Origin of the sequence: Streptosporangium lutulentum, assembly GCF_030811455.1 — a bacterium.
Taxonomy (GTDB): domain Bacteria; phylum Actinomycetota; class Actinomycetes; order Streptosporangiales; family Streptosporangiaceae; genus Streptosporangium; species Streptosporangium lutulentum.
The window spans coordinates 5,153,199-5,210,869 of sequence record NZ_JAUSQU010000001.1; the positions used below are offsets into that span (position 1 = coordinate 5,153,199).

Here is a 57,671-nt window from a genome sequence, read left to right on the forward strand (position 1 = left end):
GTGCCCGCTGTCCCGCGCTCAGCGACCCCAGCCCCGCCGGCACCGGAGGCTCGAGCTCGTCCTCATCGGCGTAGTCGAAGGCGTCCTCGTCACGCTCCCAGGCGCCGAAGGCCGACAGCCAGGCCAGGTAGAGAGGCCGCAGGTCGCCGGCGCCGAGTTCGGCCCGGACAGCGACGATGGCCGACAGGGAGTCCTCCGCACCCTCATCCCATTCATCCGACTCGTCCTCGCTGCTCAGGTCGAGGATGAGATGCTCACCCGAAACCCACGCCGTCACCTGCTCCCCGACGCAGTACCGTTCGGCGACGTCGAGATCGAGGAGCGTTCGCGGCAGCCGGAACATCACTCGGTGAGTGCCCCAGTTGGCCAGATACAGATGGGCGTCGTAGTAACGCTCCATCATCCGGTGCGGATCACCGCGGAAGTCGCCCCAGTGATATTCGTTGGTGAAGGTGGTGGCGGTGATTCGGGCCCGGGTCGACAGCGCCCGGACCTCGGCCTGTTGGCGAGCGTCCAGCGGACGGTCCACCGCCAGGAACTCGTAGTACTGATACTCGCTCATCGTCAGGGACCCCAGTGCCGGTAGGCGTCGATCCACTCCGAGCCCTCGGGCCGCGGATCCGGCAGCGGAAGATCGAGGATGCCGATCGCCTGCCGATACGCCCCACGGACACAGATCGCCACGATCCCGCTCCCCGGGAGCAGGTCGATCTTCTTGACGGTGACCTCGACACCCAGGACCGTCGTCTGGAACGGCAGCCCCAGGTTATCGGTGATCATCACGTGGAACCCGGAAAGCTGCTCGTCCTCGTCGTAGGCATCGACGGTGGCCTCTTCGACCAACGCGTCCAGCTCCGCCTTACTCATTTTCGTCACGGCCATCAGTCTCCACTGAAGCAGGGCGGTTCACTCCGCAACAGGCCACATGCGCCTCGAACCGCTCAACCCTGATCCGCGAATGGGACCTGCATGGGCAGGCGGCGACGAACCCCGGCGTCAGTGACGGTGACCTGCGTCGTGGCGGAGGCGCCGCGGGAGGCGGGCTCGTGGACGGGGAGGTGAGGTATGGGGGAAGCGTGACCGCACCGCCGAGCCCCGCCGCACCGGCAGCGGCGAGCCCGATGAACGTTCGACGGCCGGGTCGCCTGGCGCCGGCTCTGCGCGACGCGCTCGGCGGTGTCGTCTCATCGCCGGCGGACGGGAGGTCCTCGCTCGAAGGGGCGGAATCCCGCCCACGATCGTTTACGGTCACTGACGCGGTCCTTTCCTGGTCTCCCCGTGACGGACGTTCGTCGCGTCATCGGTTCTCACGTGACGGCTCCGCGAGTCACCGCCCGCGAACAGCTCCATGAGTCACCGTCCGCGGACGACTCCGCGATTCACCGCCCACACCGGTCAAGCTTCATCGCGCCGCGCGTCGGCCGCCTCATGCCGCGGGCCGCGATCGGCGGCCACTGGGATGACGCGGCCTCCTCCCGGCGCAGGAGGCCGGGCCGGCCTCGCCGACCTACGATGGAACCGTGAGATGGATCGAACGGGCCTTCGAGCCCGGTCGCGTTCTGATCCGCACGTTCGTGCTGCTCTTCTGCCTGGTCGGGCAGTTTCTGTTCTTCGAGCACGGCGTGAACTCCCGAGACTGGGCCCTCGCGCTGGGCGCTCTCGCGCTGAGCACGCTCGGTCGTTGGTCGCCGCTCGGTTCGCTGCTGGTCCAGGTGGGGCTGCTGGCCGCCGCCGACCTGTACGGCTTCGCGGCCGTGGCGTCGATGAAGGTCCTCGCCTGCGTCCTGCTGTTCGACCTGGCGATACGGCGCCCGGCCAGGCAGGTGGCGGTGGGCGCCGCGACGCTGGGCACGGTCGTGTGCGTCAACCTGCTCGACGAGCTCCCCCAGCAGTTGCCGTCGGTCCTGTTCCGCATCTCCGTGGTGGTCGGCGTGCCGCTGCTGCTGGCCGCCTATGTGCGGCTCGGCCTCCAGGCCGCACGCCGGGAGCGGGAGCGCGGCGAGGCGCGACTGCGAGAGGCCCGGCTGGCCGAGCGCACCGCCATCTCGCGGGAGCTGCACGACCTGGTCGCCCACCACATGTCGTCCATGGTGCTGCGGCTGGGCGTGGCCAAGCACGTGCTGCCCGCGAAGGACGACCCGCGGGTGGACGAGCTCCTGGACGGTCTGCACGCGACCAGCAGCGCGGCCCTCGCCGACATGCGCACCCTGGTGGAGGTGCTGCGTGCCCCGGGGAGGGAGCCGGCGTCGATCGTGGTGCCCGAAGGGCTGCCCGCCGCGCTCGACTCCGTGGTCGAGCACGGGCGCGGCAACGGGCTCGACGTCAGCGCCGACGTCGATCCGGCGATCGCCGGGCTCGACACCGTGCGTGGCCTGGCCGTGCTCCGGCTCACCCAGGAGGGGCTGGCCAACGTGGTCAAGCACGCGGGCCCCCTGGCCCGCGTCAGGCTGTGCGTCAGCCTGACCGAGGACGGAGCGGTACGAATGGATATGTCCAACGACGGCTCGGGAGAACCCGCGCACGGAGACGGCTACGGGCTGATCGGCATGCGCGAGCGGGTCAGTCTGCTCGGCGGGCGTTTCGACGCCGGACCGACCGAGCGTGGCTGGCGGATGTCGGCGGTGCTGCCGTGATCCGCGTACTCATCGCCGACGATCAGCAACTGGTCAGGCTGGGCCTGCGGATGCTGTGCGAGTCCGAGCCGGATCTGGAGGTGGTGGGCGATGCCACGAACGGAGAGGAGGCCGTACGGCTCGCCGCGCGGCTCATGCCCGACGTGGTGCTGATGGACCTGCGGATGCCGGGAGTCGACGGCATCGTCGCCACCCGGCGGATCGTCGCCGCCCGCCCCGCCACCCAGGTGCTGGCCGTCACCACGTTCGACGACGACGATCACCTCTACCCGGTGCTGGCCGCGGGTGCGGTGGGCTTCGTCACGAAGGACACCCCGCCAGGCGACCTGCTGCACGCGATCCGCGGAGCGGCGCGAGGAGAGAGGACGTTCAGTCAGTCGCCGCTGCGCAGACTGGTGGATCAGGCCGCCTCCGGCCACCGGACGCCGCCTGCGATTTCCGCGCTGCCGTCGTCGCTCACCGAGCGCGAGCGCGAGGTGCTCGTGCTCGTCGCCGAGGGACTGTCGAACCGGGAGATCGCGGAGCGGCTGTACATCGGCGTCACCACGGTCAAGAGCCACGTCGCCGGCCTGATGAACAAGACCGGCTGCCAGAACCGCATCGGCCTGGCGGTGCTCGCGAACCGGGCAGGGCGCTGATCCCCCTCGGGGCCGTCCGATGAGACGTCGACGCCTCACCGACGGCGCCCCGGCCCTCCCGCGCGGTCGAATCGAGCCTCCGGGCGGCGGCCGGTGTGGCGTCCCCACGGCCGGGAAAGACGTCCCTGTACGGGGAGGCCGGGAGTCGACGGGCTGAGTTCTCATGATGCTGGTAGGGACGTCCGGCTGGCAGTACGCCGACTGGCGCGGGGTGCTGTATCCGTCCGGCGTGCCCCAGCGTCTCTGGCTTGAGCGGTACGGCGAGCGCTTCGAGACGGTCGAGAACAACAACACCTTCTACCGGCTGCCGACGCGCCAGACCTTCGAGAGCTGGAAGGACCGCACCCCGGACGCATTCGTCATGGCGATCAAGGCGAGCCGGTTCCTCACCCACGTCAAACGGCTGAAGGACCCGCGGGAGCCGGTCGAGCGGCTGATGGCGGCGGCCGACGGCCTGGGGCCCAAGCTCGGGCCGGTCCTGTTGCAGCTGCCTCCGACGTTGAGGGCGGACCCCGAACTGCTTGACGCGTGCCTGGGGTGTTTCCCCGCTCGTGTGCGGGTCGCCGTCGAGCCGCGGCACGCGTCCTGGTGGAGCGAATCCGTCCGCGAGGTGCTGTCGGCGCACGGCGCGGCCCTGTGCTGGGCCGACCGGCTCGGCCGCCCGCAGACGCCCCTGTGGCGGACCGCCGACTGGGGCTACCTGCGGTTTCACGAGGGACGGGCCCACCCTTGGCCCTCGTACGGCGACGGCGCGCTCCGCTCCTGGCTGCGCCGTCTGGACGCGGAGTGGGACCGTCGCTGTGACGTTCATGTGTACTTCAACAACGATCCGGGCGGCGCGGCGGTACGGAACACCGTCCGGTACGCGGAACTCGCCTCCGCCGGGGGATGGCCGGTGAGCCGTACGCCCGCCGGTGACCTGGCACGTCGGTGAGTCCGGGGTCCCGGAACGGCTGACGTGCCGGCCGAAAGAGCCCGCGACGAGGGACGCCGAGGCCGACCGGAGGAGTCCGTACGGCGGGCGACCGATCGAGCCGGCCACCGCCCCGGCCGTGGCGTTCGACCCCAGGGCGACTCCGCGAAGGCGGCACCCGCATGATCCAGTTGCCGCGCACATCTCCTAAAACGCGATAAATGTCTCTAAGGTAACGATGGGGCGTTCGCTTCTCGATGGCCATCGAAGCGCAAGACGCCACCTCTCCCCCACGCGGCTCCATCCCCCCAGGAGACATGATCGTGCGAACCCGGGCACTTCCCGCCCTCATACTCTCGCTGCTCACCGCCGGTTCTCTCGCCCTGCCCGCCACGGCTCAGGCGCAGGCGCGACCGGCCGCCCCGCCCGCCGTGGCGGTCGAGGACACCCTGCTGGCCAGGCTCAAGGCCATCCCCGGCCTGAGCGTGGTCTCCGAGACCCAGCCGAGCGGCTACCGGTTCTTCGTTCTCAGCTTCACCCAGCCGGTGGACCACCGCCACCCCCGCAAGGGGACGTACCAGCAGCGGCTCACCCTGCTGCACCGGGCCGAGAACGCGCCGACGGTGCTCTTCACCGGCGGGTACGGCCTGGCCGTGAATCCGACCTCCTCCCGGACCGAGCCGACGCGGCTGCTCGACGGCAACCAGGTCTCGGTCGAGCACCGGTTCTTCCGTTCGTCCCGGCCGGACCCGGCGGACTGGAACGATCTCGACATCTGGCAGGAGGCCAGTGACGAGCACCGCATCGTCCAGGCGCTCAAGACGGTCTACTCCGGCAAGTGGATCCAGACGGGCGCGAGCAAGGGCGGCATGACCTCGGTCTACCACCGGCGCTTCTACCCCGGCGACGTGGACGGCGTGGTGGCCTACGTCGCGCCGAACGACCCGGTCAACCGCTCCGACAGGGCCTACGACACGTTCTTCGACAAGGTCGGCGACGCCGCCTGCCGTACGGCGCTGGAGAACGTGCAGAAGGAGGCGCTCAAGCGCCGTAACCGGCTGGTGCCCAAGCTGGAGGCGGACGCCGCGCTGAACGGCCAGACCTTCACCCGGACGCTGGGTACCGCCGACCGGTCGTTCGAGATGACGGTGCTCGACACGGTGTGGGCGTTCTGGCAGTACTCCAGCGTGGCCGACTGCGCGACCGTGCCGCCCGCCACGGCCTCCGACGACGAGATCTACGACTGGATCGACTCCGTCGCGGGCTTCCTGTTCTACACCGACCAGGGCATGGAGTACTACGCGCCGTACTACTACCAGGCGGCCAACCAGCTCGGCTGGCCCGAGCTGAAGTTCAAGCACCTTCGCGGCCTGGCCCGTTATCCCGGTCTCTACCAGCCCAACTCGGTCCTCCCCGCCGAGCTGCGCTCCTCGCACGACCCGCGGCCGATGCTGGACGTGGACCACTGGGTGCGCAAGCAGTCGAGCCGGATGATGTTCGTCTACGGCGAGAACGACCCGTGGAGCGCGGAGCGGTTCACACCCAGCCGGAACGACTCCCACCTGTACGTCGCGCCGGGCGCCAACCACGGGGCGAACATCGCCGGTCTGGCCGAGCCCGACCGTCAGGCGGCGACGGCGACCCTGCGGCGCTGGGCCGGGGTGGCCGACGTCCCGCCGTCCGCGCGGAACACTCCGCCGTCCGTCCCCGACGACGACATGCTCCCCGTCCGCCGTCCGTCCTGAGCCTCGCCTGCCGTACGGCTCACGTGAGCCGTACGGCAGGTGAGGTGTGCGGAGCCGACCCGGCCGTGGTGGTGACGAGCCGGGTCGGCGGCGCGTCGGCCGGTATCCTGAGACGCCTTCTTGAAAGGCGTCTCAGGAGCTTTTCTCAGGGACCTTCGGACGGGTGTCCAGCACGGCCTGGTCGGCCGCGACCAGGCCGGCGATCCAGCCCTCGCGGTTGCCGATCGCGCTCGGGCCGAACGTGTCCAGCGTGGGGAAGAGCCGCGCGACCTTGTCGTCGACCGCCTGGTTCCTCGCCGCCAGCACCGGCAGCAGGTCCCTGCCCGTCTCGGCGGACGCCCGCCGGACCGCCTCACCGGTGGCGTCGAGCAACCGCTCCCCGATCCGCTGGGCGTAGGCGGTCAGGAACGACTGCCTGAACGAACGGGTACGCGAGCGGCCCGAGTGATCCCGGCGGGAACCGGCACGGGTCATCGCGGTGACCGCCTGCACCAGTAGGGAGGTGAACAGCACCTCCACCGCGCGCAGGTCGGGCGTGAAGCCCAGCACCGTGGCGAACCCCGGCTCCCTGTGCCAGATCGAGCGGCAGCGGTTGGCCGAGGCGACCACGTGCAGCAGCATCAGCTTGGGCACCTCGTACGGCGCGTCGACGCTCAGCCGGCGGACCTGCGGCTCCTCGGCGCCGGACCGGCCGCCCGATCCCTCGGCCAGCATCGCGGCGTCGATGCTGTGCCGGGCCATCAGCGACTGGGCCGCGGCCGTGAACGTCTCGGCCTCGGCCTCGAACTCCGTCGACTCGGCCTTGGCCAGCAGCGCCCGCACCCGGGTCAGCATCCGCTCGTCGACCGCCCGGTCCGAGGGGCCGGTGACTATGCTCGCACCTGCTCGACCAGCGCCCTGTGGAGAAGGATCTCTTCGGAGGTGGCCCAGCGATATCCGGGACGGATGACGCTCACCGGAGTTCCGGGCTCCGGTGCGCCGGCCAGAGGCTCGTGCAGCGCGGGGTCGAAGCCCGGCTCCTCGCCCACCGCGCCGACGGGGTGCAGCGCCTGCCCCGCGACGAGGTTCCGCACCCGCTCGACGATGAGCTCCGGGGTGGCTCTGCCGATCACCATCTCCTCGACCTCGGCCGCGAGGCCGGCGAGCGCGCGGACGACGTCGATCCTAAGCTGGCGCTCCTGGGAGGTGCGGAGCCTGATCGCCCTGTCGCTCGCGCTCCGCAGATCCCGTTCGAGACGTTCGCACCGCTCGGCGAGCACCCGTGCCCGTTCTTCCGCCGCCTCGACCGCGTCGGCCGCGTCGGCCGCCGGCGAGGAGGACGTCCGGATCGGTGCGGGCGTCTCCCGCGCGGTCGCCTTCGCGCCGGCTTCGGCCGGAGGAGCCGCGGGAATCTCCGGAACCGCCTCGGGAGCCGTGGCGGAAACCGCAGGAGCCGCCGGAGGGGTCTCGGGAACCGGAGAGGCCGTCGCTTCGGCTCCGGCGGAGGGATCCGGAGAGTCGATCACGTCCTCGGCCGGACGCGGCCACACCCACCTGTATGTGTTCGCCCTGATGCGAACGTCGTCACGCTTGGACAGTTTCGCCTGCACGCCCCTCCACGCTCGTTCCACGGCGGCAGGCTCCAGGCCGAGCTCGATGAGGAGCTCCTTGATGGCCTGGGCCTTGAGCCCTTTCGAGCTCTCGCGAAGGAGCTCCACGACCACGGCGACAGGATCGGAGGTGAACCGCTCGATGAGGGCGGGCAGGTCCATCAGGAACTGATGCCGCCGGGTGCCGGCGACGGCCAGCAGGTTCTCGCCTCCGAGTCGTACGTTCTCCTCTACCGCTCCATCGTCGTTCCACTGGACCCTGGCGAGGGTCCCGGTGCGTGAAAGCACCGTCCCCACGCGGAGTCGCTCATCCGGACCCTGCGGCCTGCGCACCGCGACCTCTACTCGATCCACGACACTCACTGTATGGGCATCGACTCGGCCAGGAGTCCTCAGGTCTCCGAGCGGGCGGGCCCTTGGACGACGCGCCCGGCACCTCGGCCGCGCACGATCGGAGGTGGCGGCCGGGCCCTTCCCCCGAAGAGGTCCTCGGCTTCGGGCTTTGCATGATCGACGGCATCTCGTACCATCCTGCTACCGACGCTTCTCCCCTGACGGACGAGCGCATCGGCAGGACGCACAGGGGCGCTCATCGCGTCCTGCCCCTTGCCCGGCGAACCGATCGGGTCATCCCATCATGAGCACCCAAGGCCGGCGGCGCCCGGCCGCCGATGCGCAGGTGACCGAGAAGGAGTCCACGATGAACGCGATCACCGTCATGACCGGCGCGGGCATCTCCACCGAGTCCGGCATCCCCGACTACCGCGGAGCCGGCGGCCTGTGGCGCGCCGATCCTGACCACCAGAAGCTCGTCACCATCGACTACTACCTGGCCGACCCGGACATCCGCCGCCGCTCCTGGCGGTTCCGCCGCGACAGCCCGGCCTGGGGCGCCGAACCCAACCCCGCCCACCTGGCGCTGGTCGAGCTGGAGAAGGCCGGCAAGCTCGACTGGCTCATCACCCAGAACGTCGACGGTCTCCATCAGAAAGCCGGATCCGATCCCGGCCGGGTGCTTGAACTGCACGGCAACATGTTCGGCGTCGTCTGCACCGGATGCGCCGCCCGATCGACCCTGCGAGAGGCCCTGGACCGGATCGACGCGGGCGACCCCGACCCCGCCTGCCCGGACTGCGGTGCGATCCTCAAGACCGCCACCGTCATGTTCGGCGAGGCGCTCTCCCCCAGGACCACGACCCGGGCGATCCAGGCAGCCGAGCGCGGTGGGGTGTTCATCGCGATCGGCACCTCGTTGCAGGTGCAGCCGGCGGCCTCGCTCGCCCGGATCGCGGTGGAGTCCGGCGCCCGTCTGATCATCGTCAACGCCGACCCCACTCCCTACGACGAACTGGCCACCGAGGTGATCCGCGACCCCATCGGCGTCGCCGTTCCCCCGCTCCTCGCCCGCCTCGCCCAGGAGTGACCCGGCCGTCCCCGGTCGATGAGCGCCTTACCGGCAGGTGCTCGTCGGCCGGGTGACGGACCTTCTCGTGATCCGTTCGCCGGCTCGTGATCGCGTCACCGGCTTGGGCCTCATCTCGCCGCGGGCCGGCAGGTCGTCATCGGCCTGGGCCTCATCTCGCCGCAGGCCGGCGGGCCGTCATCGGGCCGGGGCCGAGTATCTGGTGCCCCATGTTTACCGTACCGGCCGCGTGAGGGACGTCCCGGCGCCCGCAGCCGCCAAGGTTGGTCCTCACGCCGTACTCCTCGAGGAAAGGGACGATGAACACGTGCGAATGACGGTGATCGGATGTGGCCATCTGGGCGCGACGCACGCGGCCTCGATGGCGGAGATCGGCCATGAAGTGGTCAGCGTGGACATCGACGAAAGCAAGATCGCCATCCTGCGGTCGGGACGGTCCTGGTTCCACGAACCGGAGCTGGACGAGATGCTCGCCCGGCACGTCGCCTCCGGACGGCTGCGGTTCACCACCGACTTCGCCGAGGCCGGTGAGTTCGGGGAGATGCACTTCCTCGGGGTCGCCACTCCGAGCATGCGCGGCCGGGACGACTACGACCTCTCGCAGGTGTTCTCCGCGGTGCGCTCCCTGGCCCCGTACCTGCGCCGGCCCTGCGTGATCGTCGGCAAGTCCACGGTGCCGGTCGGCACCACGGAGGCGGCCCAGGCGCTGGTCAGGGAACTGGCCCCGGCCGGGGACGGCGTCGACGTCGCCTGGAACCCCGAGTTCCTCCGGGAGGGTCACGCGGTGCGTGACACGCTGCGCCCGGACCGCATCGTCGTCGGAGTCACCTCCACGCGGGTGGAGGAGAGGATCCGCGAGGCGTATCGCCCGATCACCGACGCCGGGGTCCCGATGCTCGTCACCGATCCGGCCACGTGCGAGCTCGTCAAGGGGGCGGCGAACACCTTCCTGTCGATGAAGATCTCCTTCATCAACGCGATGTCCGACGTCTGCGAAGCCGCCGGCGCCGACGTCACCCAGCTCGCCGACGCCCTCGGCCTGGACCCGCGGATCGGCCGGGCGTTCCTGGACGCCGGCATCGGCTACGGCGGCGGCTGCCTGCCCAAGGACACCCGCGCGTTCGCCGCCCGCGCCCGCGAGCTCGGCGTGGACCACGCGGTGGATCTGCTGACCGCGGTGGATCGGATCAACGTCAGCCGCCGCGAACGGGTGGTGGAGATGACCCGGAAGGCGTGCGGCGGTGACATCACCGGCCGCCGTATCGGTGTGTGGGGGGCCGCCTTCAAGGTGGGCACCGACGACGTGCGCGACTCCCCGGCCCTCGACGTCGCGGCTCGGTTCCACGCGCTCGGGGCGACGGTCATGATCTACGACCCGATGGCGGTGGAGAACGCCCGCGCCATCCACCCGGAGCTCGGCTACGCCGACGACGCCCTGACCGCCGCCGCCGAGGCGGACGTCCTGGTGACCATGACCGCCTGGCCGGAGTTCCGGGCCATCGACCCCAACGCGGTGGCCGAGGTGGTGAACCGGCGAGTCATGATCGACGCCCGCAACGCCGTCGAGGTCCCCGACTGGCACGACGCCGACTGGACGCTGCACCGGCTTGGCTGCTGACACGGCCCGGCACCCCGGGTTCCGGGCGCCGCTCGGCCCCCGGTCCCGCGCCACACGCCACCCGCCTGGCTCGGCCCGGCTCGGGGCGGCGGCGAGCGCTCCGCCGCGGGCGCGAACGAGGCGGCTCGGCGTGCCTGCCGACCCCAGCGGATCCGGGCGGGTATGACGGGACGAGCGCGGGGCAGCTCAACGCCCGGGCTCGAATCCCTTCGAAGCCGGGGCGACGTCACGAAGGAGACGGAACATGGCAGACAGCGCGGGTACGGCGAGCACGGAACCGGTGACCGAGCTGGACGCCCGGTACAGCAGTGACGGCGCGACCCCGACGGGATGGATCCAGGCTCGCGACCACCTGGAGAACGCGGAGGTGTACTGGCTGTCGACGGTGCGTCCCGACGGACGCCCGCATGTCACCCCGCTGCTGTCGGTCTGGCTGGACGGCGCGCTGTACTTCTGCACGGGCCCGGACGAACGCAAGGCCAGGAACCTGGCGCACAACCCGCACTGCGTCCTGACCACCGGGCGCAACGCCCTCGGCGAGGGCCTCGACCTCGTGGTCGAAGGCGAGGCCACGAGGGTGAGCGACCACGCCCGGCTCCAGTTGGTGGCCGACATGTACGAGTCGAAGTACGGCAGCGACTGGCACTTCGACGTACGCGACGGCGCCTTCCACGGCGAGGGCCACGAGGCCCTGGTGTACGAGGTCTCCCCCTCGACCGCCTTCGGCTTCGGCAAGGGAGACGAGTTCAGCCAGACCCGCTGGAGCTTCTGACCGGGGGCGTGAGGAGGTCGCCGCGTGAGGCGCCGGCCGGTCGTCGAGGTGCCCGGGGACGGGATTCCCGCCACGGCTCACGTGGTGGGAATCCCGTCCCCGCTCCGGGGAGTTAGCGGTCGGCCAGGAGCTTGTGCAGGTAGCGCAGCTGCTCCTCCACTTGGAAGGGGCCGCCGCCCTCGTGGTCGTTCCACGGCCAGACGGTGATCTCCTTCGGCCCCTGCCAGTGGTTGTAGGCGCCGAACACCGTGGACGGCGGGCAGATGGTGTCCATCAGCGCCGCCGAGTACAGCGCGGGGACCTGACCGCGGGCGGCGAAGTTGAGGCCGTCGAAGTACGACAGCGTGTGGAACACCCGCTCGGGCGTGCCGCGCTGGGAGGACATGAAGCGGACGAGTTCCTGGTAGGGGTCGCGTCCGGTGATCTCCACGGCCCGGCGGAAGTGGGTGAGGAACGGCACGTCGATCATCGCGGCCCGCACACCGGGCCGCAGCGCGGCGACGGCCTGGGCGATGCCGCCACCCTGGCTGACGCCCGTCACCACGATCGCCTCGGCGTCGACCGCGGGGTGCCCCGCCGCCACGTCGACGGCGCGCACCGCGTCGGTGAACACCCGCCGGTAGTAGTAGGTGTCGGGGTCCAGGATGCCCCGGGTCATCATCCCCGGCGCGTGCGGCCCGGTGCCGGTGTGCGGGTCGGAGGTGGCGCCCGGCTGGTACAGATTCGCCGCGCCCTGGCCGCGGGTGTCGACCACCATCGTGACGTAGCCGGCGGAGGGCCAGGTCAGGTGGTCGTGCGCGAAGCCCCTGCCTCCGCTGTAGCCGATGTACTTCACCACGCACGGCAGCGGCCTCTCCGCACCGCGCGGGACCAGGAACCAGGCGCTCACCCGATCGCCGCCCCAGCCGGCGAACGAGGTGTCGTAGACCTCGACGGCCGTGAGCGGAATGTCGTAGGGCGTGAACGTGGGGGCGAGATCGTGCTCGGCGGCCTCGGCCAGGGTCCTGGACCAGAAGGCGTCGAAGTCGGCCGGCTCCTCACGTTCGGGCAGGTAGGCGTGGAGTTCCTCAAGGGGAAGGTCGAACAGGGGCACAGTGATCTCCAAGCTATGGAAGGTCCTGACATTTCACCTCACCAGCCGGTGAAAGCACCATCCGGGTCACCCGGATTCGGCGAGACTCCGTGCCTGCCACGCGCGTCGTCGGCGAACCCTCACCGGTGACGAGGAGACTCGCCGTCCCGGGCACCGGGCGGCGGCTCGACCGCGTATCGGGGACCTACGGGTCTTGACACCCTCTTGACGTTCGGCGGAACCGGCCCCTACATTCCCCTGAACAGGTTCAGACAGGTGGGTTCCATGGTCGCTAAGCAGGTCGGACAGGAAAGCGGCCCGTCCGGAGGATCGGACGGGCGACAGCTCAAGATCGAGGTGCAGGGGCTCGACGTGATCGTCGACGCCGATCGCAAAGGCCGTCCGCGGCAGTTGTTCTGGCCGTGGTTCGGCGCCAACGTCTCGGTCCTCGGGCTGAGCTACGGCTCCTTCGCCCTCGGCTTCGGGATCTCCTTCTGGCAGGCGCTCGCGGCCGGAGTCGTGGGGATCGTCTTCTCCTTCCTGCTGTGCGGATTCATCTCCGTGGCCGGCAAGCGGGGATCGGCGCCGACCATGGTGCTGAGCCGGGCGGCGTTCGGAGTGCGCGGCAACCGGCTGCCGTCCGGGATCTCGTGGATCCTGACGGTGGGCTGGGAGACGGTGCTCACCGCGCTGGCGACGCTGGCGACGGCGACGGTGTTCGAGCGGCTCGGCTGGGGAGGCGGCACCTCCACCAAGGTCGGCGCCCTGATCGTGGTGACCGCCCTGATCGTGGTCGGCGGCGTCATGGGATTCGACCTGATCATGCGGATGCAGACGGTCATCACGGTCGTGACCGGCGTGCTCACGGTGGTCTACATCATCCTGGTCCTCGACCACATCAGCTGGGAGGCCGTCGCCTCGGTCCCCTCGGGCTCGGCCCAGGAGTTCATCGGCGCCCTGGTCTTCATGATGACGGGCTTCGGCCTCGGCTGGGTCAACGCGTCCGCCGACTACTCCCGCTACCTGCCGAGGCGATCGTCGGGCGCGGGGGTGGTGGGCTGGACGACGTTCGGGGCGTCCGTCGCGCCGATCGTGCTGCTCGTCTTCGGCCTGCTGCTGGCCGGATCGTCGGCGCCGCTCAACGAGGCGATCGCGGGAGACCCGGTCGGGGCGCTGACGACCATCCTGCCCACCTGGTTCCTCATCCCCTTCGCCCTCGTCGCCGTCCTGGGCCTGGTCGGCGGCGCCGTGCTCGACATCTACTCCTCGGGCCTGGCGCTGCTGGCGACCGGCCTTCGGGCGCCGCGCTACGTCGCCGCCCTGATCGACGGCGTGCTCATGATCGCGGGAACCGTGTACATCGTCTTCATCACCGACGACTTCCTCGGCCAGTTCAGCGGGTTCCTGACCACCCTCGGCGTCCCGGTCGCCGCGTGGTGCGGCATCATGCTGGCCGACCTCCTGCGGCGCCGCCGCGACTACGACGAGGCCGACCTCTACCGCCCCGCCGGCCGCTACGGGGACGTCCGGCTCCTGCCCATCGCGGTCATCGTCGTCGGCACGGTCCTCGGATGGGGCCTGGTCGTCAACACGGCCGCGAGCTGGCTGGAGTGGCAGGGATACCTGCTCGAACCTCTCGGGCTCGGCGGCAAGTCGGGCGCCTGGGCCTACGCCAACCTGGGGGTGCTGCTCGCCCTCGTCGTCGGGTTCGCCGCCACCTGGGCGCTCAACCGCTCCAGCGTGCGCGCCCAGGAGGCGGCGCCTGCGGGGCCCGGGACGACCTCGGCGCGGGCGGGCCGGCCGTGACTCCTCCGTACTCACCGGGCGTCGATCCGGACGATCCGCGGAGCGCCCCCTGGCTGGCGGTCATCGACATGCAGAAGGTGTTCGGCGAGCCCGGCAGCCGGTGGTTCACCCCCCGGTTCGCCGAGACCGTCGGCCCGATCGGGGAACTGGTCGCCGCGTTCGGCCCCCGGGTCACCTTCACCCGCTTCATCGCCCCCGAGACGCCCCGCGGCGCCTGGGCGAAGTACTACGAGCAGTGGCCGTTCGCGCTGCGCCCCCCGGAGTCTGAGATCTACCGGCTGGTCGACGAGTTCGCCCCCGGCGCGGGCCCGACGCTGGACGCCACGACGTTCGGCAAGTGGACCCCGGAGCTGGCCGCCAGGGTCGGCGACGGCGGTCGGCTGCTCCTCGCGGGCGTGAGCACCGACTGCTGCGTGCTGTCCACCGCGCTCGCCGCCGCCGACGCCGGCGTCGAGGTCCAGGTCGTCTCCGACGCGTGCGCCGGCGTCAGCGACGCCGCTCATCTGCGGGCCCTGGACGTCATGCGGCTCTACGGCCCGCACATCGAGGTGGTCACCCTGGCCGAGGTCCTGAGCCGGTACGCCGGCGTCCCGGGCGCGGACGGCTTGGGCGCGGACGGCTTGGGCGCGGACGGCTTGGGCGCGGACGGCTTGGGCGCGGACACCGACGTCCCGGGCCGGGACGCGGCCGCTCGTGGCGCCGTCGACGCCGCCACCCACCCCCCGTCGTCCGCGGAAAGGACGAGCTCGTGAGCCACCTCGTGCACCTCAAGCACCGCCGGATCGCCGTCGCGCTGGAGAAGGAGATCCGTTCCGGCCAGGTCGAACGCGGGGCCCGGCTGCCCGGCGAACTCTCCCTGGCCCGGCGCTTCGGGGTCAGCCGCAACACCGTCCGCACGGCGCTCGCCGAGCTCAGCGAGGCGGGCCTGATCTCCACGCGGACGGGCAAGGGGTCGTTCGTCATGTTCGACGGACGCCCGCTGGACGACCGGCTCGGATGGGCCCACGCGCTGGCCTCCCAGGGCGTCGAGACCCGGGTCCGGGTCCTCGCCGTCACCGCCGGGCGGGACGACCCCCTCGCCGCCCGCCTCAACCTGGGTTCGCCCGAGGTGATCGTCATCGAGCGCGTCCGCGAGATCGCCCCCCGGATCGTCGTCTCCTACGAGCGCAGTCGCGTTCCCGCCCTCGAAGGACTCAGCGAGCTGCCCGGCCGGGGGCTGGCAGGCGATTCGCTGATCGAGGAGCTCCGCCGCGCCGGGCTGCACGCCAGCCGGGGTGAGCAGAAGGTGCGCGGTCGCCGGATCGACGAGCGTGAGGCGTCCCTGCTCGGACGCGAGGCGGGCGAGTGGTTCCTGAACACCGAGCGGACGAGCTGGACGGCCTGCGGGACCTTCGTCGAGCACGTCGACAGCCTGCTCGACCCCGAGCACTTCCAGCTCATGCTCACCTTCGACGAAGGCGCCTCATGACCGACAGACAGTCGCGGGCCGCGGGTGCGCTCTACGGGCTCGCCATCGGGGACGCGCTCGGCATGCCGACGCAGATGCTGTCCCGCCCGCAGATCGTGGCACGGTACGGTCCCCTCCTCGACGGTTTCCATGCCGCGCCGCACGACCACCCGCTCGCGGCGGGAATGCCCGCAGGCTCGATCACCGACGACACCGAGCAGGCCATGCTGGTGGCCGGGCTCATCATCGACGGGGACGGCGAGGCCGACGCGGCCGAGCTGGCCAGGCGCCTCGTGGCCTGGGAGGAGTCCATGCGCGCTCGCGGATCGCTGGACCTCCTGGGCCCGTCCACCAAACACGCCGTCTCCGAGGTGCTCGCCGGGACCGACGTCAACGAGGCGGGCCGGTCCGGCACCACCAACGGGGCCGCGATGCGGATCGCCCCCGTCGGCATCGCCGTGGGCTCCTCCGACCTCGGCGCCCTCGTGGACCGGGTCGTCGAGGCGAGCCGGCTGACGCACAACACCGGGGTCGCGCTCGCGGGCGCGGCGGCCGTGGCCGCGGCCGTCAGCGCGGGGGTCGACGGGGCCACCGTCCCGGAGGCCGTCCGGTTCGCCGAGGCCGCCGCCCGGCTCGCGGCCAGGCGCGGGCACTGGGTCGCCGCCGCCGATGTGGCCGAGCGCATCGGGTGGGCGACCACCCTCGTCGCCGGGCTGTCCGCCGAGGAGGTCTGCGAGCGCGTCTACACGCTGGTGGGCACCAGCCTGGCCACCCAGGAGTCCGTCCCCGCCGCCTTCGCGGCCCTCTGGGCCTGCCAGGACGACCCGTGGCGGGCGTGTCTGCTCGCCGCCTCGCTCGGCGGAGACTGCGACACCGTCGCCGCGATGGCCGGCGCCGTCGGCGGCGCCTGCCACGGGGTGGAGTCCTTCCCCGCCGGCGCCCGCGACACCGTCACGCGCGTCAACGACCTGCGGCTGGACGACACCGCCGCCAGGCTGCTGACCCTGCGGGCGAAGACCCCTCGGCGCGGCGGGACCGCGGCGCCCCTCACGACGCCCCAGGGCGGGTAGGGCCGTGGCCACCGCATCACCCCGGCCCGGGGGTAAGGCCGTGACCCCCGCACCCGGCCGGCTGCTCCACCTGGGCAACGTCGTCGTCGACGTCGTCCTCGACGTTCCCGCGCTGCCGGAACGCGGCGGGGACGTGCTGGCCACCCGATCCGACACGACCCCCGGCGGCGGGTTCAACGTGATGGTCGCCGCCACGCGGCAGGGACTGCCGGTGGTCTACGCCGGCGCCCACGGCACCGGCCCCTTCGGGGACAGGGCCAGGGCCGCCATGCTCGGCGCCGGGATCGAGGTTCCGCAGCGGCCGAGGACCGGTCTCGACACCGGCTTCGTCGTCAGCCTGGTCGACGCCGAGGGCGAGCGCACCTTCGTGACCAGCCCCGGCGCCGAGGCCACCCTGACCGGCGCCGATCTCGACGCGATCCGTCCCGCCCCCGGTGACGTCGTCTACCTGTCGGGGTACGGCATGCTTCACCCGTCCAACCGGCGGGCCCTGACGGGCTGGCTGCCCGGCGTCCACGACGACATCATGGTCGTCTTCGATCCGGGCCCCCTGGTCCACCTCATCCCCCCGGACGTCACGCGCCTCGTCGCCTCCCGCGCCGACTGGTGGAGCTGCAACGCCAGGGAGGCGGCCAGGACCACCGGCCACGACGATCCGGCGGACGCGGCGGCCGAACTCGCCCGGTTCACCGGACGGCGCGGCGTCCTGGTCAGGACCGGAGCGGACGGATGCCTGGTCGCCCTCCGCGACGCCGCTCCCGTCCATGTGCCGGGGTTCGCCGTCCACGCGGTCGACACCAACGGGGCGGGTGACGCCCACACCGGGGTCTTCGTCGCCGCGATCGCCGCCGGTGCGGACCCGATCGACGCGGCCCGTACCGCGAACGCGGCCGCGGCGCTGTCGGTCACCTCCTACGGCCCCGCCACGGCGCCGACCGCGGCGGAGCTCGCGCGGTTCGTCGCCGATCAGCCCACCGGGAGGGGTATGTGAGCCGCGACGAGGAGAAGCCCTCCGGCGCGCTCCACGTCCGGTGAGCCGCCGTCAACTCCGAAGGCCGGCGAGACGCCTGCCGGCCAGACGCCGGCCGAGTCGCTGCGTGGGCAGCTCGACGAACCGGTACGTCAGCCAGCTCACCCCGAAGATGGCGGCGATGGCGGCGAGGCCCAGGCCGAGCTGGACGATCTCCGGGAACCTTCGTGGTTCGCCGAACGCGAAGAGGAAAAGCCGCAGCAGCGGTATGTGCAGCATGTACACCGAATAACTGATCAGCCCCAGCCAGGCCAGCGGGTACGGCAGGCGCCGGTCGCGCAGCGCCATGAAGATCGCGAACGTGCCCCCCGCCAGCACGACGGTCATCAGGTTGGCGGGGCCGTTGATCGTCATCGGCTTCATGAAGGGCGTCAGGCAGATCAGGAAGGTGACGCCCAGGATCGGCCAGAGCCCCGAGCCCTGACCACGCTCCCATCGGTGGACGACCGTGCCGGTGAACATGACCGCCAGGATCATCGCCCCCTGCCAGGGCACGCGACTGCCGACGGCGACGAGGGTGATCGCGAGCACGCCGAGGAGGATCGCTCCCGCCGTCCGCGCCGTCCTGGGTCCGAACAGCACGCAGCCCAGGCCGGCCAGGACGACCACCAGAACGACGAGCGGCACGATCGGCCCGCCGAGCAGGCCCCGTGCCGGCATGACGAAGGCCGCCAGTACCGACAGCAGCGCGAACGAGACGGCGAACAGGCCGCTGCGCCGGTGCACACCGGCCACGAAAAGCGCCGTGACCAGGAGATAGAAGACCATTTCATAGGAAAGTGTCCACATCGGTTCGATGAGCGCCCACGAACCGGTGACCTCCATCAGCATCGTGACATGGCTCACCGGGTCGGTGTTCGCGCGCAACGGCTGGATCGGGGCCGCCAGCAGCACAACAAAAATGGTCAGGATATAAAGCGGATACAGGCGGAATATTCTGCTGATCCAAAATGCCCGCACGTCACCCCCGCGCTCCAGCGAGGCGGGGATGATATAGCCGCTGACCAGGAAGAACACCAGAACGCCGTAAATTCCGAGATTGAACCAGGCCGGTCGGAGATCGGGCAGGAATCGGTAGGTCATGTGCTCAAGGAGGACGGCTGTCGCACCGATCCCCCTCAGGGCATCGAGCCACACATGACGGGTTGTCGGGGGCTGTCCGGCAGAAGACACCTGCGTGACCCTAACCCCGTTCAAGGGATTTTGTCCCAATTTCATGTATTCTCGCGAAGTCCACCGAGGACCGATAAGGCTGATTTCGGGTGACCTCCCGAAATCAGCCTCGGATCACTTTTTCGCGCTGTTATCGATCGAGAGAGGTCCGGGCGGACGCGTGGGACGAGCGCGGTGAGACGACACCCCGTTGAGGATTCGAGCCGCTCCGCGGCGCGTCCGGAGTGGAGTTCCTCGGCGAGCACCGCGAAGGCGTGAAGCTGCCGGAGTCCGGGCTCGGGACGGTCCGTCTCCGCAGGGATATCCCATGGTTCCCACGGAGATGTTGGACATATAACCGCCGGCTCCCTACCTTTCACCGCATGACAGAGCGACGCGCGATCGTCAGTGGTTCCACCTTCGAAGAGGAGATCGGCTACGCGCGGGCGGTGGTCGACGGCGACTGGGTGCACGTGTCCGGGACGACCGGGTTCGACTACACGACCATGACCATCTCCGACGACATCGTCGAGCAGGCCGAGCAGTGCCTGCGCAACATCGAATCGGCACTGACCGAGGCGGGCTGCTCGTTCGCCGACGTCGTCCGGGTCAGATACCTGCTGCCCGACCGTGAGGACTTCCCACCGTGCTGGCCCACCCTGCGCCGCTGTTTCGGCGAGATCCGCCCAGCCGCGACCATGCTCGTGTGCGGCCTGTCCGATCCCCGCATGAAGCTGGAGATCGAGGTGTACGCACGGCGGCCCCAGGAACCGGGACCGGTGTCCACCACTGCTTGATCATCTCGTCGCGGGTGAGCGCCTCCGGTGCCCCGCTCATCGCACCGGTGACCACGACGGACATCCCGGCCGGCGGTGAGGGTGTCAGAGCCGGCTACGTCTCATCAGCCCGCGCCGGCCGTCCGGGTGTCAGGAAAGCGGCCGCCACGGCCGCCGCGACCGCGGCGAGCGCGGCGAGGACGAAGCCGTTGGCGAACCCGGAGAGGGTGTCGGTGACGAGACTGGCCGCCGCGACGCTGGAGATGACCGCGGCTCCGACGGAGGCGCCGAACTCGTGGAATGTGCTGACGATGCCCGAGGCGATGCCCGCTTCGTGGGGAGCCACCTGACCGAGAGCGGTCGCCGAGGCCACGACGAATATCGCGCCGGTCCCGGCTCCCGCGATCGCCATGCCGGCCACCACGGTCGCGGGGTGCATCGACAGCGCGGGAACGGCCATGCCGATCGCGGCGGCGAGCAGCCCGGCCACGCCAAGCCGGCGCGGCCCCGCCTTGGCGATGGCCCGGCCGGTGAGGTTGGCCCCGAACATCGTCGCCACCGCGACCGGGAGGAACAGCAGCCCCGTCTGCAGCGCGCCGAAGCCCTGTGCGTGCTGGAAATAGAACGTGCCGAGGAAGAAAACCGCGATCATCAGAGCCGTTGCCATCAGGATGAGGAACGTACCCGTGGCCACCGGACGCCGTGCCAGCAGCGCGACGTCCATCAGAGGTGACCTCGCGGTCTTCTGCCTTGTCAAGAACGCCAGGTAGCCGATCCCGGCCGACAGGACGAGCCAGCCGGTCGTGGCGGTGAACCATCCGTGGTCTCCCGCACGGGTGATCGCATAGATCAGGGCGCCGGATGAAGCGGTGACCAGCAGGGCGCCGAGCACGTCGAGCCGGGGACGCGTCGCGACGGCACTCCGGTGCGGCAGCATCCGGGCGAGAGCGGCGATGATCACTAGCCCGATGGGCACGTTGACGTAGAACACCCATGACCAGCCCGGACCGGCGGTGAGCAGTCCTCCCAGAAGCACGCCGAGGGCCGCACCGCCCCCGCCGAGCGCGGACCAGACCCCCAGCGCCTTGTTCCGCTCGTCACCGTCGAACAGGCTCACCACCAGCGACAGGGCCGCCGGGGACAGCAGCGCCGCACCGATTCCCTGTGCGACGCGGCCGCCCAGCAGCATGTCGGCCGAGCCGGCGAGGCCGGTCACCAGTGACGCCGTCGTGAAGATCAGCAGACCGCCGAGCACCACCCGCCTGGCCCCGATCAGGTCGGCGATCCGCCCGCCCAGCAGCATCAGGCCGCCGAACGTCAACGTGTACGCGGTGACCGTCCATGTCACGGCCTGGCGGCTCAGGCTCAGGTCGGTCTCGATGTGCGGCAGCGCGATGGCCACGACGGTGACGTCGAGGATCAACATCAACTGGGCCACCCCGAGGAACCCCAGGATGCGCCATCGCAGCGGATGGGCCGAGTCACCGTGCGCGGACGGGTCGTGGATCCGTTGTGTCATCGAACGCCTCTCACCATAACTCGTACTTTGATATACGAGTTCCAGCGGTGAGAGTAACACGTACATTCCCGTACGACTTAAACTGGTGGCATGCCCACCACCGCCGGCCCACGTCGCCGGGCAGACGCCGAACGCAACATCGCCCGCATCGTCTCGGCGGCGCGCGAGAGCCTGAGCAGTGATCCGAACGCGAGCATCGACGACATCGCCAAGGCCGCCGGAGTAGGCCGGATGACGCTCTACGGCCACTTTCGCAACCGGGCGGAATTAGTCGAGGCCGCCCTGGTCGACGCGCTGCGCGCCGGCGAGGAGGCGCTCTCAGCCCTTGACCTCACCGGCGACGCGCGCGATGCCCTGACCCGGTTGCTCGACTCCAGCTGGTCCCTCGTGGCCGAATCCGCGGCGTTGCTGACGGCAGCCCAGGGAACTCTTCCCGCCGGGCGCATCCGTGAGCTGCACGCCGCTCCCGCTCAGCGTGTCGAAGAACTCATTCGCCGTGGCCAGGACGAAGGCGTGTTCCGCACCGACCTGCCGATCACCTGGCTGGTCAACGTCGTGCACTACGTCCTGCAGGGCGCCGCCGAAGAGAACCGGGTCGAGCGCCTGGAGACGGAGGAGGTCGCCCACGTCGTCATCGCGACGACGCAATCCATCCTGGCCGCCCCCGGCGCGTCCGACCGCTCGCGGTCGCGCCGGCGGGAGAAGCCATGACGTGGTCCGCCCGGCGACCTCGGGACAGACCGCACGCGACCGCGGAGGTTCCTTTCCCTCGTGGATCAGGCCCGGAGCTGGCGGGTGATGGAGGGGTCGGTGATGGCGGTGTCGTCGGCCAGCAGGAAGGCCTTGCTGAGGATGAGCGCCAGCCGGCCGTCCTCCTCGAACGGAAGGAACAGCCCGGCGTGAGGGTCGCGTCCGGAGACGATGCACAGGTAGGCGTCGTTGGGTTCCATCAGGATGTTCGCCGACCCCAGGTGGATCTTGTAGGTGCGTAGATCACCCCGAACCACCAGGAAACGATCGGTCAGGGTGCACCGGTCGGCGATGGCCGTACGCCCGATCAATCGGGACAGCGCGTCGTGCCGGACCTTGGCGCTCTCGGCCAGGGCGCCGAAGCCGTAGGACCGCCAGTAGTCCCCGTGGCCGCCCGGGTCCAGGCCGGTGGAGGTGACGCCGACGACCAGGTCGGCGTCTCGCAGCGCCTCCGACAGGATGAGCGGAGGAACATCGGCCAGCGGGACCGGCGAGCCGCCGGCGAGGAAACGGATGTCGTCGCTGACGCAGATGGAGACCGGACCGACGTTGTCCCGCTCGGCGGCCCCCTCGTCCAGGTGGAAGTCCCAGGTGACGGTCAGGCCGCCGGGCAGTTTTTTTGGCGGCGGTGCACTCGCCGGACCCTCCGGCCGCGTCCCAGTGGCCCAGTGTCATGCCGGTCCAGTGGCCCAGTGTCATGCCGGTCCAGCCGCGGTCGGTGAGCAGTGCCTTGGCCTGGCCGTACCGGAGCAGATGGTTGGAGAACCTGCGCGAGTGGTCGCGCGTCTCCTCCTCGGCGGGGGTGAGCAGGTAGACCTCGCGGAAGGCCTGCTTGTACGGCTGGCGCAGCTCCTTGCCCTGCACCACCTCCCGCCAGGCGCGCACCTCCTCCACGGACGCGCGGGCCGGATGCCACAGCCGCACCGGCACGTCCGGCACGCTCAGCCCCAGCTCGGCCCGCCACACCCCGGGCGAGACCTCGAACTCCCAGATCAGCCGGTCGGTGACCGGGTGACCCTCCAACCGCCGGTACGGCGGAGCCGTCTCACCGGCGCATCCGGCCTCCAGCGCCCTGACCAGGGTGGCCTGCTGCCGCGCGGTCTGCTTGGCCAGCTCGCGCAGCCGCTTGACCTCCTCGGGGTGCTCCCGCCTGACCGCCGCCGGGACCCCCTTCAGCTTCTTGTCCCTGTGCCACCACGACAGCTCGACCCCGCCGTCGGTGGAGATCACCGCCGTGTGCTCGCCGACGGCCTGGCGCAGCCGTCCGTCGGGGATCCGGAACGCCACCTCCAGCCGGTTGGCCAGGGCGGCCTCGATGCGCTTGAACATGCGGTCCAGATGTTTGGGCACCCCGGCATGCCGGACGGCCTGGCGGGCGGCGCGCAGCGCGGAGATCGCCTCGGGCGTCGGATGGCTCTCCACCTGGCGGGCGATCGAGAACAGCAGTGCCTGGGAGGGCAGGGACTTGGCCGGGGTGGGCGCCACCGCGATCCCGGGCAGCAGCCTGTCCAGCAGCTCGGGCAGCCAGGGCTCGTCCCGGAGAAGCGCCAGTTCCACGGCCCGGCTGAGGGTCCACCTCTCCCTTTCCTCGAACGCCTTCTCCGCCCGGTAGGGAATCTCGCCGGCGTGGATCGCCGCGACGCGGGCCGCGGCCGCCTCCAGCGCCGTCCTGGCGAAGTCCATACAGCCGGGCTGGACGCTGAGCCATTCGCTCATGCTGGGCAGCGGGGCGGCGTTGTCCGGCCGTTCCCGCCACGCCTCGACGAACAGTGCCCGCCGTTCCACGTCCCAGCCGAACCACATCTCCAGCTCGGCGACCGCGATCGGCCCGCGCCCCTCGGCGAGCCGGGCGCGCGCCTCGGCGTCCATGCCCGCCAGCCCCGCCGCCACCAGCAGCACGGAGAAGGACTCGTCAGGTCGTCTCTCGGCCCGCAGCAGGGATTCGACGAGCTCGCGGGCCGCCGCGGCCAGCCGTTGCTCGTCGACCACGTACTGCGCCGATATCGGGCTGCCGTCGCCGGCCCGGCCCCGCGCGCCCAGTCCGGTGCTGAGCTGGGAGACGTCGGGCCAGTACGTGGGGTCGTTCGCGGTCCCGGTGATCAGATCGAACAGGCGCTGCGCGAGGGGGGAGAGGTTCATGGCGACGGTTCCCGTCGGAGAGGTGGATCTGGCGGGTGACGGACGGATCGGCGACGGTGGCGTCGGCCAGGAGAAACACCTTGGACAGCACGATCGACGACATCAGACGAACGGGCCGACGAGGTCGGCGAACTCCTCCGGGCCGACGATCCGCACGCCCAGGCCCTCGGCCTTGGCCCGCTTGGAGCCCGCCTTCTCCCCCGCCACCAGCAGTGACGTCTTCGCCGAGACGCTGGAGGAGGATCTGCCTCCGGCGCGTTCGATCAGCTCGTTCATCTGGTTGCGGGTCAGCGCCTCCAACGCCCCGCTCATCGCACCGGTGACCACGACGGACATCCCGGCCAGCGGCAGCTCGGACACGCCGCTCACCGTGACGTCGGCACCGGCACCGGCCTCGGGGTCGGCGGGTGGCCTCCAGCCCGGCTCGGTCATGGTGACCCCGGCCTTGACCAGCTTGTCGATGAGGTCGGCGAGCTCGACCAGCTCCGCCACCACCCCCGGCGCCTTCTTCGGGCCGATGCCCTCCACCGCCTCGATCGCCTCGGCGTCGGCGGCGCGGATGGCGTCCATGCTGCCGAAGTGCTTGGCGATGCGGCGGCTCATGGAACGGCCGGTGCCGCGCACGCCCAGCGCGCAGAACACCCTGCTGAGCGGCTGCGCCTTGGCCCGCTCGATGGCGGCCAGCAGGTTGTCGGTGCTGGTCTCGCCCATCCGCTCCAGGTCCAGCACCTGCTCGCGGGTCAGGAAGAACAGGTCGGCGAAGTCGGCGATCAGCCCGGCGTCCAGCATCTGCTGGATGCGACTTTCGGCCAGGCCCTCGATGTCGAGCTGGTCGCGGCCGGCGGCGTAGCCGATGGAGGCGATCACCCGGCAGGCGCGCCCGCGCACGCACCGCCACCGCTCCTGTGAGGCGTCGATCGCGTCGCCGCACAACGGGCAGACCTGCGGGATCGGGATCGGCCGCTCGTCGCCGGTGCGCAGGTGCACCACCGGGGCCTCGACCCGGGGAATCACGTCGCCGGCCTTGTAGACGACCACGGAATCGCCGAGCATCAGGCCCCGGCGGGTGATGTCGGAGGCGTTGTGCAAGGTGGCGTAGGTGATGGTGCTGCCGTCGATCTCGACCGGCTCCAGCACGGCGCGTGGCGCGATGATGCCGCTGCGTCCGACGTTCCACTCGACATCGAGCAGTTTGGTGATCTTTTCGGTGGCGGGCAGCTTGTAGGCGATCGCCCAGCGGGGCGCGCGCGAGCTGAAGCCGGCCTGCGCCTGGTCGGCGGCGAGATCGCACTTGATCACGATGCCGTCGATGCCGAAGGCCAGATCGGCCCGCTTGGCGGCGATCTGCTCGATGCGCTCCTGCACCTGCTCCAGCGTCTCGGCGACGATCCCGGCCACCGGGGTGGCGGCGGTGGTCTGCACGCCCTGGGCGGCGACCCATGCCATGACCTCGCTGTGCGGCAACTCGCGCAGCCGTACGGCTAGCTCCGAGGCGTCATCGGGATTCGACAGCGCACCATAGCAAAAAAGTGTTAGCTCGCACACGTATGGCCTATCTTGTGCGCGCAGCGTGCCGGCGGCGGCGCTTCGCGGGTTGGCGAACGTGGTGCCGTCGTGTGCCTGGCGCTTGGCGCACGCGTCCTCGAACTGCGAGGTGGTCATCATCACCTCACCGCGCAACTCCACCGTGACCGGCTCGGCCAGCCGGGCGGGCAGTCCCACGATGGTGCCGATCGCGTGGCTCACGTCTTCACCCTTGGTGCCGTCGCCCCGGGTGACCAGCTGCGCCAGCCGCCCGCCACGGTAACGTGCGGCGATCGCGAGCCCGTCGAGCTTCGGCTCCACGCTCCACGCCGTCACCGGCCGGCCCAGCCTGCGCTCCAGCGACGCCGCCCAGTCGGCCAGTTTCTCCGCGCTGAAGACGTTGTCCAGGCTCAGCATCGGCACCGTGTGCGGCACGTCGCCGACCACCGCGCCACCGGCCACCTTGCCCGTCGGCGAGGACGGCAGAACCTCGTCGGGATGCTCGGCCTCGTACGCCTGAATGCCCCGGAGCAACCGGTCGTAGGAGTCGTCGTCAAGGGTGGACGTGCCGTCTCCGTAGTACGCCGCGGCGGCGTCCAGGGCGAGCTGAACGGCTTCGGCGTAGGCGCTCTGATCGGCGAAAAGGGTGCTGGGGGGTGCGTCGGTCATGATCCCATCATCGCGCCCGGCACCGACAATTTCCGGCCCGCGGAACGCGCCCCGGAGCTGGAACGTCCCTCCCCGGCGAAACCGTCGGCCAGGGCTGTCCAGACATGGCTGAAGCGCTCCCCACGGCTAAAGCCGGGGGATTCCAGCCAGCCCAGACGCCGCTGTCGCGGTGGTCTGCGCTGCTGTTGCTGAGCGGTTCGCCTTCCGGCCCACGCGGTTGCGTGGTTTGCGCGCCCCAGCCCGCACTCCCGGCCCGGACCGTGCGAACTCCGCCCTCCCGGCGGTGAGTACATTCTTGGCGGCGTTCACGTCGGCGTGTTCGCTGTGGCGGCAAGAGGTGCACCGAAAGACCGCTTGGCTCTCGCGGGACTTCCGATCCACCACCTTGCACACGTTGCACGTCTGACTCGTATACGCCGGGTTGACAGTGATCACCTGAGTGCCCGTATACCGGGCCTTACCACGGGTGGCCAGCTCGATCCGATACCAGCCCTTGTCCAAGATGGATCGGTTCAGTCCGGCCTTGGCGGCGGCCCCGTTCGGCAGGAACGCGCCCGGCCGCTCAGGATCTGGCTTCGGTTTGACACCAGTGGTCATGTTCTTGGTCTTGAGCGCCTCGAACACGACCATCTCAAAGCCCGTGGCCAGGGTATGAGCGGTCTTGGCGGCGAAGTCCTCCCGGCGTCTGCGCACCTTGCGCACCATGCCGGCGACCCGCCCGGCAGCTTTCTTGCGCCGGGCCGATCCCTTCGCGGTCCGGGCGAAATCGCTCGGTCACATTCCCTCGTCGCGTTCGGTCATAGGGGCGACGAACGCATTCCAGCCGGTCAGACGGGGGCACCGGCCGGATGCTCGCACGCCGGTCCGGCGAGAACGACCGGAACCCTCTCGGAGGAGAACAGATCATGGAAGCACGGCCGAAGAACCCCACGATGATCCTTCCCGGTACCTCAGCCGGCAAGGCCGTCCACCGGCCGACGGCGCGGAGCCGCCTCGACGGGAGAGGGCCACGGCTCCGGCGATCCACGCAGGAGGGGTGACCTCTTGAACCCCACCTCGGTTCGCGACGCGACCTCACACGCCGGCGGCGAACGGCCGCCGTCCCCGGCCGGCGACCGGCGCTTCGGCCTGCCGACCGCCTCGGCGCTGGTCGTCGGTTCGGTGATCGGCACCGGTGTGTTCGCCCTGCCGTCGGCGCTGGCCGGTTTCGGCCCCATCTCTCTCGTCGCGTTCGTCCTGGTCACGATCGGCGCCATCGCCCTGGCCGTGACGTTCCAGGCGCTCAACCGGCGGATTCCCGGCTCGGGCGGCCCGTACCTGTACGCGCGGGAGGCGTTCGGAGACTTCGCGGGCTTCATCAACGCCTGGAGTTACTGGATCACCGCGTGGGCCGGCAACGCCGCCATCGTGGTGGCCTGGGTCGGCTACGTGGAGGTGTTCTGGAACACCTCCCATACCAAGGGCTGGTCGATTCTCATCGCCCTGGCCGGGTTGTGGCTGCCCGCCGCGATCAACCTGGCGGGGCTGCGCAGCATCGCCGCGATCCAGATCCTGACCACCGTACTGAAGTTCATCCCGCTGCTGTTCATGGCCACCGTCGGCCTGCTGTTCGTCAAGTCCGCCAACTTCGGGGCGTTCAACGCCACCGGCGGCTCCGCGCTGGGAGCGATCAGCGCGGCTTCGGCGATCGCCCTGTTCTCCTACATCGGCATCGAAACCGCCTCGGTGGCCGCCGGGCGGGTGCGTGACCCGCAGCGCAACGTCGGACGCGCCACCGTGCTCGGCACGCTGGCCTGCGCCGTGGTCTACATCCTCGGCACCGTCACCGTGTTCGGCACCGTGTCCCACGGCGCGCTGCTGCACTCGACCGCGCCGTTCACCGATTCCGCCAACGCCATCTTCGGCGGCCGGTGGGCCGGTGACACCGTCGCCGTCGCCGCGATCGTCTCCGGGCTCGGCGCGCTCGTCGGATGGACGCTCATCGTCGGTGAGATGTCGCAGGCGGCGGCGCGCGACCGGTTGTTCCCCGCCCGGTTCGCCGTCGGCAACCGGCGTGAGGTTCCGGCCTTCGGGATCATCGTCGGCACCGTGCTGGCATCCGTGCTCACGGTCGTCAGTTACACCTCCTTCGCCAAGGTGTTCACCACGGTGGTGCTGCTGTCGGTGCTGACGGCCGTCATCCCGTACCTGTTCTCCGCCGCGGCGCAGATGTACTGGCTGCTGACCGAGGGGCGGCGGATCCACGCGGGCCATCTGGTCCGCGACCTCGTGGTGGCGATCACCGCGCTGCTGTTCGGCTTCTGGGCCCTCGCCGGCAGCGGATACCAGGCCGCCTACTACGGGTTGTTCTGCCTGCTGCTCGGTGTGCCCGTCTACGTCTGGCTCAAAGTCGGGCGCCGCGAATACGGCGAGACCCCGGTGGGCCCCCTCTCGAAAGGAACGCTCGGATGACGCTCGACCTCAAACCCGGCAGCGGTCTCGCCCTCGGTGTGGACTCCGAGATCGGCGCCCTCTGCGAGGTGATCGTGCACCGGCCCGGTCTCGAACTCGACAGGCTCACCCCCGGCAACATCTCCGGGCTGCTCTTCGACGACGTGCTGTGGGGCAGCCGGGCCCGCAACGAGCACGACGCGTTCGTCGAGGCGCTGCGCGAGCACGACGTCACCGTGCATCTGTTCGGCGACCTGCTCGCCGAGGCGCTGTCCACCCCGGACGGCCGCGCGTTCGCACTCGACCGGATCTGCACCGCCGAGCGGTTCGGCGCCGCTCTCGCCCGGGAGATCCGCGCGCTGTTCGACGACAGCGAATCGGCCGCGCTGGCCGGGTATCTCATCGGCGGTCTCACCAAGTCCGACCTGTCCCCGATCAGCCGCCCCAGCCTGGCCTGGCAGTCTCTGGACGTCGACGACTTCGTCCTCGCCCCGCTGCCCAACACGCTGTTCCAACGTGACAACGCCGCCTGGATCGGCACCGGGGTCACCGTCAACCCGATGGCCAAGGCCGCCCGGCGACGCGAGTCCGTCAACACCCGCACCGTGTACCGCTACCACCCGTTGTTCCGCGACACCGACTTCACGGTCTACTACGGCGACGACGACGCCGACCACGCTCCGGCGACCCTCGAGGGCGGCGACATCCACGTCATCGCGCCTGGGGTGGTCATGGTCGGCATGGGCGAGCGCAGCACCCCGATGGGGGTGGAACTCCTCGCCCGCCGGCTGTTCGCCACCCGCCAGGCTCACCTCGTGCTGGGAATCGAACTGCCCAGGGCCCGCTCGGCGATGCACCTGGACACGCTGCTCACCATGGTGGACCTCGACACCTTCGTCGCCTACCCCTACCTCGCCTGGGATCAGGTCCGCTGCTGGCGTCTGACACCGGGTGACGATCCCGAGAGCCTCGACGTGCAGCAGAGCCGGGGCCTGGTCCCCGCTCTCACCGAAGCGCTCGACAGCGACTCGATCCGGCTGCTGACGGCGGACGAGGACAGCTACACCGCTCAGCGGGAGCAGTGGAACGACGCGAACAACTACCTGGCCGTCGCACCCGGCGTGGTCATGGGCTACGACCGCAACGTCGCCACCAACACCATGCTCCGCCGGCACGGCATCGACGTCATCACCCTCGCCGGCGGCGAACTCGGCCGCGGCCGCGGCGGGGCGCGCTGTATGAGCTGCCCGATAAGCCGCCACCCGCTGTGACCCTCTTCGACCCGCCACGACCCGCTGTCACCAAGGAGACCACCATGACGTCGCAACGCCATCCCGGCTCGCTGCTTCAGGACCTCGACCTGGACAGATCACAATTCCTCGACCTGGTCACGCTGGCCGGACAGCTCAAGGAGGACAAGGCCCGGGGTACGGAGACCCCGCGGCTGGGCGGCGCCGGCATCGCCCTCGTCTTCGAGAAGAACTCCACCCGCACCCGCTGCGCGTTCGAGGTCGCCGCCCATGACCAGGGCGCGCATGTCACCTACCTCGGGCCCGACGGCTCGCACATCGGCCGCGACGAGTCCATCGCCGACACCGCACGCGTCCTGGGCCGGATGTACGACGGGATCGCGTTCCGCGGGTACTCCCAGGCCACGGTGGAAACCCTCGCCGAGCACGCGGGCGTACCGGTCTGGAACGCGTTGACCGACGCCTGGCACCCGACCCAGGCACTCGCCGACGTCCTCACCATGACCCAGCACCACGGCGGCGACGTCAAGGACATCGCCTTCTGCTTCACCGGCGACGGCCGCAACAACGTCGCCCGGTCCCTCCTGGTCACCGGCGCCCTCCTCGGCATGGACGTGCGCGTCGCGGCCCCCGCCGACCGCCGCCCGCCCCAGGAGGTCGTCACCGCGGCGGAGAACGCCGCACGGTCCAGCGGCGCCCGCGTCATGGTCACCGACGACGTCGACGCCGCCGTCCGCGGCGCCGACTTCGTCTACACCGACGTGTGGGTCAGCATAGGTGAACCGGAGGAGACGTGGGCCACCCGGATACAGTCCCTGCTGCCCTACCGCGTCACCGAACGGCTCCTGGACGCCGCCGGACGTCCCGGCGTCCGCTTCATGCACTGCCTGCCGTCGATCCACAACCGGGACACCGCCGTCGGCGACCGGCTGTACGACCGGTTCGGCCTGGACTGCGCGGAGGTGACCGAGGAGGTCTTCGAGTCCAAGCGGTCGATCGTGTTCGACCAGGCCGAGAACCGCCTGCACACCATCAAGGCGCTGCTCGTCCGGACGCTGGCGGGCTGAGCCGTGCTCATCGTCGTAGCCCTCGGCGGGAACGCGCTGCTGGAACGCGGCGAACGGCCCGACGCCGCCGTCCAGCGGCGGCATCTGCGCCGCGCCGCGCAGGCGCTCGCCCCGCTGGCCGCCGGCCACCAGCTGATCCTCTGCCACGGCAACGGGCCCCAGATCGGCGTACTCGCCGAGGAGAGCGAAGCCGACCCGTCGCTGAGCAGGCCCTATCCACTGGACGTCCTCGGTGCGCAGACCCAGGGGATGATCGGGTACTGGCTGGTACAGGAGCTCCGCAACGTCGGGGTCGGCGCGATCGCACTGGTCAGCCAGACCGTCGTGGACGCCGCCGACCCCGCCTTCGCCAGGCCGACCAAGTTCATCGGCCCCGGCTACGACCACCGCCGGGCCGCCGAACTCGCCGATCTGCACGGATGGAGCGTCGCCCAGGACGGCACCGCCTGGCGGCGGGTCGTGGCGTCGCCCCGGCCGCTGCGGCTGGTGGAGATCGACACCGTACGCGCGCTGGCCCGTGGCGGAACCGTCGTCGTCTGCGGGGGCGGAGGCGGCGTGCCGGTGGTCGAAACCGCCACGGGCGAGCTGGCCGGCGTGGACGCGGTCGTCGACAAGGACCTCACCGCGGCCGACCTCGCCCTGCGGCTCGGCGCCTCAAGCCTGCTGGTCCTCACCGACGTGCCCGCGGTGATGAGCGGCTACGGCACCCCGGCGGCCGCCCCGATCCGGGAGATCGACGTGGACACCCTGTCGGGCATGCGATTCCCGGCCGGATCGATGGGGCCCAAGATCGAAGCCTGTATCCGGTTCGTCCGGGCCTCCGGGCGGCCGTCCGCGATCGGCGCGCTGGCCGACGCCTCCGAGGTCCTCGCCGGACGGCGCGGCACCACCGTCACCCCGGTGCCGGCCGGGACCGCTCCATGATCTCGGCGTCCCGCCGCCGTCCGGGGTGACCCGACCGGAGCGGAGCCCGTCAGAGCGGCCGGCCCTCCGCACAGCGGAGAGCCGGCTCACGCCGGACCGGGTGGCCCCGGATCAGGTCTTGGGGCAGCTGACGTCGGCCTTCGGGGCCGTACGGGAGATCAGGTAGCGATCGACCAACTGGTCGACGCATGAGGAACCCATCCGGTAGGCCGTGTGGCCGTCGCCGTCGTAGCTGATCAGCACGCCCGAGGACAGCTGGGACGCCAGGGCCTGGGCCCATTTGTACGGGGTGGCGGGGTCACGCGTGGTGCCCACGACCACGATGGGAGGCGCGCCTTCCGCGTGAAGCGGCTGGTCGGTGGCCGTGCTCTTGACCGGCCAGTAGGCGCACGTCGGGGGGCCTCCCGCGACGTAGGGGCCGAAGTGCGGGGCCCCGGCCATCGCCTTGCGGGCCTCCTCCTCGTAACTCGAAACCGTGTGCGGGTAGGAGTGATCGATGCAGTTGACGGCGATGTTGGCGTCGGTCTCGTTGCTGAAGGTGCCGTTGGGGTACCGCTCGTTGTACATGTCGGCTATGCGCAGAAGGCCGGTGCCGTTGCCCTTGAAGGCCGAGGCGAGGGCCCGGCGCAGGCCGGGCCAGGCCGTGCGGTCGTAGAGGGGGGCCAGGACGCCGGTCACGGCCATGGACTCGTTGATCTTCCGGTTGTCGAGGTTGTTGCGCAGCGGAGTCTTGTCGGCCCGATGGAACAGGTCGGTGAGCCGGGTGAACGCCGCGTCCGTCTGATGATCGGCGAACGGGCAGTTCTTGGCCTGGAAGCAGTTACCGAGGAAGGACTTGAAGGCCACTTCGAAGCTGCGCGCCTGGGCCCCGTTCAGCTGGCTCAGGGACAGCGTGGGGTCGATGGCTCCGTCGAGGACCAGGGCGCGCACCTTCGTGGGGAACAGGTTCGCGTACACGGCGCCCAGGTAGGTGCCGTACGACTTGCCCAGGTAGGTCAGCCCGGAGTCCCCGAGGGCCGCCCTCAGCACGTCCATGTCACGGGCGGCGTCGGCCGTACCGACGTGGGGAAGAAGTTTCGCCGACCTGGCCTCGCATCCCGAGGCGAACTTCCGCGCCTCCTGATCCAGGGCCTTGGTCTCGGCGGGTGTGTCCGGCGTCGCGTCCAGGCTGAGGTACTGGTCGAGTTGCGGGCCCGTGAGGCAGTGCACGGGATCCGAGGCGCCCACGCCTCGCGGATCGAAGCCGACGACGTCGAACCGCGAGCGGATCTCCGGCGAGAGGACGGACGTGGCCGCTCTGGCGTAGTCGATGCCGGAGCCGCCGGGACCGCCGGGGTTGATGACGATCGAACCGATCCGCTTGCCGTGCGTCGGGAGGCGGATCACGCTGATCTTTATCTGCTCCCCGGCCGGTTGGGCGTAGTCGAGCGGCACCGTCAGCTTCGCGCACTGGAAGCCGTCCCGGCAGCCGGACCAGTCCAGCCGCTGGTTGTAGTACGTCTGGAGAGAAGCCGCGGGTGCGGGGGTCGGAGATTCCTGGGCCGGCTGTCGTCCGGGGGCGGCGAAGCCCGTCACGAGTGAACCCATGACGAGAGCCGTGATGATCAAGTGAGCGCGTCCCATGTTCCGTCCTTCGCTCTGAGTGGTTGGAGGATTCGACTGGTTTCATGTGTTCGGCGGCAGCCGCCATTACGTGCGATTCCTTGGAGACCGCCTGGGAAATGTGGCGCGCCCGCGAATGAGACGGCCTCGCGGAGCGCGGGCATCGGTCACTTCGTCTCATCACGTAAAGGATTCGCGGCGCGCGGCCGTACGCGACCGCGGGCGCGGGATGCGATGGAATGCCTCTGGAGGATGGGCAGCGATCCTCGGGTCATTCTCGGCCGAAGCAGGGCCGACGCCGGGACGGCAGGTGATGCCTCTTGTTGTCCCGGCGACTCGAATGCGCTTTTTCGATATGGATAAGCGACGCGATAGGGCCGGCCGTGGCGATGAAACCCGGCGACCGTTGATCGTCACTTGATTGTCCGAGGAGCCTGGAGGGTTCTGCTCCGGCGTGGATTTCGATGTTCTTCGATGTTCACGGAAAGCCGTGTTCACGGAAAGCCGTGTCGCCGCTTTTCCGGCAATCGCATGCTACCGGCCCTCCGGCGGTGTCACCCGCCGCGTTCGGGAGATCTCTTGGCCGCGGCCGCCGTCATTTCGGGTGCCCGCCGAAAGCGAGGAGATGTCCGGCGTCGCCGTCTCCCGGCGAGAACGGGGTTTCTCACTCGCCGACGGCATTCATCGGGCCGGCGCGAACGGCGGAGGGCCCATCACTGGAGAATAAGGATAGATGTAAGGCTTTTGACCTATTTTTTGCGCTCCTGCCGATACGGACCGGTGGCCGCCGATTCAAAAATCGTGGCCGCGTGTGTCAGAAGTCTTCGGCCGCACCCGTCCATGAGACGTCACGGCCCGGCCCCGCACGCGCGAACGCCCGCCCCCGGGAATCCGGGGACGGGCGCCTGTGCGTGCCGGCTCATCTGCGGCCGGCGACCCGCAGGATCACTCCTGCACGGCCTGAGAGGTTACGGCTTCACGCTGGGCAGCCTGCCGAAGCCGATCTGCTCGGCCTCCCCGTCGCCGCTCCGGTTGTCCAGGCTGACCACGAGCCAGCCCTTCGCCGGCGTGGCCGCGAGCCTCGCCTGGTCGACGGTGAGCTGGACGGTGGACGAGGCGCCGGGCGCGAGCGGCACGTAGGCCCCCGTCGAGATCGCCGGAGCGAAGGCGTCGAACGCCGCCGCCTCGGTGTCGTCGACCAGGCCCTCGGGAATCTGCGAGATGCCGCTCACCGAGTAGCTGAAGCGGGAGGCGCCCTCGGTCAGGCCCACCTCGGAGGCGAGGACCGGCATCAGCAGCGTGCCGCTGTTCATCGGAGCCGTGGCGACCCAGGCGTTCACCATGGAGCCGTCGGCCTTGAAGACGAACGTGGCGAACCTGCCGTCGGGGTCACCCGCGTTGACCAGACCGTAGTCCGCGCCGACCACGATGTAGTCGAGCGCCCCGTCGCCGTTGGTGTCGATCGGGATGTCGAACTCGTTGGCCGCCGCGTTGGACCACTGGCCCGAGGTGTTGACCGCGAAGATCAGCGAGCGGTCGGTGGCGGCGCCGCCGAGCACCGATCCGGGGAGCGACTGCACCCCGACCGCGCGGATGTCCATCGAGTCCTCGGCGCCCTTGACGTCGTCGGCGTCGGTGATGCCCAGGGCGTAGACGTCCGCGGCACCGGCGTGCTTGCCGTCGTTGTGAACCTTGATGGAGGTCGCGAGCCCGCCGTTGGCCGAGGTGTACTTGCCCGGCTGGGAGGCGCGCACCTGGGACTGGGCGTCCGGGACGAGCAGGAACGCGGTCCGCAGCGGGTAGACGCCCTCGGCGGCCTTCTTCGGCGTGGCGGTGACCGCGCCCTGGATGTGGACGACCGTGCCGAAGTTGGAGGTCTCGGCGGAAGGCAGCGCGGCCACGGCCTGTGCGCTGAGCGACAGCGTGACCCGCACCGTGCGGCTGCTCTCCGGGCCGACGGTCACGGACGAGGGAGAGACCGCGACCTGTGCGCCGTAGGACTCGCCGTTGAACGCGGCGGCCAGGTTGTAGGTGACCGAGGTCCTGCCGGTGTTGCGGATGGTGAGGTCTTCACTCTCCTTGAACGCACCGGCCATCTTCTTCAGGCCGAAGGACAGGTTGCCCCCGTCCTGCCTGGTCTCGGCCATCACGGAGGCGCCGACGGCCTGCCGGGTGGCGACAACGCCGGATCCGGCGACCCTGGCGGTGTAGCCCACGATCTTGGAGGTGGCGTCGGCGGTGCTGACGATCGCGGCCTTGATCATGCCGGGCTTCCAGCGCGGGTGGGCCTCCTTCACGAGCGCGGCCACACCGGCGACCATCGGAGAGGCCATCGAGGTGCCCGAGATCGTCGCGGGGCCCGAGCCGGTGCCGACACCGGTCGAGACGACGGCGACACCGGGCGCGGTGACGTCCGGCTTCAGCGAGCTGCCGACGTTGCCGGGGCCGCCCGAGGAGAAGGAGGCGAGCTGGGCGTAGCCGGGGTTGGGGAGGGTCAGCGCCGGCAGCGTGGTGCTCTTGCCGTCCAGCGAGGAGGCCGCCGCGGCGTCGGTGCTCCGGATGCCCAGGAACGGAATGGTGACCGTGTACGCCTCACCGGTGTCCGGGTCGGAGGTGATCGGTCCTTCCAGCGAGGGGAAGGCCGCGTCGGTGTTGATCATCGCGACCGCGGCGGCGCCGGCCTGCTGGCCGAGGATGACCCGCTTGACCCGGGCGCAGGTGCCACGCAACGTGATCACGAGCTTGCCGGCGACGCCACCGGGGTAGGCGGCGAAGTCGGCCGGGTCACAGCCCAGCGACACCGGTCCCGACGGGTAGCTGGTGCGGAGCACCGCGATCGGCAGCGCCGCGGAGGGCAGGGGCGCCTCGTTGGAGTTCTGCGCGACGATCTCGGCGCCGTCCACCGAGATCTTCGTGGCGGGCAGCTCGGCGCGCGCGACGTCGATGGCCGCCACCGAGATGGCGGTCGGGGCGACGGCGGGGGCGCCGGTGATGTAGGCGTTCGGCCCCGAGTTGCCGGCCGAGGCGACGAGGGTCACGCCCGCCCGGGTCAGCGTCCGCACGGCCTGCGCGGAGGGCTCGTCGACGCGGCCGAAAGGCGAGCCGAGCGACATGTTGACGACGTTGGCGCCGTCCTTGAGCGCCCGCTCCATGGCCGAGACGATGACTTCCTCGCTCGCCGAGCCCGCACAGCCGAAGACGCGGTAGGCCATCAGCGAGGCCTTCGGCGCCACGCCGGGCCCGATCTTGAAGGTCTTGGTGTGCGTGGTGGCGTTGTACGGGCCGGCGTAGGTCTTACCGGCGGCGTCGACTCCGAAGCCGGCCGTGCTGCCCGCCACGTGGGAGCCGTGGCCGTTGCAGTCGAGCGGGTCGGGGTCGGGCTTGGGCATCGAGGTCGGGTCGGAGCCGTCGTAGTCGTCGCCCACGAAGTCGTAGCCGCCGACGACCTTGGCGGTCGGGAAGGTGCCCGGCTCGATCACGGCTCCGTCGTTGTTCTCGAAGTCCGCCTGGTTGCCCGAGCCACCGAAGTTGGAGTGGGTGTAGTCGATCCCGGTGTCGATGATCGCGACCTTGACGCCGGTGCCGGTCTTGCCGAGGTCCTGCCAGGCCTGCGGGGCCCCGATGTAGGGGACGCCCGCCGTGTTGTCACGGCTGAACGTGCGCGTGGGGTGCACGGAGACGACCCCGGGAGCCTGCTGGAGCGCGGGCAGGCTGCGCACCGGAATCGTGGCGGCGATTCCGTTGAAGCTGTCGGTGTAGGTGGCGAGGACCTTTCCGCCCTCGGTCTCCACCTTCTGCTCGACGCTCTCGTGCTCCTGCTTGAGCGCGGAGCGCAGGGAGGGCTTGTCGACGGTCTTGCCGGCCTCCTCGGCGTCGGCCGTGGCGTCGCCGACCGGCGTGCCCTCGACCTGGATGAGGACCTTGAGCTGACGAGCGGGATCCAGGACGGCGGGCTTGAAGTTCGTGTAGTTGAACGCGCCTTCCAGATGCTCGAAGCCGAATGGCCGGATGGAATCTGCGGATGCCGAAGACGGGATCACCGTCAGCGGAACGGCGATACTCGCGGACGCGAGCACTGCAAGCAGCAGACGCCTATTCACTGATCACCTCGTGGGGGGATGGTGGAACATACATGCATCAGAAGCGTGACTCTGTAACATAAGGCATCAAGTGCCTCTTTGGTAACAGATGCGGAACAACATCCGTCAACTAGGGAGTTAGGGAGCCTTATCGGCGATCCCGGGCTCTTTTCACACGCTCTCGGACGGCGACGGCCCGCCCTGCCGGTTCGCGGCGACCTACCCGGTCACATCCGGGTCGTCGGGACGACCGGCCAGCAGCTCGGCGAGGTGATGGGCCCTGGCACCGGCGAGCTGGTCGAGCTGGGTGCGGCAGGAGAAACCGTCGGCGAGCAGGATCGTGTCCTTTCCCGCCCGCCGTACGGCCGGCAGGAGCTGGGTCTCCGCGACCGCGACCGACACCTCGTAGTGCCCCCGCTCGACGCCGAAGTTGCCGGCCAGGCCGCAGCAGCCGCCGACCGACGTCACCGAGGCGCCCGCGCGGGCGAGCAGTTCCCTGTCGGTGTCCCACCCCATGACCGCGTGATGGTGGCAGTGCGGCTGGGCCAGCACCTCCACGCCGCCGAGGTCGGGAGGCGTCCAGCCCGGCAGGCCGGTCAGGAACTCGGCGAGGGTCCGGACCGACGCGGCGACGAGCTTCGCGGCGCGATCGTCGCCGCCGAGCAGCTCGACGGCGTCGGAGCGGAGTACCGCCGTGCACGAGGGCTCCAGCGCGACGATCGGCGTTCCCTCCTCCGCGTACCCGGCCAGGGCGTCCACGGTCCGCCGTAGCCTGCGTCGCGCGGTGTCGAGTTGCCCGGTGGAGATCCAGGTGAGCCCGCAGCACAGGGAGGCGCGCGGGACGGCCACTTCGACGCCGGCACGGTTCAGCACCCGCACGGCGGCCAGCGCGACCTCGGGCGAGAAGCAGTCGGTGAAGGTGTCCACCCAGAGCAGCACCCTCGGAGCCGTCCCCGCGACCGTGGTCGTGCCGGTGCCGGTGCCGGTGCCCGTGGCCGTCGCGCGTTCCGGGCGGCGCCGGCGGAAGGGCCGCTCGGCGAACGAGGGCAGCGAGCGCCGGTGGTCGATCCCGCCCAGCCGCTTGGCGAGTGCGGCGACGAACGGCGCCCGCAGCATCGCGTTGACCGCCCGCGGAGCCAGTCCGGCCAGCCGCGCCCAGCGCGGAAGCCGGCCCAGCGTGTAGTGCGAGGCCGGGCGCGGGCGGCGGCGGTAGGTCTGGTGGAGCACCTCGGCCTTGTAGGTGGCCATGTCGACACCGGTGGGACAGTCCGACCGGCATCCCTTGCAGGACAGGCAGAGGTCGAGCACCTCACGCACCTCGGGCGCCCGCAGACCGCCGGGCAGCGCGCCGTTCACCGCCTCCTGGAGCACTCTCGCCCGGCCCCGCGTAGAGTCCTTCTCGTCGCGGGTGGCCAGGTAGGAAGGGCACATGACGCCGCTGTCCGCGACATCGGACCGGCACCGGGCGACCCCGGTGCACCGGTGCACCGCGGCGGTGAGGTCGCCGCCGTCCTCGGGATAGGAGAAGGCCGTTCCCCTGACGGGAGGGGGCGGCGGCTGGAGCCTGAGGTCGGCGTCGATCGCGGCGGGCCGTACGATCACGCCGGGGTTGAGCACGCCGTCCGGGTCGAACACGGCCTTGGCCGCGGCGAAGGCCGACAGCGCGGCCGGGGAGTACATCAGCGGCAACAGCTCACCGCGCGCCCTGCCGTCACCGTGCTCCCCGGACATCGAGCCCCCGTACGACGCGACCAGGCGGGCGGCGTCGAAGACGAAGCCTCGGAACGCCTTCGCCCCGTCGGGGCGGTCGAGGGGGAAGTCGATGCGCACGTGCAGGCAGCCGTCCCCGAAGTGGCCGTACGGCACGCCGGTCAGCCCGTGACCGGTCATGAGCGCGTCGAACTCCCGCAGGTAGGCGCCGAGACGCTCGGGAGGGACGGCCGCGTCCTCCCAGCCCGCGTGGGCGGGGGCGCCCGCCGCCGAACGCGCCGACAGCCCCGCGCCGTCCTCCCTGATCCGCCAGACGGCGGCCGCGTGGGCCGGGTTGGTGACCACGAGACTGTCGTCGGCGCCCGAGTCCGCCACCAGCGCGACCGCCGCCGCTCTCAGCTCGGCCTCCGACTCGCCGCCGAGCTCGACCATGAGCCAGCCGGCGCCCGCCGGAAGCGGCGGTACGCTCCCGGCTCCGCGCCGGGTCCGCACCACGTCGACGATGCGCGCGTCGATGCCCTCGATCGCGACGGGCCGATGCGGCAGCAGGGCGGGTACGGCGTCCGCCGCCGTGGCCATGTCCCGGTAGCCGAGCACGACCAGCACGGTGCGCGCGGGCGCCTCGACCAGAAGGACCTCGGCTTCGAGCACCACGCCCCACGTGCCCTCGGTGCCGACCATGGCCTTGGCCACGTCGAACCCGCGCTCGGGCAGCAGGTGTTCCAGGGAGTATCCGGAGATCTGGCGCCGGAACCGGCCCAGCTCGGTGCGGATCACCGCGAGGTTGTCGCGAACCACCCGCTGGAGCGCGACGAGCGTCGGCGAGCCGTCCACCCCGCGCCCGGCGGGGAACCCGCTCACGCCATGCCCGGCGGAGAACCCCTCGGCTCCGTGCCCGGCGGGGAACCCGCTCGCATCGCGCCCGACGGAGAGCCGCTCCCCGCCTCCGGTGAGCACGTCGAGCGCCAGGACGTTGTCCGCGGTGCGGCCGTAGGCGAGCGCGCGGGATCCGCAGGCGTTGTTGCCGATCATCCCGCCGATCGTGCACCTGCTGTGCGTGGAGGGATCGGGGCCGAAGCGCAGGCCGTACGGCGCGGCCCGGCGCTGCAGCGTGTCGAGCACGATCCCGGGTTCGACGATCGCGGTGCGCGCCTCCCGGTCGAGTGACTTCAGCCGCCCCATGTGGCGGCTGAGGTCCAGGAGAACCCCGGGCCCGACCGCGTTGCCCGCGATGGAGGTCCCCGCGCCCCGGGCGGTCAGCGGCACCCCTTCGGCGCGGCAGAGCGCGAGGGCGGCGGCGATCTCCTCCGCGTCGCGGGGGAAGACCACCGCCGCGGGAGGCACCCGGTACAGAGAGGCGTCGGAGGAGTACTCCGCCCGGCTTCTCGACGAGGCGTCGACGTCGCGCACGCCGGCCCGGCGCAGCGCCGCGGCCAGTTCTGACGGATTCAGGACGTCACTCCCTCTCCCCCGCCGGCCGAGCCGCCGTCCGTCCCTCCACGCGACTCGCCCGCGCGCAGTGGCGCGTGCTCGTAACGGCCCTCGTGCGCGATGATCGGCCTCCGGTCTCCCGCCAGCTCGGGGTGCCGTTCCTCCAGATCGCGGCGGGCGTCGGCGGTCCGCCGCAGCTCGGCGACGTACTCCTGGTCGGCGCCGTAGGTGCCCCGCCAGGTCTGCGGCATCATCTCGGCGGACGGCGGAGTGACAGCCCTGCCCGCCGTCGCGAACCTGCTGGGGATCTTGCCGGTGGCCGCGCCGCACTCGGGACAGTCCGGCAGGGGGGCGGTGAAGGACTGGATGATCTCGAAGCGATGTCCCTCGCGGCAGCGCAGCTCGTAGATGGCCATGTTCTCGCCTCCCCCGCGTAGACGGCCGTGTTCCCGCGTCACCACAGTTCGATGGAGCGCGTCAGGATGCCCGCCACGTCGTCCTCGCCGACCGGTCGCGGAGAGGTGGCGAGCAGGCGCTGCTGCTTCATCGCCCCCTCCGCGAGCGCGGGGACGTCGCCCTCGGTGTAGCCGACGCCGCCGATGCCGTTGGGGAGGCCGATGTCCCGCATCAGTCTCATCAGCACTCCGGGCAGGAACTCCGCGAGGTCGTCCGGCCTGTCCGCGGACGGGTCGAGCAGTTCGGCCGCCCGCAGATGCCGCTCCGGCCGGGCCTCGAAGGTGAACCGGAACGCCTCGGGGGCGGTCAGCGCGACGGCCATCCCGTGCGGCACCATCGGTTCCTTGTCCGGGTATCCCTCCGGCCGGAAGTCCTTGACGCGACCGGCGATGGGGTAGGCGTTGGCGTGGGGGATGTGCACGCCCGCGTTGCCGAATCCCAGCCCGGCGAAGGTCGCCGCCAGCGCCATCTCCGCCCTGGCCCCGGCGTCGTCCCCATGGCGTACGGCGCCGCGGAAGGAACGCGAGAGCAGGTGCAGGGCGCGCTCGGACCACATGTCGGCCACGGGATTGGAGCCGCAGTACGGCACGCGCTCCTCGGGCCGCTTGTGCTCGTAGGAGGTGTACGGCCGGGCGGTGTAGCTCTCCAGCGCGTGGCAGAGGATGTCCATCCCGGCGGCGGCCGTCACCCCGGCCGGCTGGGTCATCGTGAGGTCGGGGTCGACGACCGCCAGGACGGGGCGGAGCCGTGCGTGGCTGATCCCGGTCTTGACCTTCTGGTCCAGCACGTCCAGCACGCAGATCGTGGTGCTCTCCGCGCCGGTGCCCGTGGTCGTGGGCACCGCGACCAGGGGCTTGAGCGGATTCGACGGCGCCCGGCCACCGCCCACCGGGGCGTTGACGTAGTCCATCAGCTCGCCGGGATTGGTGGTGAGCAGGTTGACCGCCTTGGCCGTGTCGATGCTCGATCCTCCGCCGACGGCGACGAAGGCGTCCCACGGGCCGGAGGCGCGCGCGTGCTCGATGGCCACGAGCAGGCTCTCGTCGCTCGGCTCGACGTGCACGCCGTCGTACACATGCGCCTCGATGCCGTACGCCGCCAGTTGCCCGGCGATCCGTTGCGGCGCGCCGGTGGCCGCCACCCCGGGGTCGGTGACGACGAGGACGCGGTGGACGCCGTACTGGCCGAGGTCGAAGCCGATCTCGGCCGAGGCACCCGGGCCGAACTTCAGCGCGGGAGCTCCGTAGGTGAAGACGGACTCGGGATTGCTCGGAGCGGTGTACACCGTCGTTCCCTCTCTCACTCGTAGGAGCAGGTCGCTCGCAAAAGACCGGTCACCCGTAGAAACCGGTGGGAGCCGTACGCATTGAGCGCAACTGCGCCGCATCGTGGCCAAAGATCACATTAGCCTCGGACCGTTCCGCGATCGAGCGGAGCTTCTCGACGGAGGCGTACCAGGCGCTCAGATCGTCGACGATCGTCGCGGGTATGGCGGGCGGGCCGTAGGAGTCGCCCAGGTAGACGGCGTCGGAGGTGAAGATCATGGTCCCGGACTCCGGCAGGTCGACGCGCATGGCCATCGTGCCGGGTGTGTGACCGGGCGCCTCGATGAGCGTGACGCCCGGGAGGATCTCGGTGTCTCCGGAGACCGTCTCGAATTCGAGGCCCTCGTAGTCGGCCTTCAGGTGCGCCCCGTTGAACGCGCCCTCGTAGCCGAAGGCGAACTCCTTCTCCTTGTCGTTGCAGACCAGGCGGGCGCCGGTGCCGGCGAACATCCGCACGTTCCCCGCGTGGTCGAAGTGCAGGTGCGAGAGCACCACGTAGTCGAGATTCTCGGGACTCACGCCGAGCCCGCCGAGCTGGGCGTCGAGATAGTGCTCCTCGGAGACCCGGTCGTAGGGGAAGAACTCCTGGAGCCCCGTCGGCACCCAGCGGGTCTCCCAGTCACGTGGGCAACTCGTGTCCCACAGCAGGGTGCCCTCGTCCGTTTCCACGAGGACCGCGTGGGTCGTGCAGGAGTACCACTCGACCGGCCTGTCCCGCTCGGATCGGGGCCTGATCGTGCGACCCGGCTTGAGAAGCAGCCAGGTCAGGTCACAGCTCATCGCTCCACAGTCGAGGACGTGCAATTTCATGCCCATTCCTCCGCTTTAAGCATTCAACGGCTTATTTCACAATCTAGTGCGCGATGAACTGCCGCCACCCACCGAGTCGGCCATCCAGGACAGAGATCGCACTTGCCGGGTTCCGGCGGCCGGGAACCCATCCGCCGGAACCCGGACGGATGCGGGCCGCACATGATGTCGCCGCCCGCGACACCACGTGCGGGGAAGAACATGAGCGGAAGCGGGCAAGGCCATGCCCACCAGACGTGTGCACCGGAAACGGTTAGGGCATAACCTGGGTTTTGTCGGCTCGGTTCCGGTGCATGGTGATCCACTGGCCGAAGCCGGCGTGAGGCGCTGATGGATGCGTTGGCACCGGCCACCTCCAAACGGCTGCGAGCACAGAGGCTGCCGGCCGAGGTGACCAGTTTCGTGGGGCGTCGGCACGAGGTGGCCGAGGTCAAACGTCTGCTGTCCGGAGCACATGTGGTGACGCTCACCGGGGCGGGCGGAGTGGGGAAGACCCGGCTGGCCCTGCGGGTCGCGGCCGATGTGCGGCGGGCCTTCCGCAACGGGGTATGGCTGGTCGAACTCGCCGCGCTGGACGAACCGGAACTGCTCGTCCAGACGGTGGCGGAGGCCCTGGAGATCCGGGACCGCTCTCCCCGGCCGCCCCTGAAGGTGCTCACCGATCACCTGCGGGACAAGCAGGCACTGATCATCCTCGACAACTGCGAGCACCTGCTCCACGACTGTGCAGTGATGACCGAAACGCTGGTGCGTGCCGCCCCCGACCTGCGGGTCCTCGTCACCAGCCGGCAGACGCTGGGCGTCGACGGCGAGCACACGCTGACCGTGCCGCCGCTGGCGCTGCCGGACTCCGGTCTCGTGCGGCCGTCCACCGAGGCGCTCGCGCAGTCCGACGCGGTGCGGTTGTTCGCCGAGCGGGCCGGGGCCGTCCTGGCCGATTTCGCCGTCACCGACGACAACCGGGAGGCGGTGGAGGGCATCTGCCGCCGCCTGGACGGCCTTCCCCTCGCGATCGAGCTGGCGGCCGTGCGGCTGCGGGCGATGTCCGTCCAGCAGTTGTTCAACCGGCTGGACGACCGGTTCCGGCTGCTCACCTCCGGTTCGCGGGCGGTGCTGCCCCGCCATCAGACGTTGCGCGCCCTGATCGACTGGAGCTACGCCCTGTGCACCGACCAGGAGCGGGCACTGTGGGAGCGGGTCTCGGTGTTCGCGGGCGATCTGGATCTTGAGGCCGCCGAGACGGTCTGCTCCGGGGACGGCATCGCCTCCGGGGAGATCGTCGACCTGGTGATCGGGCTGGTGGACAAGTCCGTCCTGGTCCGGGAGGAGTATCCGTCGGGGGTGCGGTACCGGCTGCTGGAGACGATCCGGCAGTACGGCCGCGACCGGCTGCGAGAGTCCGGGGAGGAGGGAGCACTGCGGCGACGGCACCGCGACTACTACCGGAGGCTGTCCTCCGAGGCGTACAACCGGCTGTTCGGCCCGTCCCAGGTGGCCTGGTTCAGCAGGTTGCAGCGTGAACACGCCAATCTGCGCGCCGCCCTGGAGTACTGCTCCACCGAATCGGGAGAGGTCGCGACCGGCCTGGACATGGCCTCCGACCTGCTCTATCACTGGATCACCAGCTACTACCTCGGAGAGGGACGCCGCTGGCTGGATCAGGCGCTCGCCGCCGACACCGAACCGAGCGAGGCCCGGGCCCGGGCGCTGTGGGCCAACGGCTGGCTGGCCGTCCTTCAGGACGACATCCCCACCGCCGCCGTGATGCTGGAGGAGAGCCGGGTCATCGGAGAGCGGCTGGGACAGGAATCGGTCCTCGCCTACGTCGCGCTCTATTTCGGAATGGTGGCCGCGAACGAGGGAGACGTCAAATCCTCGATCGCGCTCTACGAGGAGGCGGTGACCCGCCATCGCGCCGCGGGCAACCTGGCGGGCCTGGCGCTGGCGCTCATCCGGCTCTCCCTGTCCCACTCCCTTGTCGGTGACTCCTCACGTGCGATCTCCGTGGGTGAGGAGTGCCTGGCGTTGTGCGACGCCCACGGGGAGAGCTGGCACAGGGCGTACGCGATGATGGCGCTCGGCGTCGAGGCCTGGCGTCAGGGCGACGTCCAGCGCGCGGTCGACCTGGAGAAGAAGAGCCTGAGGTTCAACCGCTCTCTCAACGACTCCCTGGGGGTCGCGATCAGCCTGGAGGTACTGGCCTGGGTCGCCGCCACGGAGCGCCAGTACCGCAAGGCGGCCCGGCTGCTGGGAATCCTGCGGACCGTCTGGGAGGCGATCGGAACACCGCTGTCCGGATTCACTCACCTGATCCACTACCACGACGAATGCGAGTCCCGTGCCCGCCAGGCCCTGGGAGAGTCGGCCTTCTCCACGGCCGTCGAACGAGGTGCCCGGCTCCCCTACGACGAGGCACTCGCCTACGCCCTCGGGGAGGAAGCCCCCGGGAACGGGCAGACCGACGAGGCCGTACGACCGTCGTTGCTCACCCGCAGGGAAATGGAGATCGCCCAGCTCGTCGCCCAGGGCATGAGCAACAAGGAGATCGCGGCGTCCCTGGTGATCGCCCAGCGCACCGCCGAGGGCCACATCGAGCACATCCTGAGCAAATTCGGCTTCACCTCACGCGCCCAGATCGCGGTCTGGGTCGGCGACTGGAACCGGACGACGCAGGACGATCAGCGCGACCCGGGTGACTCCGCCTGACCGGTTCATGCCCATGCCCAGGGCACTCGTTCAGGTCGCGCCCGTAGCGGGGAGTAGGCGATTCGTGACGGTCCGCGAGCAGGAGACGCCCGAGTCCGGCCGCGTCCGGGAGCACCCGGGTCGTCCGCACGCACAACGGGAAACACACGTGCGATGCCGCGTCCGTAATGGAAAGTACACGAGACGCCGGAGCCGACCCATAGTGGTGACCTCATCGGCTCCGGCGTCCCGGTGGGGCGGGGGATTCGGGAAAGCAAGGGCTACAGCAAGAGCGTTAGTACGGCATCGGCCGCCCCGACGGAGTCCGCAGGTCCAGCGAGACGGCTTTGAGGAGGCCTCGGCGCTTGCGGATCTGGATCTGGCTCACTGTGCGAAACTCCTTTCGTACTGCCCGTGCGGGCCGGATATCGATGCCTGAACAGCAAGCCTTGTCTCCATCGGCGCCGAAACGGGACGGGAGGAATCCCCATCTCGATACCCGTTTCGCAGTACGTAGGTAAGGAAGATCACTTACCGGTACGGCTGCCACCTGGCCGCCAGATCGCGGGCCTTGAAGCTGTACATGCGGTTCTCCCACTGCGGCCGTATCCCGGGGTTGCTGCGCAGGATGGGCAGGACGCTGGTCACCAGCTTGAGCTCCCGAAGGCGCCGCAGCACCGGGAACCCCTCCCACCGGGTCACGTCGAAGCCGTACCCCTCGGCGAGCGGTGTGTGCTCGTCCTTGGGATAGTCCATCCGCAGGCTGCCGACCGCCACCGGGGTCAGATCCCATTCGCGCGGGCCGATCGTCATGCCGTCGAAGTCGCATAACACCGGCCCGCCGGGGCCGGCGATGACGTTGCCCAGGAACACGTCTCCGTGGATCACTCCCGGAGGGAGCACGTAGTCGATCATGGCGAGCCGCTCTTCGACCTCGTCGCACTCGTCCAGCAGGAACGCGTGATCGACGGAGGACAGATCCTCCGGTTCGGCCAGCCGCTGGCGGATCTCGGCCATCGGCCTCCACATCGGAAGGTCCTGCGGCGAGCCGGGAAGCGCGTGCAGGCGCCTGAGCAGGACCGCCACGTCCGCGCCACCGGGACGGGGCCCCACCTCGGGGACGTACTCCCACAGGGTGACCAGGTGACCTTCCACCCGCATCGGCTGCTCACAGCCGGGCAGGAGCCGTACCGCCGGAAAATCATGACCGGCCAGCCAGCGGGCGGCCCGCACCACCGTCGGCACGCTTTCCTGGACGGCGGTGGATCCGGCGATGCGCACCACGACGGGCGCCCGGTGGAGGCGGAAGACCGCGTTGTTGGTGAACTTGATCAGCTCGGCGCCGCCGGGTGCGAGTCCTACCCGGTCGCAGACGATTTCCAGCAGGAAATGGAGCCGGTCATAGGTGAGCCCTCCCGTGTAGTCGGTGGTCGTTGTGTCGGTGGTCGTCGTCATGCCGCGCGCACTTCCGAGATGCTCCGGGCGAGGCCTTGGGCGTCGCAGTTATGTGTCCGCCGTGTGGCGGCGTCTTCCAGGGGTGCGAGGCGATCGATGATCCTCGCGGAACGGATCTGGGCCGCCAGCGCGACGGCCTCCTGGCCGGTGGCGATTCCGGCACTCATGTCACCGGCTCTGAGCTGGACCGTCGCGAGGGCGGTCAGCTCGAAGGCCCTGCTCCTGGTCATGCTCAGGTCGCGGCCCTCTATCGCGTTGGTGAGCAGCTGCGCGGCGGTTTCGAGGTGGGCGTCGGTGAGGCCCGCGTAGACCATGCCGTTCGTGGCGTCGAGGTCGGCGGTGCCGAAGAAGCTCACCCACACCGGGGGCTTGCGGTCGCGGGCGCTGGCACGAGCCAGCTCGTCGCGTGCCCTGCTGATCGACTTGAGGGCGAGCTCGCTGTCGCCCAGCAGGGCGTAAGCCCATGCCTCGTTGGCGCAGAGCATCGCCACGGTCCGCTCACAGCTGGCGTCCTGCGCGCAGATCTGCCCCAGCTGGAAGAACCGCAGCGCGTCCAGGACCCGGTCGCAGTGGAGGTGGACGCGACCCATTCGATACAGGACGTTGGCCGCCAGCGAGGAGTTTCTGGCGTGCTTGGCCTGCTCCAGCGCGCGAGCCAGATGGCTTCTGGCCGAGCCGTACAGCCCGACGTCGAAGGAGGTCCAGCCCGCCAGGTTGTGCTGATCCGCCAGCGCCTCGTGCAACCGGAGACCGACGTTCTCCGCGTACGAGGCGTGCAGCAGCCGCTGCGACCATGCCAGCTGAGCCACCACCGCGTCCCGGCAGACCCCACCCCCGTGTTTGTAGTCCAGGGCTCGCAGCGTGCGGGTCACCGTCTCGACCTGCTCGACATCGGCCATGCCGATCCGGTGCGGGGCCGGGGTCTCCACCGGCGCCAGCGGCTCCGCCCATTCCTCCGCGTCTCCGGTCGCCACGCCGATGGTGACCTGTGCGGCGTGCGCGAGCATGCGCCGTACCTGCTCGTCCTCATCGGGATCGCCGCGATGGTCGGACACCGCCGCCCCGGCGAGCCTGGCCGACGAGGCGTCATAGGCCAGGCCCATGTAGCCGCGCGGGACTCCCAGCCCGTCGGCGATCCGGCCCAGCACCTCGTACGCCATCACCTGACGGCCCTTGAGGATCTCGGAGATCTCCGACTGGGACTGCGCCGTGAGCGCGGCTATATGGCGCTGGGAGATCCCGATTCGTTGCAGCAGTCCATAGACGGCGGCCATGTCCCTGGCCGCCAGGGCCTGCCGCATCTGCGGACGTTCCCAGACGACGGGGTCGATTTGCTGCTCATTCGCATGGCTGACGTTCATGCCGACCCTTCCACGGCCGAGTTGCTTTGACGTCACGGTAGCCAGGCCCCACCACGTCCGTAGCCGTATCGGCAGGACCGATCACTCAAGGTAATCGGCGCGACTGATCACCGACGTGACATGCGGAGAGTATGAGTTCAGCAACTTTCCGTACATCGGCCCCGTGGCACAGGATCGCAACCAGATCGTAATCAGGCTGCGCCCATCCATCTAGATCGTCCACATCCAGCGCTTCCCTCGGTTCCGGCAGGGATACGTCCCAGGGCCGGTATCCGGGATTCGGCCTCTCACCGATGCCGGCACCCAGGCTCCGGCCGGCGGTGCAACGTTCCCGTCCCCTACCTCACAGGAGCAACGATGCTCACCGAGCAGGCTCCCGCCCCGAACCCATGCGCGCCCGGCAAGCACCGCAGCCGCTTCCGGATGATCGCCTGGTGCCTGCCTCCCGACAGCGCGGCCCGTCGCGCCCGCAATCTGCTCCGCGATCGATTGTCCCGGCTCCCTCTCTCCGTCGACGCGATCGCCGAACTCGAGGTCGTGGTCACCGAGCTGGCCACCAACGCGGCCGCCTACGCCCCCGGCCCCTACGAGCTCCGCATCCTGCACGACGACGGCCTGCCGATCAGGGCCGAGGTGGTCGACGCCGGTACGGGCTCCACCCTGGTCGAACACCTCCTGAACCGCCCGTTCAGCATCCCCGACCGCATCGACGAGCTGGAACTCGGCGGGCGGGGCCTGCGGATCGTCGCCGAGCTCACCCACGGGCAGTGCGGCGCCCAGTGGACCCGGCTGTGCGGCACCGGGCAGAGCGGAACCGGCGTCTGGTTCGACCTGCCCACACGACGCCGCTGGACCTGATCTTCACATGGCACGCCGCCGTCGGCGGCGCGTGCCTTGAACGCGGCCACGGCGGGCACGCCGGGAGGCCGCCTTCCGCCGAGTGACAACGGTCGTTCGCCCGCTCCTCCGGTCACAGCTAGTTGTGTCCCATTCGATGTTTTCTGTACGTCCGAATAGGCGTTATATGTCAGCAAGATCCCCTAGGGTGCCGTTCTGGAAAACCTAAGAAGGTCGCAACGGGCGCGAGGAAGGATCCGCGTGAAGATCAGAGGTTTTACGGCAGGGGCGGCCCTGCTGCTCAGCCTGGTGGGCGCCGTCACACTGGCGCCCGCAGCCGGCGCGGCCGGCACAGCGGATGCGGTCAGCACGACCGCCGCACGACCGAATTTCCAGCTGCCCTTCCCCTGCGGCCAGAAATGGGCCGGTACGAGCGGCAGTTATGCCCACCGGTCGTGGGAGATCGACTTCAACCGGGGCGGCTCGGCGAGCGCCGATCTCGGCGACACCGTGGTCGCCGCCGCCGCCGGCACGGTCGTCACCTCGGCCAACCAGGGTTCGACGAACGGTTTCGGCAACCTGGTCAAGATCGACCACGGCGGTGGCTGGTCGACCTACTACGCGCACCTGCAGGTGCGATCGGTGAGCGTCGGCGCCCACGTCGCCGCGGGGCAGAAGATCGGCCAGGTCGGCAACACCACCAGGCCGGGCGACAGCCTCCCCGTTCACCTGCACTTCGAGGTGCGCACGAGCGGTTCCTACCCCGCGAACGTCCAGAAGGCCGTCTTCAACGGCGCCACGTTCGGCTACCCCGGGCAGACCCTGACCTCGAAGAACTGCGGTGGCGGCAGCACCGGCGGCGGCGGGAGCACCGGCGGCGGGAGCACCAACCCCTACACCCCCGAGAAGGCCTGCGGCAGCGGATACGCCGTGATCGACTCGGCCGCCCTCGGCTCGGCCGGCAAGGTGTACCTGCTCTTCAACAAGTCCACCGGCAAAAACTGCGTGACCACGATGAAGAGCGCGTCCCTCGGCAAGGGCAGCGCCGCGTCGGCCTACCTGGAGGTGAAGGGCAAGTCCCGGATCACCGACTCGGGCAACTACGACTACTACGCCGGCCCGGTGACGGCCGCCGGCGCGAAGCAGTGCGTCAAGTGGGGCGGCAAGGCGGGCTCCGCCGTCTACGACAGCCCCTTCGAGCACTGCGGCTGACCGTTCGCGTTCGCTGAGAAGGCCACTCCCGGTCGACCGGGAGTGGCCTTCCCGCGCTCGGCACGGGCGACCGCCCGCCGGCGTCCTCACCCGGGCCGTGGAACTCGAACGACACGGCTCCTGAACGGGCACGACCCCATCTGAGAGGATCACGCATGACACACATCGAGTTCGGCACTCCGCCGACGCTGCCGCCGACCAACGGGTACAGCCATGTCGCCGGCGTCCAGCCGGGGAGCCGGCTTGTCTGGACCTCGGGTCAGGTCCCGATCGCCGCGGACGGCACGCCCGCCGCCGCCGACGACTGGGAGGCCCAGACGCGCCTGACCATGCAGAACGTCGGAGCCGCGCTCAAGGCGGGCGGCGCGACCTGGGACGACGTGTTCAAGCTCACGATCTTTGTCGTCGACACCTCGGCCCTGCCCGTGATCCGGGCCGTACGCGACGAGTTCGTCAACCTGGAACGGCCGCCGACGAGCTCACTCGTGCAGGTCGCGGGCCTTTTCCGGCCGGACATCCTGATCGAGATCGAGGCGGTCGCCGCGGTCCGGGGCGAATGACGGCCCGAGCCGGGATGCCGGGCGGGTGAACACCCCACCGGTTCAGCGGTGCAGCCACTCCAGGAGATCCGGTGGAGCCAGCCGGCTCACCCGCTCGTGGTAACGGGCCAGTTCGTCATCGGAGAGAAGCTCGCGACCCGAACCGGACGCGCCGCGACGGAAGAACGCGGCGGTGTCCTTGAGGACACCGGAATGATTCGGCGCGAGCTCATCGGCGCGGGACCGCATGCTGGTGAAGGTCGCGGACTCCACCAGCCTCGGCCATTCTTCCTCCGGCACCTGGATGTCCAGCGATCGAGCGAGCCCGCGCATCTCGCCGGCCAGATCGGACAACAGGTCGTCGTAGTGCACCAGGACGACGTTCGGCTGTCGAAGACGACGCGTCCAGGCGTCCGACAGGTGCCACATCACTCCCGGCAACGAGTCCATCGCCGCCCTGGGCGACACGTCCTTGTCCACCCAGCGGAGCAACCACTCGCGCAACGGCGGGGTCGGCGGCGGCGGTCCGGACGGCTCCGACTGGTTCGTGAGCATCCGGATCCGTTCGCGGTCGAGGTTGTCGCCCTGGTGGTAGAGGGACACGGCCATGTCGAGCGGATGACGCGCCACCACGACATAAGTGGCCCGCTCGTCGAGGGGAATCCCGTCGAGCGGGGTGTGCGTTTTGATGAACCGGCGGTGCCGCTGAGCCGCAAGGAGCCCGTACACCTCGTCTTTCGCGGTGACCAGGTGGTCCAGCCACGGCGACATCTCCGGTAACGGCTTCGGCAGCCCGGGGGTCTGGAAGATCAGCAGTGCGCAGATCATCTGCATCCACGTCGTACCGCTCTTCGAACGCGTGCTGATCACGATGTCGCCCTGCCGGAACGGGAACCCGTCCCACCGGGCGCTGTCCTCCTCAGAGGACACGTATTTCACGGGGGGTTCGATCATTCGCTTTCTCCTGCCTTCGGATCCGGCTCGACGGCGGTGACGGCGACGCCCCGGGCCGCGCGCGGGGCGGTACGTCCTCAACCGGGGCGGCCGGGCAATCGGGCCTGATCCTCTCGTACTCACCGGCGACTCCGCGAAAGCCGGAGCGCCTCAAGGTCCTCGCCGGACTCGGGGCGACTCACCGATCGACAGCCCGGAGGAGTCGCGCCGTCACTCCGTTGAACAGGCACAATTCAAGAACGAAGCACATCATCCCCGGCGAGGACACGCGTGCGCATCACCTACGAGACCGCGGCGGCGCCCGGTCGCCCGCACAACGAGGACTACGTGATCGGCGGCCCGACGTGGGTCGCCGTTCTCGACGGTGCCACGGCCCCGGCCGGGGTCGACTCCGGCTGCCGGCATGACGTCCCGTGGCTGGTCACCCGGCTCGGCGGTGCGCTGGCCCACCGGCTCGCGACACGGCCCAAGGAGAGCCTGCCCGTTGTCGTGGCCGACGCCATCCGGGCGACGATGACGGCCCATGCCGGCACCTGCGATCTGACCAACCCTGACAGCCCGTCCTCCACGGTGGCGGTCCTGCGCGAGCGTGACGGGCTGGTGGACTACCTGGTGCTGTGCGACTCGCCCATCGTGCTCCGGCGCACGGACGGCACGCTCACCCTGATCGACGACGACCGCACCGACCGTCTCCCCGGCGGGCGCCCGTACGGTCTCGAACTGGTCCGCTCGTCGCGGAACCGGGCGGGAGGATTCTGGGTCGCCTCCACGGTGCCGGAAGCCGCGTACGAGGCGCTGACGGGGTCGGCCGAACTGGGCACGGTGAGCGGCGCGCTGCTGGTCACCGACGGCGTGACGCGGCTGATGGAGTGGTACGACCTCTCCTGGGAACAGGCGGTGATCACGGCTGCCACCGCCGGACCCGCGGAGCTGATCGCCCAGGTGCGGCGAGAGGAGACGCGGAGGGGCACGCCGGGCCTCGCGAAGCGGCACGATGACGCGACGGCGGCGTGGGTCTCCTGGTGATCAGGCGCGGACGGATGACGTCCGACGGTCACTCCCGCGTCGAGCCGCCGTCCTGCCCGGTGAGACCGTGGGCCTCCTCCTGGCCGAAGCCGATCACGATGTACCTGCCGTTGGCGTAGCTGACCACGGGCCGCCGGAGCGTCTCACCCACCCTGCGGGCGACCCCCTGGAACAGCTCCACCATCTCCGGGGTGTCGGCGCTCACCCTGAACCGTCCGTTGGCGACGAGTTGCTGAGCGACGAGGGTGGCGAAGTTCGCCTCGGCCCGGGCCTTCTCCTCCGCGCTGAGAGGGGTGCGCCCGGTCGCGAGCCGCGTGGTCGAAGGGTGGGTCACCGCTGATCTCCTCGAGGTTGAGTCCTTCCAGGATGTCACCCGCACCTCCTTTGAACCACTTTCGGCCGACCGGTACACGGACGTCCGCATGCGTCAGCCCGGCGCCCGGAGGATCGACGGACCGCGGCGGTACTCCGCCGGCCGGCGAGGTCGGCACGGTGGACGCGTCTGACTACGTATTTCTACCGACACTACGTAGTTCAACGGATGTTCCCCGGCACAAGCAGACTCATTCTGATTTCGGCCCTGGGCCGGAGGCGATGCCGTGGTCCGGGGTTTCGGCTCTGCTGGATCGATCAGTGAGGAATCGCCATGCCCCAGGCTGGTTCTGTCGACGCGCGGTCACCTGTCCCCGGTTCACCGGCTCAGGACACGGCGGCCGTGCTGCCACCGCACTGGTGGGCGGCGGGCCTCACGTTGGCGGAGCGGCTCCGGCTGTCCGGACAGCCCGCGCGACCGGCGCAGGACGAGCGCCTGGAGCGGGCACGGCGCAGGCTGGGGCGCTGGAGGGAATCTCCCGGGCTGGGGAAGGACGGCTACTTCGCCAGGCTGCTGGACGAACGTGGACTGGACACCGACAGGCTGCTCGCGCTGCTCGCGGAGGACCCGAGGGACCTCGCCGACCGGGCGGCGCCGACGACGGGCCGACCGGCCTGGGCCGAGACGGTCGAGGCGGTGCTCCGCGCGATGCCCGCCGAGTCCGCGATGCGTCCCGAGGAGATTCCTCCGTCGGATGAGGAGTCGGCCTGGCAGCTCGGCTTCATGAAGATCGTCTCCCCGTTCCTCCGCGTCGCCGTCGGCCGCCTCGTCGCCGCCGTGCATGACGACGGAATGGACGATCTGGTCGACGTGCACCATCTGAGCCATCAGCTGGCCACGCAACTGGGGCAGCAACTGACCACGCTGGCAGGCCGCACGCTGGTTCTGGAGCTGAACGTGATGCGCGTCACCGATCGGCTGCGCGGCGAGACGGCGCGGGAACGGTTCTGGTCCTTTGTCGAGCACTACTCCACCAGGGACGCGCTGGCGGGCTTGATGTCCGAGTACGTGGTCCTGGCGCGGCTGCTCGCCCAGGCCTGCGACCAGGCGGTGGAGGCGTACCACGAGCTGCTGGTCAGGCTGGCCGAAGACCGTGCCGAGATCGTCACCTCGGTGCTCGGCGGCGAGGATCCCGGCCGTCTGGTGGAGGTGCACATGGGCGGGACCGGCGACCTGCACCAGGGCGGTCGGTCGGTGGGGCTGCTGCGGTTCGCCGACGGTGCCCGCCTGGTGTACAAGCCGCGTCCGCTGGCGGTGCACCGGCACGTGAACGACGTGATCCGCTGGCTGGACGAGCGCCTTCCGGGCTACGGCCTGCGGTCCCTCGTCGTCGTGGACCGCGGCCGGTACGGCTGGGTGGAGTTCGTCGAGCACAGCCCCTGCGAGAACGTCGACGGGGCCCGCTTGTTCTACCGCCGCCAAGGCGCCCTGCTGGCACTGCTCTACGCCCTCGACGGAGCCGACTTCCACTACGAGAACCTCATCGCGAACGGGGACCAGCCGGTCCTGGTGGACCTCGAGGCGGTGTTCCACCCGAGAGTTCCGCGCCCTTCGGGGCTGGACTGGATGAACGGCGACCCGGCCGTCTCCGTGCTGACGGAGTCCGTTTCCCGTATCGGGTTGCTGCCGTCCGTCCTGTGGGGCGAGGACGGCGACGCCATCGACATGGGCGGGGTGGGGGGCGACGCGGGACAGCCGCTGCCGTTCAAGGTCGTCGGCTGGGGCGGCTCCGGGACCGACGAGATGCACCTCACCCGCGAGAACATCCTCTTCCCCGGCAGCCAGAACCGCCCGAGCGTCGACGGCCACGTGGTCAACCCCGCGCACTTCGTGAGCGAGCTGATCTCCGGGTTCCGGGACGGGTACGAGGCCATCGTCGCCCACCGTTCCGAGCTGGTCGGCCCCGGCGGCCTGCTGGAACGCTTCGCCGACGACGAGATCCGCGTGGTGATGCGGGCGACCCGGCTCTACGGAACGCTGCTCTTGGAGTCCACCCATCCGGATGTGCTGCGCGACGCCCTCGACCGTGAGCGCGTCTTCGACTTCCTCTGGGGGTTCGCGGCCGACGATCCGATCCGTCGCCCGCTGGTGCCCGTCGAGAGCGAGGAGCTGTGGTCGGGGGACATCCCGATGTTCACCACCCGCCCGGCGACGCGAGACCTGTGGAACGGCCGGGGCGTGAGAATGCCCGGCGTGCTGGACCACGACAGTCTGACGCACGCGATGGACAAGGTCCGGGCGATGGGGGCGCGCGACCGGGCCCAGCAGGAGTGGATCATCGAGGCGTCGATGGCGACCCGCCCCGACCAGGCCGCCCTCGTCGGCGCCGGCCCGGTTCCGGTTCCGGTTGAGCCGGCCGTTCCCCCGTCTCCCGTGGCGCTCGACCACGAGCGTGTCCTCGCCGCCGTGCGAGGCATCGCGGACCAGGTGGCCGCGATCGCGCACGCCGACGGCTCGCGGGTGAACTGGCTCGGCATCGATCTCATTCAGGAATCCCAGTGGATGGTCAATCCGCTACGGCTCGACCTCTACAGCGGGATTCCCGGTGTCGCGTTGTTCCTGGCCCAGGCCGCGTCCGTCCTCGGTGACGATCGCTACGCCGACCTGGCCCGCCGCGCCCTGACACCGTTGCCGGAGATCGTCGACTCTGTCGTGAACGCACCGGCCGGTACCCCCATGACGACGTGCGGCCCGTTCTCCGGATACGGCGGTCTGGCGTACGCGCTCACGCACCTGACGCGGGAACTCGGCGACCCCTCCCTGGGAGACGCGATCGAACCGCTGGTGACCTCACTGACCGAATCCATCCCGATCGACGAGATGTTCGACGTCATCGGCGGCTCCGCCGGCGCTCTCTGCGCGTTGCTGGCCGTACACGAGGCGACGGGGCTGCCCGTCGCCCTACGGCTGGCACGCGCGTGCGCCGACCGCCTGGTCGAGACCGCTCGACCGCAACGGCGAGGTGTCGCCTGGCCGGGCGCGATATCGTCCTCCCTGCCCCTCACCGGCTTCTCGCACGGGGGCGCCGGCATCGGCTGGGCGCTGTCACGCTTCGCCGCGACGCCGGACGGCGCCACGGCGGGTGCGCGCTACGCCGAGACCGCGCGTGCCGCCTTCGCCTACGAACGTGACCTGTACGACCCGCGCGTCCGCAACTGGCCCGATTATCGGGACATTCCCGGAGAACGCGCCGACGACACGGCGCCCGCTTCCATGCAGGCGTGGTGTCACGGCGCGCCGGGCATCGGCCTGGCCCGCGCCGACCTGCTGCGGCGGGGGGTCGCCGACGGTCTCGCGGCCGACGCCCAGGCGCTGACGGCCGATCTCGATCTCGCGCTGGCATCGTTCCTGGCCAGTCCGGCGGCGCTGGGCGGGCACAGCCTCTGCCACGGGGAACTCGGCAACCTCGAACTGGTCACCACGATGATCGCCGCCGGCCGTACCGACCTGGTCGAAGCGCGCGACCGTCGCCTCGGGGTGGTGCTGGACCAGCTCGAATCCGGCCCGCGTTGCGGCACACCTGCCGGAGTGCCCACTCCCGGCCTGATGAGCGGGCTCGCCGGCATCGGGCACGGCCTGCTGCGCCACGCCTTCCCTGACCGGGTGCCGTCGGTGCTCCTCCTTGAACCGCCGATCGGCTGATCCCGCGCCGCCTGCCGTGCCGCCGTTGCCGTCGTCCCGCGTTTCCTCCGAGGAGAAGCCGTGCGCCACCGTGTTCCCGTCCGCCTCCAGATGACCCGTACCGAGTGCGGCGCGGCATGCCTCGCCATGGTGCTCAGCTACCACGGCAGGGACACGTCGGTCTCCGGGTGCCGGGACCTGCTCGATCCCGGCCGCGACGGCGTCTCGCCGGCGAGTCT

The 57,671-nt window shown here is 70.4% G+C and carries 46 protein-coding genes and 1 pseudogene (2 of these 47 cut by a window edge); 25 read left to right on the top strand and 22 right to left on the bottom strand.

Features of this window, described 5'->3' with window-relative positions; genetic code table 11:
* The 3 genes in view from J2853_RS23060 to J2853_RS47945 are tightly spaced (at most 2 nt apart) and all read right to left on the bottom strand, a layout consistent with a single transcriptional unit that may run on beyond the window.
* On the bottom strand, positions 1–562 hold the 5' portion of the coding sequence (locus tag J2853_RS23060; RefSeq protein WP_307561214.1) for a hypothetical protein. The gene continues 617 nt to the left of window position 1, outside the view; 562 of the gene's 1,179 nt are visible here — the first part of the coding sequence; the start codon lies at positions 560–562; its stop codon lies off the left edge, out of view.
* Between the two features lie 2 nt (positions 563–564).
* Entirely contained in the window at positions 565–867 is a 303-nt protein-coding gene (locus J2853_RS23065) for a hypothetical protein (protein WP_307568781.1), read from the bottom strand.
* Positions 860–1,252 (bottom strand): twin-arginine translocation signal domain-containing protein, encoded by a 393-nt coding sequence (locus J2853_RS47945; RefSeq protein WP_370879318.1) that lies wholly within the window; start codon positions 1,250–1,252, stop codon positions 860–862. Before J2853_RS47945 ends, J2853_RS23065 begins: the two co-directional genes overlap by 8 nt.
* Positions 1,253–1,520: 268 nt before the next feature.
* Here J2853_RS47945 and J2853_RS23070 point away from each other — a divergent pair, with 268 nt between their 5' ends.
* The 4 genes from J2853_RS23070 to J2853_RS23085 all read left to right on the top strand — a co-directional run bounded on the left by J2853_RS23070 (position 1,521) and on the right by J2853_RS23085 (position 5,929).
* Positions 1,521–2,633, top strand: a complete 1,113-nt coding sequence (locus J2853_RS23070; protein ID WP_307561215.1) for a sensor histidine kinase — start codon at positions 1,521–1,523, stop codon at positions 2,631–2,633.
* Positions 2,630–3,271, top strand: coding sequence for a response regulator transcription factor (locus J2853_RS23075; protein ID WP_307561217.1), 642 nt, complete (start codon positions 2,630–2,632; stop codon positions 3,269–3,271). Before J2853_RS23070 ends, J2853_RS23075 begins: the two co-directional genes overlap by 4 nt.
* 163 nt (positions 3,272–3,434) lie before the next feature.
* On the top strand, positions 3,435–4,205 hold the full coding sequence (locus J2853_RS23080) for a DUF72 domain-containing protein (RefSeq protein WP_307561219.1): 771 nt from the start codon (positions 3,435–3,437) through the stop codon (positions 4,203–4,205).
* A gap of 296 nt (positions 4,206–4,501) precedes the next feature.
* A complete protein-coding gene (locus tag J2853_RS23085; protein ID WP_307561221.1) occupies positions 4,502–5,929 on the top strand; it encodes a S28 family serine protease in 1,428 nt (475 codons plus the stop codon).
* A 132-nt stretch (positions 5,930–6,061) separates the two neighbouring features.
* Here the strand turns inward: J2853_RS23085 and J2853_RS23090 are convergent, their stop codons facing one another.
* Together J2853_RS23090 and J2853_RS23095 are read right to left on the bottom strand one after the other, a co-directional pair.
* Entirely contained in the window at positions 6,062–6,763 is a 702-nt protein-coding gene (locus J2853_RS23090) for a DUF2786 domain-containing protein (protein ID WP_307561223.1), read from the bottom strand.
* A 35-nt stretch (positions 6,764–6,798) separates the two neighbouring features.
* The gene (locus J2853_RS23095; protein ID WP_307561225.1) at positions 6,799–7,872 is read right to left on the bottom strand and encodes a hypothetical protein; all 1,074 of its coding nucleotides are present in this window, start codon (positions 7,870–7,872) and stop codon (positions 6,799–6,801) included.
* A 283-nt stretch (positions 7,873–8,155) separates the two neighbouring features.
* Here J2853_RS23095 and J2853_RS23100 point away from each other — a divergent pair, with 283 nt between their 5' ends.
* The 3 genes from J2853_RS23100 (at position 8,156) to J2853_RS23110 (ending at position 11,331) form a co-directional block, all read left to right on the top strand.
* The gene (locus J2853_RS23100) at positions 8,156–8,941 is read left to right on the top strand and encodes an SIR2 family NAD-dependent protein deacylase (RefSeq protein ID WP_307561226.1); all 786 of its coding nucleotides are present in this window, start codon (positions 8,156–8,158) and stop codon (positions 8,939–8,941) included.
* 313 nt (positions 8,942–9,254) lie between these two features.
* Positions 9,255–10,559 (top strand): UDP-glucose dehydrogenase family protein, encoded by a 1,305-nt coding sequence (locus J2853_RS23105; RefSeq protein WP_307568783.1) that lies wholly within the window; start codon positions 9,255–9,257, stop codon positions 10,557–10,559.
* A 244-nt stretch (positions 10,560–10,803) separates the two neighbouring features.
* The gene (locus tag J2853_RS23110) at positions 10,804–11,331 is read left to right on the top strand and encodes a pyridoxamine 5'-phosphate oxidase family protein (RefSeq protein ID WP_307561228.1); all 528 of its coding nucleotides are present in this window, start codon (positions 10,804–10,806) and stop codon (positions 11,329–11,331) included.
* A gap of 112 nt (positions 11,332–11,443) precedes the next feature.
* On the opposite strand, the gene J2853_RS23115 is transcribed toward J2853_RS23110, so the two are convergent.
* Positions 11,444–12,436 (bottom strand): acetylxylan esterase, encoded by a 993-nt coding sequence (locus J2853_RS23115; protein ID WP_307561230.1) that lies wholly within the window; start codon positions 12,434–12,436, stop codon positions 11,444–11,446.
* 252 nt (positions 12,437–12,688) lie between these two features.
* Here J2853_RS23115 and J2853_RS23120 point away from each other — a divergent pair, with 252 nt between their 5' ends.
* The 5 genes from J2853_RS23120 to J2853_RS23140 are packed head-to-tail and all read left to right on the top strand — an operon-like array spanning position 12,689 to position 17,717.
* Positions 12,689–14,209, top strand: coding sequence for a purine-cytosine permease family protein (locus tag J2853_RS23120; RefSeq protein WP_307561233.1), 1,521 nt, complete (start codon positions 12,689–12,691; stop codon positions 14,207–14,209).
* A complete protein-coding gene (locus tag J2853_RS23125) occupies positions 14,206–14,961 on the top strand; it encodes a cysteine hydrolase family protein (RefSeq protein ID WP_307561234.1) in 756 nt (251 codons plus the stop codon). Before J2853_RS23120 ends, J2853_RS23125 begins: the two co-directional genes overlap by 4 nt.
* Complete coding sequence (locus J2853_RS23130) at positions 14,958–15,677, top strand: GntR family transcriptional regulator (protein ID WP_307561236.1); 720 nt, start codon at positions 14,958–14,960, stop codon at positions 15,675–15,677. Before J2853_RS23125 ends, J2853_RS23130 begins: the two co-directional genes overlap by 4 nt.
* Positions 15,674–16,726 (top strand): ADP-ribosylglycohydrolase family protein, encoded by a 1,053-nt coding sequence (locus J2853_RS23135; protein ID WP_307561238.1) that lies wholly within the window; start codon positions 15,674–15,676, stop codon positions 16,724–16,726. Before J2853_RS23130 ends, J2853_RS23135 begins: the two co-directional genes overlap by 4 nt.
* A gap of 40 nt (positions 16,727–16,766) precedes the next feature.
* Positions 16,767–17,717, top strand: coding sequence for a PfkB family carbohydrate kinase (locus tag J2853_RS23140; protein WP_307561240.1), 951 nt, complete (start codon positions 16,767–16,769; stop codon positions 17,715–17,717).
* 51 nt (positions 17,718–17,768) lie between these two features.
* Here the strand turns inward: J2853_RS23140 and J2853_RS23145 are convergent, their stop codons facing one another.
* Complete coding sequence (locus tag J2853_RS23145; RefSeq protein WP_307561242.1) at positions 17,769–18,974, bottom strand: acyltransferase family protein; 1,206 nt, start codon at positions 18,972–18,974, stop codon at positions 17,769–17,771.
* Between the two features lie 317 nt (positions 18,975–19,291).
* On the opposite strand from J2853_RS23145, the gene J2853_RS23150 reads away from it, so the two are divergent.
* Positions 19,292–19,705 carry a RidA family protein gene (locus tag J2853_RS23150; RefSeq protein WP_307561244.1) on the top strand — a complete coding sequence of 138 codons (414 nt, stop codon included), beginning with the start codon at positions 19,292–19,294 and terminating at the stop codon, positions 19,703–19,705.
* Positions 19,706–19,799: 94 nt separating this feature from the next.
* Here the strand turns inward: J2853_RS23150 and J2853_RS23155 are convergent, their stop codons facing one another.
* A complete protein-coding gene (locus J2853_RS23155; RefSeq protein ID WP_307561246.1) occupies positions 19,800–21,203 on the bottom strand; it encodes an MFS transporter in 1,404 nt (467 codons plus the stop codon).
* Between the two features lie 90 nt (positions 21,204–21,293).
* On the opposite strand from J2853_RS23155, the gene J2853_RS23160 reads away from it, so the two are divergent.
* Complete coding sequence (locus J2853_RS23160) at positions 21,294–21,914, top strand: TetR/AcrR family transcriptional regulator (protein WP_307561248.1); 621 nt, start codon at positions 21,294–21,296, stop codon at positions 21,912–21,914.
* 65 nt (positions 21,915–21,979) lie between these two features.
* On the opposite strand, the gene J2853_RS23165 is transcribed toward J2853_RS23160, so the two are convergent.
* The 4 genes and pseudogenes from J2853_RS23165 to J2853_RS23180 all read right to left on the bottom strand — a co-directional run.
* Complete coding sequence (locus J2853_RS23165) at positions 21,980–22,264, bottom strand: DUF7737 domain-containing protein (RefSeq protein WP_442480518.1); 285 nt, start codon at positions 22,262–22,264, stop codon at positions 21,980–21,982.
* On the bottom strand, positions 22,197–24,092 hold the full coding sequence (locus J2853_RS23170; RefSeq protein ID WP_307561251.1) for a DUF4132 domain-containing protein: 1,896 nt from the start codon (positions 24,090–24,092) through the stop codon (positions 22,197–22,199). Before J2853_RS23170 ends, J2853_RS23165 begins: the two co-directional genes overlap by 68 nt.
* Before the next feature lie 102 nt (positions 24,093–24,194).
* On the bottom strand, positions 24,195–26,285 hold the full coding sequence (gene ligA / locus J2853_RS23175; protein WP_307561253.1) for an NAD-dependent DNA ligase LigA: 2,091 nt from the start codon (positions 26,283–26,285) through the stop codon (positions 24,195–24,197).
* A 126-nt stretch (positions 26,286–26,411) separates the two neighbouring features.
* Positions 26,412–27,032 (bottom strand): annotated as a pseudogene (locus tag J2853_RS23180) (RNA-guided endonuclease InsQ/TnpB family protein); the annotation flags it as partial.
* Between the two features lie 297 nt (positions 27,033–27,329).
* Here J2853_RS23180 and J2853_RS23185 point away from each other — a divergent pair.
* The 4 genes from J2853_RS23185 to J2853_RS23200 are packed head-to-tail and all read left to right on the top strand — an operon-like array spanning position 27,330 to position 31,956.
* Complete coding sequence (locus tag J2853_RS23185; protein ID WP_307561255.1) at positions 27,330–28,736, top strand: amino acid permease; 1,407 nt, start codon at positions 27,330–27,332, stop codon at positions 28,734–28,736.
* Positions 28,733–29,986 (top strand): arginine deiminase, encoded by a 1,254-nt coding sequence (locus J2853_RS23190; RefSeq protein WP_307561257.1) that lies wholly within the window; start codon positions 28,733–28,735, stop codon positions 29,984–29,986. The genes J2853_RS23185 and J2853_RS23190 overlap by 4 nt, the downstream gene beginning before the upstream one ends.
* A 44-nt stretch (positions 29,987–30,030) precedes the next feature.
* Complete coding sequence (argF, locus tag J2853_RS23195; protein WP_307561259.1) at positions 30,031–31,032, top strand: ornithine carbamoyltransferase; 1,002 nt, start codon at positions 30,031–30,033, stop codon at positions 31,030–31,032.
* 3 nt (positions 31,033–31,035) lie between these two features.
* Complete coding sequence (locus J2853_RS23200) at positions 31,036–31,956, top strand: carbamate kinase (RefSeq protein WP_307561261.1); 921 nt, start codon at positions 31,036–31,038, stop codon at positions 31,954–31,956.
* Between the two features lie 111 nt (positions 31,957–32,067).
* Here the strand turns inward: J2853_RS23200 and J2853_RS23205 are convergent, their stop codons facing one another.
* The 6 genes from J2853_RS23205 to J2853_RS23230 all read right to left on the bottom strand — a co-directional run bounded on the left by J2853_RS23205 (position 32,068) and on the right by J2853_RS23230 (position 43,369).
* A complete protein-coding gene (locus tag J2853_RS23205; RefSeq protein WP_307561263.1) occupies positions 32,068–33,579 on the bottom strand; it encodes an alpha/beta hydrolase in 1,512 nt (503 codons plus the stop codon).
* A gap of 947 nt (positions 33,580–34,526) precedes the next feature.
* The gene (locus tag J2853_RS23210; RefSeq protein ID WP_307561265.1) at positions 34,527–37,658 is read right to left on the bottom strand and encodes a S8 family serine peptidase; all 3,132 of its coding nucleotides are present in this window, start codon (positions 37,656–37,658) and stop codon (positions 34,527–34,529) included.
* A 198-nt stretch (positions 37,659–37,856) separates the two neighbouring features.
* On the bottom strand, positions 37,857–40,757 hold the full coding sequence (locus tag J2853_RS23215) for an FAD-binding and (Fe-S)-binding domain-containing protein (protein ID WP_307561266.1): 2,901 nt from the start codon (positions 40,755–40,757) through the stop codon (positions 37,857–37,859).
* Positions 40,758–40,795: 38 nt separating this feature from the next.
* Positions 40,796–41,194 carry an FmdB family zinc ribbon protein gene (locus tag J2853_RS23220; RefSeq protein ID WP_307561268.1) on the bottom strand — a complete coding sequence of 133 codons (399 nt, stop codon included), beginning with the start codon at positions 41,192–41,194 and terminating at the stop codon, positions 40,796–40,798.
* A gap of 38 nt (positions 41,195–41,232) precedes the next feature.
* Complete coding sequence (locus J2853_RS23225; RefSeq protein WP_307561270.1) at positions 41,233–42,519, bottom strand: hydroxyacid-oxoacid transhydrogenase; 1,287 nt, start codon at positions 42,517–42,519, stop codon at positions 41,233–41,235.
* A 49-nt stretch (positions 42,520–42,568) separates the two neighbouring features.
* Positions 42,569–43,369, bottom strand: coding sequence for an N-acyl homoserine lactonase family protein (locus J2853_RS23230; protein WP_307561272.1), 801 nt, complete (start codon positions 43,367–43,369; stop codon positions 42,569–42,571).
* A gap of 330 nt (positions 43,370–43,699) precedes the next feature.
* Between J2853_RS23230 and J2853_RS23235 the strand changes: the two genes are divergently transcribed.
* Positions 43,700–46,075 carry an ATP-binding protein gene (locus tag J2853_RS23235; protein ID WP_307561274.1) on the top strand — a complete coding sequence of 792 codons (2,376 nt, stop codon included), beginning with the start codon at positions 43,700–43,702 and terminating at the stop codon, positions 46,073–46,075.
* A 510-nt stretch (positions 46,076–46,585) separates the two neighbouring features.
* Here J2853_RS23235 and J2853_RS23240 read toward each other — a convergent pair.
* On the bottom strand, positions 46,586–47,509 hold the full coding sequence (locus J2853_RS23240) for a phosphotransferase enzyme family protein (protein WP_307561276.1): 924 nt from the start codon (positions 47,507–47,509) through the stop codon (positions 46,586–46,588).
* Entirely contained in the window at positions 47,506–48,870 is a 1,365-nt protein-coding gene (locus J2853_RS23245) for a helix-turn-helix domain-containing protein (protein ID WP_307561278.1), read from the bottom strand. Before J2853_RS23245 ends, J2853_RS23240 begins: the two co-directional genes overlap by 4 nt.
* A gap of 357 nt (positions 48,871–49,227) precedes the next feature.
* Here J2853_RS23245 and J2853_RS23250 point away from each other — a divergent pair, with 357 nt between their 5' ends.
* The 3 genes from J2853_RS23250 (at position 49,228) to J2853_RS23260 (ending at position 51,479) form a co-directional block, all read left to right on the top strand.
* Complete coding sequence (locus J2853_RS23250; protein WP_307561280.1) at positions 49,228–49,728, top strand: ATP-binding protein; 501 nt, start codon at positions 49,228–49,230, stop codon at positions 49,726–49,728.
* A 240-nt stretch (positions 49,729–49,968) separates the two neighbouring features.
* Positions 49,969–50,919: a M23 family metallopeptidase gene (locus J2853_RS23255; RefSeq protein WP_307561281.1), complete on the top strand. Its 951-nt coding sequence runs from the start codon at positions 49,969–49,971 to the stop codon at positions 50,917–50,919.
* Between the two features lie 155 nt (positions 50,920–51,074).
* Complete coding sequence (locus J2853_RS23260; protein ID WP_307561283.1) at positions 51,075–51,479, top strand: RidA family protein; 405 nt, start codon at positions 51,075–51,077, stop codon at positions 51,477–51,479.
* A 42-nt stretch (positions 51,480–51,521) separates the two neighbouring features.
* Here the strand turns inward: J2853_RS23260 and J2853_RS23265 are convergent, their stop codons facing one another.
* On the bottom strand, positions 51,522–52,412 hold the full coding sequence (locus tag J2853_RS23265; RefSeq protein WP_307561285.1) for a sulfotransferase domain-containing protein: 891 nt from the start codon (positions 52,410–52,412) through the stop codon (positions 51,522–51,524).
* A 270-nt stretch (positions 52,413–52,682) separates the two neighbouring features.
* Here J2853_RS23265 and J2853_RS23270 point away from each other — a divergent pair, with 270 nt between their 5' ends.
* Positions 52,683–53,438, top strand: a complete 756-nt coding sequence (locus tag J2853_RS23270) for a protein phosphatase 2C domain-containing protein (RefSeq protein ID WP_307561287.1) — start codon at positions 52,683–52,685, stop codon at positions 53,436–53,438.
* Between the two features lie 28 nt (positions 53,439–53,466).
* Here the strand turns inward: J2853_RS23270 and J2853_RS23275 are convergent, their stop codons facing one another.
* A complete protein-coding gene (locus tag J2853_RS23275; RefSeq protein WP_307561289.1) occupies positions 53,467–53,772 on the bottom strand; it encodes a hypothetical protein in 306 nt (101 codons plus the stop codon).
* Positions 53,773–54,084: 312 nt separating this feature from the next.
* Here J2853_RS23275 and J2853_RS23280 point away from each other — a divergent pair, with 312 nt between their 5' ends.
* Positions 54,085–57,453, top strand: coding sequence for a type 2 lanthipeptide synthetase LanM family protein (locus J2853_RS23280; RefSeq protein ID WP_307561291.1), 3,369 nt, complete (start codon positions 54,085–54,087; stop codon positions 57,451–57,453).
* Between the two features lie 60 nt (positions 57,454–57,513).
* On the top strand, positions 57,514–57,671 hold the 5' end (the start) of the coding sequence (locus J2853_RS23285) for a peptidase domain-containing ABC transporter (protein WP_307561293.1). Its footprint extends 2,023 nt past the window's final position; 158 of the gene's 2,181 nt are visible here — the first part of the coding sequence; the start codon lies at positions 57,514–57,516; its stop codon lies off the right edge, out of view.

Bases quoted from the DNA above. Each gene is read 5' to 3' on its own strand.
- J2853_RS23065 (WP_307568781.1), bottom strand. From the start codon at position 867: ATGAGTAAGGCGGAGCTGGACGCGTTGGTCGAAGAGGCCACCGTCGAT.
- J2853_RS23080 (WP_307561219.1), top strand. From the start codon at position 3,435: ATGATGCTGGTAGGGACGTCCGGCTGGCAGTACGCCGACTGGCGCGGG.
- J2853_RS23085 (WP_307561221.1), top strand. From the start codon at position 4,502: ATGATCGTGCGAACCCGGGCACTTCCCGCCCTCATACTCTCGCTGCTC.
- J2853_RS23090 (WP_307561223.1), bottom strand. From the start codon at position 6,763: ATGCTGACCCGGGTGCGGGCGCTGCTGGCCAAGGCCGAGTCGACGGAG.
- J2853_RS23100 (WP_307561226.1), top strand. From the start codon at position 8,156: ATGAGCACCCAAGGCCGGCGGCGCCCGGCCGCCGATGCGCAGGTGACC.
- J2853_RS23105 (WP_307568783.1), top strand. From the start codon at position 9,255: ATGACGGTGATCGGATGTGGCCATCTGGGCGCGACGCACGCGGCCTCG.
- J2853_RS23110 (WP_307561228.1), top strand. From the start codon at position 10,804: ATGGCAGACAGCGCGGGTACGGCGAGCACGGAACCGGTGACCGAGCTG.
- J2853_RS23120 (WP_307561233.1), top strand. From the start codon at position 12,689: ATGGTCGCTAAGCAGGTCGGACAGGAAAGCGGCCCGTCCGGAGGATCG.
- J2853_RS23135 (WP_307561238.1), top strand. From the start codon at position 15,674: ATGACCGACAGACAGTCGCGGGCCGCGGGTGCGCTCTACGGGCTCGCC.
- J2853_RS23145 (WP_307561242.1), bottom strand. From the start codon at position 18,974: ATGAAATTGGGACAAAATCCCTTGAACGGGGTTAGGGTCACGCAGGTG.
- J2853_RS23150 (WP_307561244.1), top strand. From the start codon at position 19,292: ATGACAGAGCGACGCGCGATCGTCAGTGGTTCCACCTTCGAAGAGGAG.
- J2853_RS23155 (WP_307561246.1), bottom strand. From the start codon at position 21,203: ATGACACAACGGATCCACGACCCGTCCGCGCACGGTGACTCGGCCCAT.
- J2853_RS23160 (WP_307561248.1), top strand. From the start codon at position 21,294: ATGCCCACCACCGCCGGCCCACGTCGCCGGGCAGACGCCGAACGCAAC.
- J2853_RS23170 (WP_307561251.1), bottom strand. From the start codon at position 24,092: ATGAACCTCTCCCCCCTCGCGCAGCGCCTGTTCGATCTGATCACCGGG.
- ligA (WP_307561253.1), bottom strand. From the start codon at position 26,285: ATGACCGACGCACCCCCCAGCACCCTTTTCGCCGATCAGAGCGCCTAC.
- J2853_RS23190 (WP_307561257.1), top strand. From the start codon at position 28,733: ATGACGCTCGACCTCAAACCCGGCAGCGGTCTCGCCCTCGGTGTGGAC.
- argF (WP_307561259.1), top strand. From the start codon at position 30,031: ATGACGTCGCAACGCCATCCCGGCTCGCTGCTTCAGGACCTCGACCTG.
- J2853_RS23205 (WP_307561263.1), bottom strand. From the start codon at position 33,579: ATGGGACGCGCTCACTTGATCATCACGGCTCTCGTCATGGGTTCACTC.
- J2853_RS23220 (WP_307561268.1), bottom strand. From the start codon at position 41,194: ATGGCCATCTACGAGCTGCGCTGCCGCGAGGGACATCGCTTCGAGATC.
- J2853_RS23230 (WP_307561272.1), bottom strand. From the start codon at position 43,369: ATGAAATTGCACGTCCTCGACTGTGGAGCGATGAGCTGTGACCTGACC.
- J2853_RS23235 (WP_307561274.1), top strand. From the start codon at position 43,700: ATGGATGCGTTGGCACCGGCCACCTCCAAACGGCTGCGAGCACAGAGG.
- J2853_RS23240 (WP_307561276.1), bottom strand. From the start codon at position 47,509: ATGACGACGACCACCGACACAACGACCACCGACTACACGGGAGGGCTC.
- J2853_RS23245 (WP_307561278.1), bottom strand. From the start codon at position 48,870: ATGAACGTCAGCCATGCGAATGAGCAGCAAATCGACCCCGTCGTCTGG.
- J2853_RS23250 (WP_307561280.1), top strand. From the start codon at position 49,228: ATGCTCACCGAGCAGGCTCCCGCCCCGAACCCATGCGCGCCCGGCAAG.
- J2853_RS23260 (WP_307561283.1), top strand. From the start codon at position 51,075: ATGACACACATCGAGTTCGGCACTCCGCCGACGCTGCCGCCGACCAAC.
- J2853_RS23265 (WP_307561285.1), bottom strand. From the start codon at position 52,412: ATGATCGAACCCCCCGTGAAATACGTGTCCTCTGAGGAGGACAGCGCC.
- J2853_RS23280 (WP_307561291.1), top strand. From the start codon at position 54,085: ATGCCCCAGGCTGGTTCTGTCGACGCGCGGTCACCTGTCCCCGGTTCA.